This is a genomic window from Streptococcus sp. 517s, assembly GCF_054445985.1.
In genome coordinates, this window is the sequence record NZ_CM136847.1 from 1,184,935 (window position 1) to 1,242,605 (window position 57,671).

A 57,671-nucleotide genomic window follows, 5' to 3' on the forward strand; every position below is an offset into this window, starting at 1 on the left:
GTATTGGTCAACTCTTCTTGCAATTTGATAAAGTTAGCACTAGCTTTCAAGTCTGGGTAATTCTCTGCTACTGCAAAGATACCAGAAATCTGGCGGGTAAGGGCATCACTGGCCTTCATAGCTTCTGCCGGTGAAGTTGCTGTGGCTACTTGTCTACGAAGTTCTGTTACTTTTTCCAAGGTAGAACCTTCATATTTCGCATAGCCTTTGACTGTTTCAATCAAGTTTGGGAGGAGATCATTACGACGCTTCAACTGAACATCGATCTGGCTCCAAGCCTCCTTGGTCTGCATACGATTTTTAACCAAACCGTTATAGCTAACAATCACAAAAATAACAATCAGAGCCAAAACTCCAAGAATAATCCAAGCCATAATCTTATTCCTTTCTGCTTTTAGATTAATACCAGTATATCAAAATTTTAATGAATATGGTAAAATAAGATGATACTAGAGAAGGAAACTATATGAAACCAGAAACATTTTACAGCCTACTAGCTGAGCAAAATCTTCCACTTTCGGACCAGCAAAAGAACCAATTTGAACGCTATTTTGAACTCTTGGTAGAATGGAATGAAAAGATTAACCTGACCGCTATTACAGACAAAGAAGAAGTCTACCTTAAACACTTTTATGATTCGATTGCACCTATTCTGCAACGTTTAATTCCAAATAAAAAGATCAAACTTCTTGATATCGGGGCTGGGGCAGGATTTCCTAGTCTACCCATGAAAATCCTCTATCCTCAGTTAGATGTGACCATCATTGATTCGCTCAATAAGCGCATCAACTTCCTTCAGCTTTTGGCTCAGGAGTTGGATTTGGATGGTGTTCACTTTTACCATGGACGGGCAGAAGACTTTGCCCAAGACAAGAACTTCCGTGCCCAGTTTGATGTGGTGACGGCTCGTGCGGTTGCCCGTATGCAGGTTTTGTCTGAGCTGACCATTCCCTATCTTAAAGTCGGCGGAAAACTATTGGCACTCAAGGCCAGCAATGCTCCTGAGGAATTGCTAGAAGCTAAGAATGCCCTCAACCTCCTCTTTAGTAAGGTAGAGGAAAACCTCAGCTATGCCCTGCCAAATGGAGATCCGCGCTACATCACTGTGGTCGAAAAGAAAAAAGAAACCCCAAATAAATATCCACGTAAGGCTGGCATGCCCAACAAACGCCCACTTTAAACAATGGTGCACCATTGTTTAAAATTCAGAAAACCATTTACAAAATCAACCTCGCTTTATTATTTCTAGGCTCGGAAAAAAATGATTTACAAAATCATACCTCGCTCTCGCATTTCCGGGCTCGGGAAAAAATGATTTACAAAATCATTTTTTTCTGCTATACTATCACAAGCAAAGGTTTTTAATGTCATCCTGTGAGGTGACGAAGGCGCAGATTTATATAAATTTTTAAAAGATAGCTATTTTTTAAAAAGTCTTACTCTGAGGGCCTATTGCTGTAAAATAATGGGCTCTTTTTTGGTGCCCAAAAGTGAGGTTTTTATGAAACAGGAATCAACTGTTGACTTGTTACTAGACGTTGATCAACGTCCTTCTGCTGGTAAAGGTATTCTTCTAAGCTTCCAGCACGTATTTGCCATGTTTGGTGCAACCATTCTCGTTCCCTTAATTTTGGGAATGCCCGTATCGGTTGCTCTCTTCGCTTCCGGTATTGGAACACTTATCTACATGATTTCTACTGGCTTTAAGGTTCCAGTTTACCTAGGTTCTTCATTCGCCTTTATCACAGCTATGTCTCTAGCCATGAAAGAAATGGGAGGAGATGTCTCTGCTGCTCAAACTGGGGTTATCTTGACTGGTTTAGTCTATGTCCTTGTAGCGACAAGTGTTCGTTTTGCAGGTACGAAATGGATTGACAAACTCTTGCCACCAATCATTATCGGACCTATGATCATCGTTATCGGTCTTGGTCTTGCTGGTTCTGCTGTAACGAATGCTGGACTTGTGGCAGATGGAAACTGGAAAAATGCTCTTGTAGCCGTCGTGACGTTCTTGATTGCAGCCTTTATCAATACAAAAGGAAAAGGGTTCCTCCGTATCATTCCTTTCCTCTTCGCCATCATCGGTGGATACCTATTTGCCCTAGTGCTTGGATTAGTTGACTTCACTCCTGTTCTAGAAGCCAACTGGTTTGAAATTCCCGGTTTCTACTTGCCATTTAATACTGGTGGTGCCTTTAAAGAATACAACTTGTACTTCGGTCCTGAAACAATCGCAATCTTGCCTATCGCTATTGTAACAATTTCAGAACACATCGGAGACCACACAGTTTTGAGCCAAATCTGTGGCCGTCAATTCTTGAAAAATCCAGGACTTCACCGTACGCTTCTCGGTGACGGTATCGCGACATCTGTATCGGCTTTTCTCGGTGGACCAGCTAATACGACTTACGGAGAAAATACAGGGGTTATCGGGATGACTCGTATCGCTTCTGTCTCTGTTATCCGTAACGCAGCCTTTATCGCCATTGCTCTTAGCTTCCTTGGTAAATTCACTGCCTTGATTTCAACCATTCCAAATGCTGTGCTCGGTGGCATGTCCATCCTTCTCTACGGAGTTATCGCCAGCAATGGTTTGAAAGTTTTGATTAAGGAACGCGTTGACTTCAGTCAAATGCGTAATCTCATCATCGCAAGTGCCATGTTAGTACTTGGACTTGGTGGGGCTATCCTCAAACTTGGCCCAGTTACACTTTCAGGTACTGCTCTATCAGCCATGACAGGAATTATCTTGAACTTGATTTTGCCACACGAAAATAAAGACTAATCATCTATACACACAAAATCCACTCGATTGAGTGGATTTTTCTGATTTCTTACCTTCCCCAGGCAATCAAGAGATACATGAGGCTAGAACCAAACATGTCTGCCAAAGCATGCATGAGGAAAAATGGCAAAAGATTTTTAACCTTATACTTGTATAGAAAATAATAGAATAAACCATAAACTACACCAATAACCAGTGCCCACACCAACCCTTGATAAGTGTGAAAAGAAATCCGAATAATGGTAGAATAAAACAAAACCTGCCACTTGTGCTTTTCTTTCACTGAGGTCAACAACCCTAGAAAGAAAAACTCTTCATAGAAGCCATTTAGCAAGGCATAGGCAATTGCCATCGGACTAAGTGCTAGGAATTTCCGTATAACTTCCATGGGATCTATGTAAGAAAAAAGGGCTGGATTAAAGTAATTGTATTCACCAGTTAGTGTCGTCACCAAGTCTCCAAACAAACCTACAATGGCAAATATAAAAGGAACCCAAAAGAGAAGAGACCAGGTCCAACGAATAGGAAGTTGTTTGAAATCATAATTCCGAATCAAAAGGTAAAGCAAGGCCAAGGTCAGAAGTATCACTTGCAAGGTGAAGTTGCTCGAATAGGCCGCTCCTTCGCCGACAGTATCACTTGCCGTATCCATTGTAGTTGACAAACCTGTCGGAAACATACTTGCTAAAAAGAGCTCCGTTGACCGAATGATAAACAGGCCAAACATTAGAACTGTAATAATCAGAATGTCAAACCATCTCAAGTAGCGCAGGAGCTTAGTTGGGTGAATGCTTTGTAAAATTTTCATATCTCCTCCTTCTAGCAGTTAAAGATTGGTTTATTGTAAAAAAAGAAACTTAAAATTTTATAAAATCCCACTCCCATTCCTTAGCCGTAATCAATATTTCGATAGGATATTCAAACCAACCACTTTTTACGAGTGACTAGTTTCTCATTCAACCTTCCGTTTGTTTTCTATCAACAAATCTTTCAATGAAATAATGGTCACGGCTAGTAAAATCATGGCCATACCGACAAAATCAATCGCATAAAACTGTTCCTTCATAATCAGAAAGGCAAAGAAAACAGCAGAAATTGGCTCTATGGAAGCTAATAAACTAGACTTAACAGGGCCTATCAGACTAGCCCCTTTTAGAAAAGCTGTATAGGCAAAAACCGTTCCGATGATGATAATCCCAGCAAATGCAAAGAGAAAATCTAAGCTAGTCGGTATGCTGGCCTGTAAGACTCCTGTAAAGGGAAGAGCCACCACACCAGAAATAACCATCCCAACACCAATCACCAAAATACTGCCCCACTTCTTAATCAAAGCGATGGGAAGGATAATATAGAGAGCATAGGTCAAGGCAGAAAAGAGACCCCAGAAAAGGCCTAGGGGTGTGACAGACAACTGGTCAACTTTCCCGTGCGTCGCAATCAGAAAAGTTCCTCCAATTGCTAAACCAATCGAAATAATCTCAGCCAGTGTCGGTGCTACCTTGTCCTTGATACAGGTATAAATCAAGATCCCAACGGGGCATACATACTGGAGAACTGTCGCCGTTCCAGCATTGGTTTCCTGAATGGCAGAAAGATAAGCAAACTGGTTTAAGAAAAGTCCAAACAAGGCAAATAACAGCAGAGATAAAAGGCTTTTTCTGTCTTTAAAAAAAGCATAGAGTTTATCCCTTGCAGTCATATAGGATAAGGCTACCAGTGCCAAGCCTGCAATGATAAGTCGCAAATTGGTCAAGACCAGAGCAGAAACCCCGTGTGCCATCAGGTATTGACCACTAGTTCCAGACAAGCCCCAAGCAATCCCTGCCACTACTGTATACAGAGTTCCTTTTAATGTTTTTGACATGCTTCACCCCTACTTATCTTGACGAATCATTTCCATCACTTGATTTCGATCGACTATCCACTGGGCACGCTCATCCTTCTCATACGTTCGATTGGATAAAAAGATGGCAGCCTCCTGCTTCTCTCGATTCCACATGATAAAGGTACCAGTATAGCCCGTATGGTCGAGCCAAGCTCCTTCCAGATTCCAGGCTAGGGAACGCTCCTTATCATCTAAGGGAGAAAAATTTTGGCTCAAATCTGCTGCAAAATCATCTTTTAAGTAATGTTCCAGAAAGATTTGCAGATCCTTAACAGTCGAAAACAAGCCAGCACTTCCAGCGGGCTTCCCTAATAGACGGGCTTTAGGATCGTGAATGTTTCCGGCCTCCGCTCCTCTCACTGTTGGTACAGCAACCTCAACGGGACCAAACATCGTTTCCTTCATCCCCCATGGTTTCAAAACTTGTTCTTCTATAATCTGATCCAAGTCTTGGTTAAAGATTTTTTCCAAAAGAAAGCCCAAGAGTAAAAAGTGAACGTCCGAGTATAGGAAGGCTGGCTGATTTCGTCTATTGAGGTGAAACATGGCTTCTCTCAATTCCTCAGCGCTTAACTGGTCTCTGTTAGGAATAAAGGGGTCCAGGTCTGTAGCATGGGTCAGAAGCTGCCGTATAGTAATATCAGGATAATCACACTCCGGTAAAAAATCCGTTACCGGTCGATCAATATCGAATGCGCCCTGCTGCCACAAGAAGATGAGAACCGTCCCCACTCCCACGACTTTACTCACACTAGCCAGATCATAAAGCAAACCGCTCTCTGTTTTCAAGCCCCGTTCTGGATCACTCAATCCTAGATAAGACTCTTTCCATTCACCATCCTTATAATACGCAAAAGAGGCCCCGGGATAGACCCCTGCCTCGATTTGATTTTCTATTTTTCTTAGAATTTTTTCCAACTTCATGCTTCTTCAAACCACAATTCAATGTTATTGGTATCTTTACCAAGGAAGAATTTTTCAGACTTAGGGACAAAGTAGCCTGTCTTTTCAAATTTCTGACGAAGACTGGTTAGATCAAAATTTCTTACTAAAAATTTCAACATCGTCAAGTCCCAAGTGACATTGTTTTCAACAGCCAAATCTGGCCCTTGCCCTTTCGTAAAGGTGATTGCTTGCGATACTCCTTCAGGATCAAGTAAACTCTCTGTCCCCTCAGGCAAACGCAACTCCATAGAAACCTCAAATTGGCTCACGTATTTTATACTTGTATTTGAATAAAATTCAGGAACAGTTTCCAGTGGAACCAAATTTCTTATATCATTTTCTGCATGAACAAGGATCACATCCTCTTCAGGAGAAACAATCTCAAAAGCATATCCACGGCTTCCTTTAAACAGGCGAGGAAGAGACTTCATCTGAGAAAGAAGGGCCTCGATTTCAGAAGGATCCTCAACCTTTATCAAAAGTCTAGCTAGCTTCTTAAGTCCTTCAACTCTGCGTGTTCGCATGCTTGGAGACTCTTCTAAAATCAATCTCTCCGTACCCGTCTGGTCGCCTAATGAAAGAAAGGCAGACTCTTCTAGTAAGGGTTTCATTCCTAGAGTTTCAATGTAAAATGTCTCATTTAATTTTCGATTATTAACTTTCAAAGTCGGAATGATCCGAACAATCTCATTCACATCCATAAATTCCTCCAACTATTTTATTTTAAAGGATTTTAGAATATTTTACAAGCCATATTTGTTTAAATTAGAAAATTTTCCAAGAAAAAAACTGGGTTTCCCCAGTTTCGTTTCTTATAGGTAAAGTAGTTTGAATAGTGCTACTGCTGCAATACCCGCTGCAATTGGAGCTGCAACTGGAACCCATGCATACCACCATTTTGAATCACCCTTGTGTTGACCAAGAACTGATTTCGGAAGGAGTTCGTGAAGAAGACGTGGTCCAAAGTCACGAGCTGGGTTCAAACCAGGTCCAGTAGGTCCACCGAGTGAAGTTACCAAGGCCATTACTAGGAAACCAAGCCCTAAATGAGCTACTGAAAGGCCTGCTGCTGTGTGTGGTGCTATTTGAGCCTTAATAGCTAATTCAGAAAAGTCAACTGTTTGATTAGCCTGCGTTGCCATTTGCTTCATGTATTGCATTACTTCTGCACCAAAAAAGTTTTTAGTCATTCCTAGGGCTGCAAAGAACAAAATAAACGAACCGACAAACTCATTGATAAAACCATTTACACTTGCTGCGAAACGTGATTCTTTTGTACCGTGATCAACACTTGAAATCGTTGAGAAAGTACCCAAAATGTTATTAGAATTCTCTGTTTTCAAGTAGTAAGGACGGTGAGTTGCCACAACCATAGCTTGACCAAAAATCGCTCCTAAAACTTGCGCAAGGATGTAATATGGTACTTGTTCCCAAGGGAAAAGTCCGCTCACAGCAAGTCCAAGTGTGAAGGCTGGGTTGATGTGGTTACCAGATACATTACCGAACATCAAGGCTGGGATCATAACCCCCATACCGTAACCAACCGCGATAACGAGCCAGCCACTTTGGTGACCTTTCGTACCTTTAAGTTCAACGTTAGCAACTGCACCATTACCAAGAATGATCAAAATGGCAGTTCCCAAAAATTCAGTGGCATATTTAATAGCCCATGTAAAATCCATTTGATAGATTCTCCTTAATTTTTTTAGACAATCCTTATTCTATCAATTTTTAGGCCTTTTAGCAATATCTTTTCTAAAAGAATCTATGGAAAACGCTTTATTTAACTTATCTTTAAGAAAAGGACAAAAGAAGTCAAACTCCTTTCATCCTTTTCGTTACTCTTGACGTTGACCAAAGTCTGCTAACATCTGATCCAGCTCCTCACGACTTGGAGTTGTCAGCATATAGAGAATATCTCCTTGTAACTCTGCAAAGGCTGCTGGCATGATTTTTTTGACCTTGAATTGCTGGCTGTACTTAGCAAGCAAGTCTTCTTCTGAATAGACATAATTTGCATTGGCACGACGTGAAGTAGCTAGACAGTATTGAGGTTCAAATTCTGATGCTGGGAACTCTTCTCCTGCGACAATCGCTGCATAGCCACGATAGAGGTCAAAAGAGTGGGCATAATTGTAAACATCAATCGTAAAGCCACCCGCAGGACGATTGTTGTACTCAATGGCAATGTAGTCGTCCCCGTCACGGAAAAACTCGATATGGAAAAAGCGTTCTCTCATTCCAAATTCCTTGACAATGGACTCGCCATACTTACGCAATTTTGGATCCATATCCTTGAGAACATAATAGGCATTATCCATCTTGTAAAGCATGAGATCTAGTGGTGTATGGGCGTAGTCAAAAGTCGTTGAAAAGACGATGTTGCCATCCTTGTCTACAAGCCCGTCAAAGGTACAGATTTCACTAGAAGTGACAAATTTTTCAAAGAAATAAACGGTTGAATGGTCCCATTCTTCTTTGAAGTGATGGATATCGTCTTCTGTCTCAAGCTTAAAGGTTGCTGCCGCTCCCACTCCATTATCAGGTTTGGCAATCATTGGTAGACCGATTTCTTTCACTGCTTTATCCACATCTGCTTCCGTCTGGATAACAGCTCCAGGTACCACAGGGACACCTGCTTTTTTGAAAAGTTTCTTCATTTCAGACTTATATTTGGTCTTTTTGAGATCCTCTGGTTTGGCACCAAAGACATTGAATTGCTCACGAAGGGCTGCGTCTAACTCAAGCCAGTATTCATTGTGGGACTCGATGCGGTCGATTGGGCCATGCTTGTAAATAAGAAAGGCAACTGCACGTTTGACTTCGTCCAAATTTTCAAGATCATCTACACGGAAGTACTCACTCAGGCTATTGCGCAAGGGTTCATCCAATTGTTCATAGGGTTCTTGACCGATACCCAGCATCGTAATTCCCTTATTTGCTAACTCAATTGTAAACTGTTGAAAGTTTTGCGGATAGTAGGGAGAAATAACAAGATAATTCATAGGCAACTCCTTTTATAGATACAGGTGTCCAAGAAAATAAGGCATTTGTTTACGCCACCATTCCCAGTCGTGGGCGACATCGTGTCCCCATTCAGCAAACCAGGCTGGAATTTGTTTCTGGTCAAAGGCTTCTTTGAGCTTGTAGAAAGATGGTAGACCGTCTTGTTCCCAGGCACCAAGGCCCGTACAGACGACGATTTCTGCCTGACGGTAACGGTCGATAAACCATCCGTCATTTTGATTCCAGATATAATCTACTGGCGAATTTTGGTAAATAGCATCATCATTGTAGTAATCGCCAACAAAGAAACGCGCGTCGTAAACACCGCTGAGAGCAATCACCTTGGTGAAGACATCTGGATGCTGGAGGAAGAAATTAAGTGCATGGTAGGCCCCCATCGAACAACCTGTCGTCATCATACCATCAAACCAACCTGCCTTATGCTTGATAAAAGGAATGGCTTCCTCAATTACATAGCGTTCGTAGGCGCGGTGCATCTCCGCCTGATCATGACCATTTTTCCAAGTAGCCAACCAGCTCTCACTGTCCACACTGGAGAGAGTAAAGAACTGGACGCGCCCCTCTTCGATAAAGGAAGCACAGGCATTAATCATGCCAAAATCATAGTATTCATTGTGACTGCCACCAGATGAAGCAAAAACAACAACTGGAATTCCAGCATGGCCATAACGGTTGAGGTACATTTCACGATTAAGATTGCCACTCCAGTGGCTGAGGTTTTCAATATGCATTGGCTTTTTCCTTTCTTAACTTACCATTTCTCTGCAAAAAATCGGAGACAGTCTGGTAAATTTTCCGACCATGGAATCTCACTATGGATGGCGCCAGACTGAACTTTCAAGACAAGATTATCCAAATGTACTCCACCTGCAATCAAATCACGGTAATAGCGAAGCGACGAGTCGATATAGGCTTGCTTGATATTGCCAGCCATCAAAGTCTTGTCCGTATCGTCTGCTTCTTCTGTTCCCACATAGATGAAAATGCGCTGTTCAGGCGATAATTTCTTGCGCTCGATGTAGCGGTTAAAGGCTTCTTGGTGGAGCCAGTTAGCAGATGAAAAGACACCTAGGCAACCAATTTGGTCTTGGTACTCTAGTCCGATAAACTGGGTAATATTGCCTCCTAGTGACGAACCAATCATAGCCGTATGCTGGCGATCAGCTTTGGTACGATAGGTTTCATCGATAAAAGGCTTGACCACCTCCATGACAAACTCGGCATACTCCACACCCTTACCGCCAAACTGCTGGCCTGGGATAGGAGATTCTTGAAACTTCCAAGCCGCATACTCATTCATCCGTCCCATACCATCATTATCTATGGCAACGACAATCATGCGACTGATATCAGGATTCCGCTTAATGGCTGGAATAATCTTCCAAGAGTGTCCGATATAAGACTCCTTGCTGTAAAAGACATTTTGTCCATCATGAAAGTAAACAACAGGATAAAAACGGTCTGTGTCTTTCTCGTAGTCCTTAGGCAGAAGAACACGCACACGACGCTCTTTTCCAGTATAAGGAACCTTGAGTTTGTGTTCTTTCATTTTTAAGTAAAAGTAGGAATGATTCATTGTCAGAAAACTCTCTATATTCAAAATTTTATCTTATTATACCATAAAAATAGAAAAAAAGTCAGTAAATGTCCATTTTAAGGATAAATAACTAACTTTTTCATTTATTTTTTTGAATTCTTCTGGATTTTATGATTAGAGGAGATTGTCAATTAACTCATCGACAGCATCTTTTTCAACCTGGGGAGTGATTTCAGTAATCATAATCCCTGCCACTGCTCGCTCAACCAAGCCTTCAACATCCATGCGTGCTTCATACTGCTCCGCATTCTTAATTTTAGGATTGGTCTTAGGACGATCAGGTGCAAAAATAGTACAGCAGTCTTCAAACGGTTGGATAGAAATATCAAAGGTATCGATTTCCTGGGCGATGTCAATGATTTCCAACTTGTCCATAGTAACCACAGGGCGGATGATGGGAGTGTTAGTCACAGCGTTGATAGCCTGCATACTTTCCAAGGTCTGGCTAGCTACTTGACCAAGACTTTCCCCATTGATGATAACCAAACCATTTCGTACCTCACGGATACGATCGGTAATGCGCATCATAAAACGACGAGTCAGAGTCATGAGGTAGGCTTCTGGAGCCTTGGCTTTGATCTCTTCTTGAATCTCTGTGAAAGGAACTTCAATAAACTGGATATTGCCACCAAACTTGGTCAATTTACGGGTCAAATCTTGGGCCTTCTTGAGAGCGCCTGGACTCGTGTAAGGTGGGCTGGCAAAGTGAATGGCCTCGATATCCACTCCACGTTTAAGAGCTAGATAACCTGCTACAGGTGAGTCAATCCCTCCTGACAACATGAGCATCCCCTTACCAGAAGTACCCACAGGCAAACCACCTGCTCCTCGAATAGTCTCATAGGAAAGATAAGCTGCTTCCTCACGAATCTCCACCTGAAGATTGATGTCCGGATTTTTCATTTGAGCTTGGACATTTGGAATAGCTTCGAATACAGCTCCACCAAGTGTTTGGTTGAGTTCACGACTGTCGAGTTCAAAGTTGTGGTCGCTGCGCTTACTAGAAATCTTAAAGGTCATGCTTTCCTTGTAGATTTCCTTCATAATCTCTTGAACAGAAGACTTCAGAACTTCTACAGACTTTTCGACCTTATATACTGGAGAAAAATTCTGAATCCCGAAGACTTGTTTGAGAGATTCTGCAACTGCTGTGTAGTCGGCTCCATTCAGGTAAGCGTGGGCACGGTCGCGATCCGCAGTTACCTTAACTTGGGGATAGATGGACAAAACGTCCGAAATATTATTGCGAAGTTTATTGATGAAACGCATACGGTTTTTGCCCTTGGTTGATAACTCTCCGTAGCGAATCATAATTTCTGAATACTGCATGAATGCTCCTATCTTACTTTTCTAGTTTGATTGTAAATTAATTTTAGCTTGGTCAAAAACTGCTCAACCTGACTCATATCGTTTTCCAGGTCCAGACTTAGACGCACAGCTGACTGGGCCTTATCTTTGTCCACTCCCATGGCAATCAAGGTCCCCGCAGGTTTTCCAGCCTTGGATGAACAAGCAGAGGTTGTGGAGATGAAAATATCATAGTCTTCAAATGCGTGAACAATGACTTCACCACGAACACCCTTGATTCCAAAAGTCAGGATATGAGGGGCAAAGTTTTCCTCATCTGAAAAGACAAAAATATCTGGATAGTCCAAAAGCGCTTGGCGAATGACTGATTTCATCTGCCCTGCCTTATTAGTAAAGATATCTAACTTTTCCATAGACAAACGGAGGGCCTTGGCTGTCGCTGCAATCCCTGCTACATTTTCAGTTGTCGAACGATAATCACGCTCTTGACCACCACCTGTCAAAAGAGGCGTAATTTTCTTACCAGACTTGATATAGACAAAGCCAACACCTCGAACACCATGAAATTTATGACTTGAGAAGGTCGCAAAATCCACCCGTTCTGTTATATATTTTTCAGTCGGAATCTTAGCGAGTGCCTGAACTGCATCAACATGGAAGGAAATAGTTGGCTTGTCTGCTAAGAGTTCTGAGATGGCCTCAATAGGTTGAATAGACCCAATTTCATTGTTAACTGCCATAATGGAGACGAGGGTCGTATCAGGTCGTATCAATGCTCCTAGAGCCTCAACATCCACAAATCCTTTCTCATCAACTGGAGCAAAATCCACCTCAAAACCCTGACTTTTCAGCCAAAGGGCTGATTCCTTGACTGCTGGATGTTCAATGGCTGACACGATGATATGCTTGCCAAACTGGGCTTTTTCAAAGGCCACACCCTTGATGATCCAGTTATCCCCTTCTGTTCCTCCAGAAGTAAAGAAGATTTCATCACTCTTCTTGCCAATCAAATCTGCAATTTGCTGCCGGGAAGCATCTAAAATTCGGGTCGCCTGGTCTCCCAAACGATGGAGGCTAGAAGGATTTCCTACAATTTTTGAAGCGACCTGCATGTAAGTTTCAAGTGCTTCAGGATAAGGCTTGGTCGTTGCCGAATTATCAAAGTAGATCATGTTTTCTCACGCTTTCTAAAATCACTTCTTCTATTGTATCATGAAACGAAGCTTGCGACAAGAAAGGGCAAGTCCTCTTTTTTTAAGATTTTTTTAAAGAAATGAGGTATAATAAATCATAATAAAAGGAGAGTATCATGTCTAACTATCATAGAACTTCAAAACCAAAAACTGAGCATATCAAAAAGGGGGTTACTGTCTTTCAAAAAACGATTGCTACCATCGGTAGTATCCTTGGTCTAATCACCGCTACTATCACCATCATGAACGCCATGGATAATAGCAAAAACAATAAAAAAGAACCGACGACAACCCAAACAACTGTTGTCAAGGAAATTCAAAAGGAATCCCCTCAGGAAAATACTACACCTAACAAGGACAACACTTCTACTAAAGAAAATATCCCGCAAGAAGAAACTTCTCAATCCAACACGAAAGAGGAGAAAAAAGAAGAACAGAAAACAACAACTCAGGATTCTTCTACACCTTCCTCAACAAAAGAAACAACTGATAGTGGAAACTCGTCCAAAACGACTAGTTCCGAAAACAAAAGCAATCAATAACCACTAAAATAGCTTCCTTCCAGCTTTGGAAAGAAGCTATTTTTTATTGTTGCAATACTTTTCGTGGTTTGGTTCCTTCAGCTGGACCGATGACACCTGCCATTTCGAGTTCTTCCATAAGGCGGGTCGCACGGTTAAATCCAACAGACAAACGACGCTGAATCATAGAGGCACTGGCTTTCTGCGTTTCGATAACCAGAGCCTTAGCTTCTTCAAAAAGCGGATCGCCACCAGCTTCACCATCAGAAAAATCTCCTTCATTTTCAGAAACCTCACCTGGATCAAAACTCTCATCGTAGTCCGCATCCGCCTGAGCCTTGATGAAGTTTACAATGCGTTCGACATCATCATCTGAGATGAAGGATCCTTGTAGACGGACTGGGTGATTTTCATCGATTGGTTTAAAGAGCATGTCTCCTCTACCAAGCAATTTTTCTGCTCCATTTTCATCCAAGATGGTTCGCGAGTCTGTACCTGATGAAACTGCAAAAGCCACACGAGAGGGGACATTGGCCTTGATAAGACCAGAGATAACATCGACTGATGGACGTTGCGTTGCGAGAATCATGTGAATCCCTGCGGCACGCGCCTTCTGTCCAAGACGAATGATGGCATCTTCCACTTCCTTGCTAGCCACCATCATGAGGTCTGCCAACTCATCTACAATGACAACAATTAAAGGCAGCGGTACTTGTTTGTACTCAGACTGGCTATTAAATTCCTCGACCTTAGCATTGTAGCCAGCGATATTTCGCACACCAACCTTAGCAAAGAGTTCATAACGGTTTTCCATCTCATCAACAACCTTTTGCAGAGCCTTGCTGGCCTTGCGTGGATTGGTTACAACTGGAATCAAAAGGTGAGGAATGTCATTGTAAACCGATAACTCAACCATCTTAGGATCGACCATCATAAACTTGACCTGGTCGGGGCTTGCTTTCATGAGAATGCTCGCGATAATACCGTTAACTGCAACCGACTTCCCTGATCCTGTCGAACCTGCAACGAGTAGGTGGGGCATCTTGGAAAGGTCAAAGGTGCGAGCAGTTCCATTGACCGCCTTCCCTAGAGGAATTTCGAGGAGATTTTCTGGTTTAGTCTGAGACTGTTCCCAGAGTTCACGGAAGGAGACGGTCGCGATCTCAGAGTTGGGTACTTCAATTCCGACTAAGGATTTGCCAGGAATCGGAGCCTCAATCCGAACATCCTTGGCTGCTAGAGCCAGCGCTAAGTCGTCTGCCAGATTGGAAATGCGGTTGACCCGTACACCGACTGCTGGCTTGACTTCATACTTGGTAACTGATGGTCCAATTTCAGCTCGTTCAACCGTTACCTTGATACCAAAGCTAGCAAAGGTTTCTTCTAGGATTTTGATATTTTCCCGAACGATTTTCTTCTCTTTAGACTGGTCCTTTGGTTTATCTGGGGCAAAGAGTTGTAAACTTGGAAGTTTATATTCAAGGGCTTCTTTGGCTGAAAAGTCGACCTGCACCTCTTCATCCTCAAAGTCTTCTTCCACATCTGGAACTTCAACGTCAGCTTGAGGGAGGATAATCTCGGGTTCACTCCATTCTTTTTCAGGAATTGGTGGAAGATCATAGCCTGGAACTTCTGGTAAGATTTCTCCCGTTTCAGGATCTACAGGAGGAAGCGGTAGCGCATCCTGTTCTTCTTGTTCTCTCTTGATTCTAGCTGCTTCTTCAGCTTCTTGACGAGCCTTCTCTTCTTCTCTCTTGATGAAGCGTTCCTGTTTTCTCTGTTCCTGTTTTTCCATGAAGGATCTGAACTGGGCTCCAATAAAGGCTGCAACATCATAAATAGACCAAGGACTGACCAAGAGAGCCCCAACTAGAATCAAAAGAACTCCAATAAAGTACGATCCGATATTGGAGAAAAGAAAGGCTATGGGGATATAAAGTCCAACACCTAGCAGACCTCCACCAGCGAAGCTAGTCACCCGCATACCAGTCAGATCCGTCATAACTTGAGCCAAGGTCCCTTTTAGAACTGACTGCTCCAAGCCAAACTTCCAGACAAGATAGGCCTCAAAAATCAAGAGCAAGCCAGCGAAGATACAGAGAAAGCCTGACAGAAGCCCCTCTTGCTTGCGTATCCATTTAAAAAGAAAAAGATAGATGAGGAGACCACCTATAGCCACATAAGCTAAACTTCCGACTAACAGTCGAATGAAATTATAAAGGGTGACACCCGCAGCACCAAGCTTGAGGGCTGCAATAATCAACAATAAGGCAATTCCTAAGGAAATCAACATCCTCTGGATAGCCTGTTTTCTTTCGAGTTCTGCTTTAGACGGTCTCCGTCTTGTTTTACTTGTATTTTTGTTTGCCATGCTTCTATTATACCATATTTCAGAAACATCTAGAGAAATCAAAAAAATGACTGCATCTACTAGATACAATCATCTTTCGTTGATATTTCTGAATTTTCTATTCTATATGATTTTTCAACAACCTTGTCTCACTACTTCTTCAAAAATCTAATTGCTGATTTTCTTGCCTTCTCAATCTTTTCGATTTCCAACTTCTCTACAGCAGATGTAGGAATCCATTTTTTCCCAAATAAAACTTGAGCTGCTTCTATCATCAGAGCACAAGCCCGAAAGTCCTTTTCTTCTGGAATCGCCTCTCGAAACAAATCCTTCGTTTTCTCCATCAAGACTTCTTTTTCAACTTGATGAAAAGATAATTGCATCAAACTACTGGCAGACCAGGCACGACAAAGTGCATCTTGGTCAGTCAAGAGATGTTGCCCTAAGATTTCTATCTCACTTATTGAACCAATCCAACCTAGGGCAATGATTAGCTTTCTACGATTCGAAGCTTCTGAACTAGATAAAAGAGAGATTAGAACGGGAAGTACTTGCTTGCAAGAAGATGCATAAAAATCTCTATGTCTTACTTTGGAAAGGATTTTCGCTAGGAAATAAACAATCAAAATGCGTTGACTCTCATCTTCCTCTTGATTGAGAGTTTCCAAAAGATAGTCTATTCCCTCCTGCCCATGCTGGTCAAAACTTGCTTCAAAATTTAGGTCAGTTCCTTCCTCCCAATCGTTGCAAATGAGTTCAAAATGAAAGGCAATTTCTGGGCTCCTACCTAAATCAGCTATAAAATGAATTCGTTTAGAATCAGGAAAATCTTCCTCCACCAAGCTGGCATAGGTTCCTTGTAACGCTTCTTTTGTAAGACTTTTGCGACCGAACTGTTCCTTTTCTAGTTTGTCGATTCCTTCTTTTCTAGAATCACTCATGACACTTATCTCCTCTAAGATATTTGTAGAACTTCAGCATTCTATCATTTAAATTCTCTAAGATTTACCTCTATTATATCACTTTAAAGACCGTTCTCCCTAACTCCATCATCAAAAAATGACTGCCCACTTTCGTGTTCAGTCATTTGAGTATTTATGATTATTTTTCTAATGGTTTACGAAGGTAACCATAAACCACACCACTTACAATTGCGCCAATCAAGACAAAGGCAAGGTAGAGAAGGGCATTTGAAGTAAGGGCGATGACGAAGATTCCTCCGTGTGGCGCCATGAGTTTGATACCAGCAAGACCAACGAGTCCGCCTGCCACCGCAGAACCAAGGATGAAGCTTGGGATAGCACGAGCTGGGTCAGCGGCACCAAATGGAATCGCTCCCTCAGTGATAAATGACAAGCCCATGATGATGTTTGTCAAACCAGAGTTGCGTTCTTCCTTAGTGAATTTATCTTTGAAAAGAAGGGTTGCGACAAAGATAGCAAGTGGTGGCACCATTCCTCCAGCCATAACTGCTGCCATGGCTACAGAACCACCTGAAGAAACAGTTGCTGCAAGCGTACCTGTACCAAAGACATAGGCCGCTTTATTAACTGGACCACCCATGTCAACAGCCATCATGCCTCCAAGAACGATACCAAGAAGGACAGCTGAACCTCCTCCAAGACCGCCTAGGAAGTCATTCATAGCAGTGTTGATTGCTGCCATCGGGATGTTAACAGCTAGCATGACAAATCCAGTCAAGATTGTTCCAAGAAGTGGCAAGAGAAGGATTGATTTAGCACCTTCAAGTGAACGAGGAACTTTTACGTATTTCTTGATAGCAAGAACCAAGGCACCTGCGATAAATCCACCAACAAGGGCACCTAGGAAACCAGATGAGACACCTGCAAGAGTTGAAGTTGCTTCACCACCTGCTGCATAAGGGATTTTACCAAAGGCAAAACCTTCTTTAGCAATAGCACCAGCCACAAAACCAGCTACCAAACCTGGTTTTTCAGCGATAGAGTAGGCAACATAACCTGCAAAAACTGGAAGCATCAAGCCAAAGGCAGCACCACCGATTTTCATGAACATAGAAGCTAGCTCATGGTAGGATCCGAGATTGCCAAGACTATCTTGTGGCACACCCAAAGCACCATCAATCAAGAAAGCAAGGGCAATCATGATACCACCACCGATAACGAATGGCAACATTTGGGATACACCACTCATCAAATGTTTGTAGAAGGCAGCACCAAGGCCTTGTTTTTCATTAGATGCTGTTGCAGCTTTTGCTCCATTAGCAGCACGATAAACTTCAGCATCTCCTGAAAGAGCCAAGTTGATCAATTCTTCTGTCTTACGAATACCGTCTGCAACTGGACGATTAACCAATGGTTTGCCATCGAAACGATCCATCTCAACAGCCTTGTCAGCAGCGATGATAACAGCTTTAGCCTTACGGATATCTTCTGCAGTTAGTTGATTTCCAACACCGCTGGCACCGTTGGTTTCAACCTTAATCCCAACACCCATTTCAGCAGCCACTTTTTGAAGGGCTTCTTGAGCCATGTATGTGTGGGCAATACCTGTCGTACAAGCTGTAACAGCTACGATAAAGTCGCCAGATTCATTAGCAGGTGCTTGAACAGGCTCCTCAGCTTTTTCTGAAGCTTGGTCAAAAAGTTCGATAACTTGATCTGCAGATGTTACTTGACGAAGTTTGTCAGCGAAACCATCTTTCATCAAGTATTGAGACAATTCTGCCAAGGCTGCTAAGTGAGTATCATTGGCACCTTCCGGAGCTGCAATCATGAAGAAGAGGTCTGTTGGTTGCCCATCCAAGCTCTCATAGTCAACACCCTTGTTTGACTTTGCAAAGAGAACTGTTGCTTCTTTGACAGCAGAGTTTTTGCTGTGTGGCATAGCGATTCCGTCACCCAAACCAGTGGAAGTTAGAGCTTCACGCGCTAAGATCCCTTCTTTAAAGGTTTCAAAATCCGTCACATAACCGTGATCTACTAGGCTTTTAATCATCTCTTCGATAGCTGCTGTTTTTTCAGTTGCCTGCAAATCCAGCAACATGACATCTTTTCTCAATAGGTCTTGAATTTTCATCGTTTTTCTACCTCAACTTTTTCATAAGTTTCTTTTATAAATGCTGCAGTTGCCAAGTCATCAGAGAAAGTAGTTGCTGTCCCACAAGCTACTCCCCATTTGAAGGCCTCTACTGCGTCTTTTGATTTGACAAATTCACCTGTAAACCCAGCAACCATAGAGTCGCCAGCTCCGACTGAATTTTTCACTGTTCCCCTGATTGGTTTAGCGAAGTAAGCTCCCTCAGATGTGACAAGAAGTGCACCGTCTCCAGCCATAGAGATGATAACGTTTTGAGCACCTTTAGCCAGTAATTCTCGAGCATATTTCTCGATTTCATCTAAACTTTCGAGTTTCACTCCAAAGATAGCTCCAAGTTCGTGATTATTTGGTTTAACCAAAAGGGGCTGGTAGGCCAAACTATCAATCAAGGTCTGTCCTTCAAAATCACAAACGACTTGCGCACCAGTCTGGCGTGTCAATGCAATCAAATCCTTATAGATAACATTGCCTAGGTTCTTAGCACTCGAACCCGCAAACACAACCGTATCATCTGCTGTCAAACTAGACAAAATAGCTTTCAATTCTTCTAGCTGAGCTGGTTCCACATTTGGACCCGTTCCGTTGATTTCTGTTTCTTGGTCTGCTTTGATTTTAACATTGATGCGAGTATCTTCTGCTACTTGGACAAAACGAGTTTCGATTTCCTCTTCTGCCAAAGTATCTGTGATAAATTTACCAGTAAAACCTCCAATGAATCCAGTCGCTGTATTAGGAATGTCCAAGCGTTTCAAAACACGACTGACATTGATTCCTTTCCCACCAGCAAACTTATCATCACTGTCCATACGATTAACACTACCGACTTGAACTTGGTCCAAGCGCACGATATAGTCAATGGATGGATTGAGTGTGACTGTATAAATCATACTTCTATTACCTCCGTTTTCTTCTTAATGGCCTGCAAGAGCTCATGCCCTTGACTTGTGATGACAATAGCGCGTTTAAGCGGTGCTACCTTGGCAAAGCAAGTTTGACCAATCTTAGACGAATCGGCCAAGACATAGGTTTGTTTGGCATTCTCTAAAATAGCACGCTTCACAGCTCCCTCTTCCATATCAGGAGTCGTATAATAACCATCGTCTACACCATTCATCCCAATAAAGGCACGGTCAAAGTGCAATTGATTGATTTGGTTAAGAGCAACACCACCGATACATGCATCTGTTGCCATCTTGACACTTCCTCCAACCATGACCGTCGGAATCTGCTTTTCAACCAACTGAGCCGCATGGTGAATGGAATTGGTCACAACTGTGATATTCTTATCAACCAATTCCTTGATTAAAAAAGCAGTTGTTGTGCCAGCATCGATAAAGATAACATCTTTCTCCTTGATGAGAGAGGCCGCCTTCTGAGCTAGCAACTTCTTCTCTTGAAGGTTTTTGACAGATTTTTCTTGGATGGTTTCTTCTTCCCGCAAGGAGTGGGGCAATTCTGCACCACCATGTACACGGCGAAGCTTGTTTTCCGCCTCCAACTCATCCAAATCTCTTCGTACCGTTGATTCTGATGTTTCTAATAGACTGACCAATTTTTCTAGGGAAACTACATGATGTTGATTTAACTCTTCTAAAATCAGTTGCTTCCGCTCAGTTTTTAACACCAAACCACCTCCTGTTATCGTTTACACTATTCATTCTAGCACATTTTCTACCAAAGTCAAGCATTTTTTACCATTTTCTTTCAAATTCTATCATTTTTCTTATTTCCAAAATTTTTATTGCAAGATAAAGTCCTTTATGGTAGACTATTTGAGTAAGTATTGGAAGATTACTCAAGAGGCTTAAGAGGCCGTGTTGGAAACGCGGTAGGCGTGTAACAGCGTGCGTGGGTTCGAATCCCATGTCTTCCGTAGGAAAACAAAAACTGCATTTCGGTGCAGTTTTTTTATCGCAAATATTTAAAAATCAAATAATACAAACACTATATGATTTCATAAAACAAAAAGATATAGATTTCTAGAATACGACAGACCTTCTTCAAAAAGAGGGTCTGTTTTAGGGTCTGCCTTTTTTGAAAAAGAATACCAAGGAATACCAAAGACAAAAATAAAAAACGTTGATTTAACAACGTTTTACCAAGGAATGCAAAGGAATAATGGAGCCGGTGGGAGTCGAACCCACGTCCAAACACCTGCCAACATATTTGTCTACAACCATAGGTTATGTATTGTTTTAACAGTCCCTCGACACATAACTCAAGCCTAGGAACTGCGAGTCTATTAATCTCTTATCAAACCACTAGACAAGGCTTGATCGTATCTCGCTAATCATAAGACCTGTCATTGAACACGAGCAATCCAAATCGGGTCACGCCTGCTGGTTTTTAGGCAGCTAGAGCGTAAGAAGTGTTATTTTTTGCAGTTATATTTAACTGAGCGTTTACGTCGCCACACGGGTTGCAAAATATGCCTCATAATGCCTGTCGAATCCGTAACGACCCCAAAAGACGATAGAACCATTATAACCTATCTTCATGAAAAATGCAAAATCAAGCCACCTCTTTAGAAAAGAACCCCTTTTAAGGCTTCCGATAAGACTTGATAACCGGCTACACTTAGATGGAGGCCATCTGTTGTATAGTCTTTTTTGAGTTGTCCTTCTGTATCTGTCAAACTATCATAAACAGGCACAAAATCTACCTGCATATAGGCGGATGCTAGAGCCTCATAGGCTTGATTCCATTCTCTGATCTTTTCATTGGTTCGGATATAAACAGTCTGCTTGTATCTCTCTCCCTCATTGACTGGCAAAATGGAAAGGAGCTTTATTTGTGATAGCGGATAATCTCGGGCAATCGATTGGATTACACGCTCGAGATTATCCAAGGCTTCATTCATGGGAATATCTTTTCCAATATCATTTGTCCCAATTAGGAGAACAATTTGATCGACAGCATCACCATACAGATGGGCATCTAGATTCTCTAATAAAAGTCTCGTCTGGTATCCTCGGATGCCACGATTGACAATAGTCTTGGCCGTCCCAAACAACTCTTGCAGAGGGTAATATTCCACAATCGAATCACCGATAAAAATCATATCTGGTTCTAAAAGAGAAATCTCATTGAGTTCGCGATACTTGGTTTGAATCTTTGCCTGCTCTTTTAGGAGCCAATTTTCTAATAACTGTACTGCCATCTTATCCCTCTTTCTCTAACCACTTTTCTAGAATCTGATAAACGCCCCCTTGGCTGTTAGCTGGAGCTAGGGCAGTTGCAACTGCCTTGGCCTCATCATCAGCATTTTCCATAGCATAGGCAATTCCAGCCATCTCCAACATCTCAACATCATTTTCGCTATCACCAAAGGCCATGATCTGTTCCGATGTCAAATCCCAGCGCTTGAGTAATTCTTCCAATCCCCAAGCCTTGTGAACCCCAGCCTGCAGGATATCAATACAGCCATAACCGCTAGAAACAGCCCTTACATGACCATCAAAGAGGTCATTGATTTCCTGCAAAACTGAACTAGAACGTTCTTCACCAACGACCATGCTCATCTTTAGAACTCCTCCAAAGATGTCTGAGTTTAGCTCATCCACAAAATTGGTCCTTTGGTAAAGTTTTTCAATCATCTCTGGAGTCATAAATTTTTCCAGGTCTGTAAAAACAGTTCCTTCCTTGACAAAACTCCCATTCATACTGGTAACGACGAACTGATCTCGACACTCCCTCCCTTTAAAATGAAGGAGAGCCTTGTCAACCATAGCATCATCCCAGGTCTGAGCTTGAATCAGTTTATTGTTTTCAAAAATACGCGCCCCATTGGCAACGACTAGGACAACTCTACTCGCCAAATGTTTAAGCAATTGTCTCATACGATGAACTTCATTCCCCGTCGCAATGACAAAACGGATATCCCTTTGATCCAGCTGATCTAAAATCTTTTCCAAGCGGGGCAGATCCAGCTGACCTCTCGGGTCTAGCAAGGTCCCATCCATGTCTGTTGCAATCAATTTAATCGTCATCATATCTCCTTTAGAATGAGTGTCTACCACTTCAACCCTACATGTTCATTCATTTCTTTATAGGCCGTGTCAATTCGTTCCTTGGTCGCCTCATCCAACTTGTCACGGTGACTGCCTCCCTCAATGAAGTCCTCTAGGATATAGGTCTGATAGAGGAAGAGCGGATAGCCTTCTGGGGAGTAAGTTCCTTTGGGCGTTCGATTGACCCAAGTAGGATGCGCTTTGGCAGTTTCAATCCTAGTCTTGCCATCTTTCTTCTTAATGGTCACATCCATGAGAACACCGCGCTCCGTCCACTTGGCATTTTCCTCATCTTGCATGGTTTCAATGCGTTGGTTTGAAAGGAAATTTCCCATGGAATAGATGATCAATTTTTTGTCACCATCCTTTTCAACGGTTTCAGCAGGTTCAACGACGTGAGGATGCCCTCCAAAAATAATATCAGCTCCCCAGTCAATCATCTTGTGATAAAGTGTTTTTTGTTCTTCCGTCGGTTCTAGCTGGTACTCAATTCCCATCTGAGGCATGATGACAGTAATATCCGCTTCTTGCTCAGCTCGTTCAATTTCTGCCTTCATCTTATCTTCATTCAGGTCAGAAAGATAGCGATTATAATCCTCTTGAGAGATATACTGCTCAATGCCATTAAAACCGTAAGAATAGGCTAGGAGAGCTACCTTGATACCATTGACTTCCTTGATAACTAGTGGAGCTTGATCTCGGGATTCATGTGTGTAGACTCCTATGGGTGTCATTCCTGCCTTTTCAATAGCTTCTGCTGTCGAAACCACTCCCTCTATCTGAGAATCCAAGATGTGATTGTGAGCCAAGTCTAGAACTTGGTAGCCTGCATCCTTGATCGCATCCATGACTTCCCCTGGTGCATTAAAGAGAGGATAGCCTGCCAAGTAGTGGTCTTTGTTCACTGTTCCTTCAAAATCACCAAGCACTAAATCTGCTTGCTTGAGCCATGGTTTTACATATTCAAAATTTTCGTGGAAATCGTAGCTACCATCTTCTTTCAGAGCTGTTCGGTAGATAGGAATATGGTAGAGAAGGTCACCATTTGCCATGATACGAGCTGTCGTTTCGGCAGACTGATTTTCCTTAGACTGACTAGACGTCTGAGCAGAATCAACTGTTTGACCACTCGGACTTGTTCCCTTGTTCCCTTGTACTGCTTGGGTCAACAAGTTCAGCCCCATAGATAAGGTAACTGCAAGTAGCAACACCGTAATAAACTGAGCATTTGTCCAAGATTTATAATTCCTAAAGAAACCAATACCACTCTTCAACAATCCAAAAATAGGTCCTTGAGACCGTCTATCTTGTCGCTTTTCCATCTTTATTCCCCCCTTGCTTTTACTGCAAGTCTTTTCTTTTATTATACCACAGACAAAAGAGGAATACCGTTTATTATATTATTTTTTAGGAACTTCTGTGACTTTCTTTCTCGCCTATTTTGTGTTATCATGTAGAGGTAATGAAAGGAGAGAAAATGTCTGCTATAGAACGTATTACAAAAGCTGCTCATTTAATTAATATGAACGATATTATCCGTGAGGGGAACCCAACTTTACGCGCGGTTGCTGAGGAGGTCACTTTCCCACTGTCTGACCAGGAAATCATCCTTGGAGAAAAGATGATGCAATTCCTCAAACATTCCCAAGATCCTGTTATGGCTGAGAAAATGGGGCTCCGTGGTGGTGTTGGATTGGCTGCTCCCCAACTCGATATCTCAAAACGCATAATCGCTGTTTTAGTGCCCAATATTGTGGAAGAAGGTGAAACTCCTCAGGAAGCCTACGACCTGCAAGCTGTTATGTACAATCCAAAAATCGTCTCTCACTCTGTTCAGGACGCCGCCCTCGGTGAAGGAGAAGGGTGCCTATCTGTCGACCGTGTAGTTCCAGGCTATGTTGTTCGTCATGCCCGCGTCACTGTTGATTACTTTGACAAGGACGGAGAAAAACACCGCATCAAGCTTAAAGGATACAACTCTATCGTTGTCCAACATGAAATTGACCACATCAACGGAATCATGTTCTACGATCGTATCAATGAGAAAGACCCATTTGCTATCAAAGATGGACTCCTCATCCTCGAATAAAGAAAATCCCGTTGCAAGACGGGGTTTTGTGTTATAATAGAGGCATGAAAACAAATGATATTGTCTATGGCGTCCACGCCGTTACCGAAGCCCTCCTTGCAAATACAGGAAACAAACTCTACCTCCAAGATGATCTCCGAGGTAAGAATGTTGAGAAAGTCAAGGAATTGGCTGCTGAGAAAAAGGTCTCCATCTCTTGGACTTCAAAAAAATCCCTCTCTGAAATGACCGAAGGCGCTGTCCACCAAGGCTTTGTCCTAAGAGTCTCTGAATTTGCCTATAGCGAGCTGGATCACATTCTTGCAAAAATACGCCAAGAAGAAAATCCTTTGCTATTGATTCTGGACGGGTTAACTGACCCTCACAACTTAGGTTCTATCTTAAGGACTGCTGATGCGACCAATGTTTCAGGTGTCATCATTCCCAAGCACCGTGCTGTCGGAGTGACTCCTGTCGTTGCCAAAACGGCCACAGGTGCTATCGAGCATGTACCGATTGCCCGAGTGACTAACCTCAGTCAAACCCTTGATAAACTCAAGGATGAAGGCTTCTGGACCTTTGGAACGGATGTGAACGGTACCCCTTGCCACAAGTGGAATACAAAAGGGAAAATCGCCCTCATCATCGGAAATGAAGGAAAAGGTATCTCTAGCAACATCAAAAAACAGGTCGATGAGATGATTACCATTCCAATGAACGGACATGTTCAAAGTCTCAATGCCAGTGTTGCTGCAGCCATTCTCATGTACGAAGTTTTCCGAAACAGACTATAAAAAAGTTTCCAATCACTTGATTGGAAACTTTTTTGCTTAACTATGTTCAGTAATATATTTATAGGCTTCTTGACCAGCGATAGCCCCGTCTCCAACTGCTGTTGTCACTTGGCGAAGGTCTTTCTGGCGAACATCTCCAATCGCAAAGATACCGTCAACGGGAGTCTTCATGTGGTTATCTGTCACAATCCAGCCAGCCTGATCTTGAATATTCAAATCTTTGACAAAATCGCTAACGGGATCCAAACCAACATAGATAAAGACGCCACCGAAGGCTTGTTCTGTCACTTGACCTGTTTTTACATTTTCAAATACGACAGATTCTACTCGGTTTTCACCTTTAATTTCCTTGACGACAGAGTCCCAGATAAAGTTGATTTTCTCATTAGCAAAGGCACGGTCTTGCAAAACCTTTTGGGCACGAAGTTGGTCACGACGGTGAACAATAGTGACAGTCTTGGCAAAGCGAGTTAAGAAGAGGGCTTCTTCTACCGCTGAATCTCCACCACCGACTACGAGCAAGTCTTGGTCACGGAAGAATGCTCCATCACAGACTGCACAGTAAGAAACACCACGACTGTTCAGTTCTTCTTCCCCGGGAACCCCTAAGAGACGGTGTTTTGACCCAGTTGCCACGATGACAGTACGGGTTTCGTAAACTTGATCATCAGTGATTACCTTCTTATAGTCACCCTTGTCTTCAATATTTTCAACGTAGCCATAAAGATGCTCCACTCCAAGGTTTTCAAGTGGTTCAAACATCTTTTCAGCCAATTCAGGTCCACTAATATTGGCATAACCTGGATAGTTTTCAATGTCAGATGTGTTATTCATTTGCCCACCTGGCAGACCACCTTCAATCAAAGCCACTTTCAGATTGCTTCGGGCAGCATATAAGGCAGCCGTCATTCCCGCAGGTCCAGCACCGATAATAATCGTATCGTACATTTTGATTCCTTCTTTCTTGTTGTAACTATCTTTATTCTAACTCATTCTTGCTAATCACGCAAGGATTATGCCTTGAAAACCAAGAGCAAACTCATGACGGCAAAGGATAACACCGGAACGACCAAAACTCCAATCATAATCATATCATAGAGATGAGCTTGACGAGCCTTGGCTGTCTTGTCCACACCAGACATGGCTCTCAATCCAATCCAAATCCCCAAAAAAATCACAACCAGGATGGTCGTTAAGATCAAACTCTCGAAATATAAAGAAAACAGTTGCAGCAGCATGATCTCTCTCGTTTCTATCTTTTTTAAAGAGTAAACTCAGCTAGTCCAACTAACTGAGTTTTCCTTTTTCTATTATATCAAATATAAGTCCGTTTGTAACTAGCAAAGAATTCTTTTGTTCGTTCTTCTTTCGGATGATTGATGATTTCATCCGGTGTGCCGGACTCGATGATTTTCCCTTTATCTAGGAACAAAATCTTATCTGCCACTTGGGCTACAAAAGACATATCGTGACTAACCAAGATCATGGTCTGACCAGACTTAGCGGCATCTGCAATAGACTTTTCCACTTCACCGACCAATTCTGGATCAAGAGCTGATGTTGGTTCGTCCAAGAGCAAGACATCTGGTTTCATAGCAAGCGCACGCGCGAGGGCAACCCGTTGCTTTTGTCCACCTGATAAGTGGCGAGGATAATGGTTTTCACGGTCAGAAAGACCAACCTTGGCCAACTCTTCCTTAGCGATTTTTGTTGCTTCATCGTTCGATAATTTCTTAACGACAACCAAACCTTCCTTGACATTGTCAAGAGCAGTTCGGCGTTCAAACAAATTAAACTGTTGGAAAACCATAGATAACTTGCGACGAAGGGTTAGGATCTCTTCTTGGCTAATCTTAGAAAAATCAACTTTAAAATTGTCAATCTGAATCGTTCCACTATCTGGAGTTTCAAGGTAATTCAAACTACGAAGAAAGGTTGATTTCCCAGCTCCAGATGAACCAATCAAAGCCACCACCTCCCCTTTTTGGATATCCAAGTTCAGATGATTCAAGACTGTCTGTCCTGAAAAGGATTTGCTTAAATTCGAAATCTTAATCATTAACGAAGGTCTCCTTTCACATCTGTAGACACTGTATCCGGCGCTGAGATAGCCATTTTTCTCTCGATGAAACGGCCGAGGCTTTCAATTCCGATATTGACTACCCAATAAACAAGGGCAACAGAGATAAAGCGCTCAAAATAGCGATAATCAGCTCCACCTAAAATCTGAGCTTGGGCAAAGACCTCCACAACACCTGCGCTAAAGGCTAGAGAAGTTCCCTTGGTCAAGCCGATAAGGGAATTAATCAAGGTTGGAGTCGCCACAACGGCCGCATTTGGAATAATCACGCGACGGTAAACTTGCGCACGAGTCATACCCAAACTACGCGCTGCCTCAATTTCACCTGGATTAACAGAAAGGATGGCTGCACGAATCGTTTCACTTGCATAAGCCGCCTCATTAAAAGCAAAGGCCACAATCGCAAAAAGTGCCGCTGGAATCGCATTGATATTGAAACCAGTGCCCCATTGCTGGTTAATAGCTTTCAGTGCCAAAGGTATTCCGTAGTAGGTCAACATAAGTTGAACTAGGATTGGGGTACCTTTTAAGAAGCTGACGAAAAAGGCCTGCAAGGGATATAGAATTTTAACACGATTGATTTTAACAATGGCGAAAACCAAGGCCAGCACCAAGCCAAAAATCGCACCTCCAAGCGTCAACATCAAGGTTGTAGGCAGTTGTTGGACAATCCTTGGAATTCCATCAAAAACCGAACGCAAGCTAAAGAGCTTACCATCCGGAATGAGCTGCATCAAACTTTGGTACCAATCTGATGCTAAAAATGTTGTAACAGTCATAAAAACATCCTCTCCTGATAATGATTCATTCTATCATACTTCTGCTCGCAAGCAAATTATTTGCTACGGGCTGATCAGACTTTGTCTATCTTCTAGTTTATCACACTTTAAAACAGGGAGGCTATATATTTTACCTATCAAGGAGATAAATAAAAACTATCTCAAACCTAAGTCCTCATAGGTTTTTCTATAGCCGATTTGTTTAACAGAACCGTTTTCCACCAAAATTGGACGTTTCAATAACATACCATCACTCGCTAGAAGCTTGGCTGCTTCTTGTTTTGACAAACTTCCCACCTTATCTTTTAGGCCCAGTTCGCGGTATTTGATCCCGCTAGTATTGAAAAATTGTTTCACTTCAAAACCGGAAGTTTCCAACCACTTCAAAATCACGTCTTCACTTGGTGTTTCTTCTACGATGTGGACATCTTGGTATTCCAGTCCAAGTTGATTCAATTCATTTTTTGCTTTCTTACAAGTTGAACATTTTGGGTATTCGATAAATTCTAACATCTTCTTTTCTTTCTATTTTTTATTTTCTTGAAATGCTGCACCTTCATGTTGCAAGAGCCAGGCTTTCTTTTCGACTCCAGATGCATAGCCTGTCAAGCGATTGCCTGACCCCAGCACCCGATGACAGGGAACAAGTATGGACCAAGGATTGCGCCCCACTGCTCCTCCAATCGCTTGAGCAGAAGCCATTTGCAGGTCTTGAGCTATTTGTCCGTAAGTTACTGTTTGTCCATAAGGAATGTCCTGTAAGTAAGCCCAGACTCGCTTTTCAAAATCTGTTCCAATAGGAGCCAAAGGTAAGTCAGATAGATCCTCAACACTGCCTTCGAAATAGGTATCTAAATAAGAAATAACTTGCTCTAATACAGGATGACTGGCAACTTCTTCTATCGTTTCGTCTCCTAATCCCCTCTCAAAATGAGTTTGGTCCTGTACCCAAATTCCATACAGATATTGCTCGTCAGCAACTAAGGATAAGGTTCCAATTGGCGACGGGTAGAGCATTTTTGCGTACTTATTCTGCTTCATTTTTTAAATTTCTGATAGGCCAAACGTTCCCCATCAACTGGAACCTTACCAACCTGTTGGAAGCCTAGCTTTTCAAAGATATGCTGCATGGCCTTGTTTTCTGCATGCGTATCTGAACGAAAATCTAGATAATCAAAACCTTCAATCAAGCCTTCTAGAAAAGTCTGAGCAACACCTTGTCCTTGGACATCTGCTGCAACAGCGATACGGTGAAAGACCAGATATTCTGATTCTCCCCCCTGCCAACTTCCTTCATAAATGGCTTCATAGGCTTCCTCTGGGCTCTTGGTCACAGCAGCATAGGCTAGTAGTTCTCCTTCTTCCAAGGCCACATAGGCTTGGCCTGAGATGATATCATCAATAATGATATCTGCATTTGGATAGCCATTTTGCCACTGGTCGCTACCAGACTTGGCTAAGCACTTTTTGGCATCCTCCATCACCTGCATAATCGCATCTACTTCGTTTGGAAAAGCTAAACGAATCTCCATCTTTTCCCCTCATTTCTAACTAGTTTCTCTCATCATAGCATAATTTAAAGCTTTCTACAAGCAGTTGAAACTTGACTTTTGTTTTTTATTATTTTATAATCTAGTTATCGAAACTAGATAAAAAGGAGTTGGAAATGAATTCTAACTTTTCCTACCCAAAATGGAAAGACATTCCAAATATTGACCTCTATCTGGATCAGGTTTTACTTTATGTCAATCAAGTCTGCGCCCCTATCTCTCCAGATAAAGACAAGGGACTAACAGCATCCATGGTCAATAACTATGTCAAACATGGTTACCTGACAAAGCCTGACAAGAAAAAATACCAACGCAAACAGATTGCCCGTTTGATTGCCATCACCACTCTCAAGTCTGTCTTTTCGATCCAAGAAATCGCTCAGACACTGAATACTCTACAAACTCAAGCGAGCTCAGACAAGCTCTACGATGCTTTTGTGGACTATATGAACCATGGGATTGATCCAGAAAATCCTATTATCCAAACTAGCTGTCAAACGGTTAAACTCTATCATCAAACTCTAGACTTAATCCTTATCAAAGAAAAGGAGGAAATCCAATGAATACCAGTCTAAAACTCAGTAAAAAACTCAGTTTTGGAGAGGAAATTGCTAATAGTGTGACCCATGCTGTGGGTGCCGTTATCATGCTCATCCTACTCCCCATTTCATCCACCTATAGTTATGAAGCACACGGATTTTTATCATCTTTTGGCGTTTCTATCTTTGTTATCAGTCTATTTCTCATGTTCCTCTCGTCAACTATTTACCACTCTATGGCCTATGGTTCGACCCACAAATACGTCTTGCGAATCATCGACCATTCTATGATTTATGTGGCTATCGCAGGCTCTTATACGCCAGTCGTTCTAACCTTAATGAATAACTGGTTTGGCTATCTCATTATTGCCATTCAGTGGGGAACGACCATCTTTGGTATCCTCTATAAAATCTTTGCTAAAAAGGTCAATGAGAAATTCAGCCTTGCCCTTTATCTCATTATGGGCTGGTTGGTTCTGGCTATCATTCCTGCCATTATCAGTCAAACAACGCCAATTTTCTGGAGTCTCATGGTAACTGGCGGACTCTCTTATACAGTTGGAGCTGGATTTTACGCCAAGAAAAAACCTTATTTCCACATGATTTGGCATCTCTTTATCCTAGCTGCGTCTGCACTCCAATATATCGCGATTGTTTATTACATGTAAAAAAGTTGAGAATCTTTTCTCAACTTTTTTCTTTACACATATTGATAAAATACTGGTGCAAGCGAGCATCATCTGTCAATTCTGGATGAAAAGAGGTTACCAGCATATTTTTTTCTTGAGCTGCAACGATTTGATCATCAACTGTTGCTAGAATTTCTACACCCTCTCCAAGACTGCTGATAATCGGACCACGGATAAAGGTCATCGAAATCTTGCCAACTCCCTTACATTCTGCCTCTGTATAAAAACTTCCTAGTTGGCGCCCATAGGCATTGCGCTCAACTACTATGTCCATAGTTCCAAGATGACTTTCTTCCTGAGAAGTGATTTCCTTAGCTAGCAAAATCAACCCTGCACAGGTCCCAAAAACGGGTAATCCAGATAGAATGGCTTCTCGGATGGGAATCAACATCTGTTGGTCACGCAAGAGCTTGCCCATGGTTGTAGACTCACCACCAGGTAAAATCAAACCCGCCAAATCCCTCTGATGTTGTTGAAAATCATCTAAATTCCTGATTTGGACACTAGCGACCCCTAGTTTATCTAGCACTTTTGCATGTTCTGCAAAGGCTCCTTGCAAGGCCAATATTCCGATTTTCATCTATTTTCCTCGCTCTGCCATGAGAATTTGGATTTCATTCTCATTGATACCAACCATGGCTTCCCCTAGATCTTCAGAGATTTGAGCCAAAATTTGAGGATTTTGGTAGTTGGTCACCGCTTTGACAATGGCACTTGCTCGTTTAACAGGATCTCCTGATTTGAAAATGCCTGAACCGACAAAGACGCCCTCTGCCCCCAATTGCATCATCAGCGCAGCATCTGCTGGTGTTGCCACACCTCCAGCCGCAAAGTTTACAACTGGCAACTTCCCATGTTCATGGACGTATTGGACCAATTCAACAGGGACTTGCAAGTCCTTGGCAGCTACATATAGCTCATCTTCGCGTAGATTTTGAATACGGCGAATTTCCTGATTCATCATGCGCATATGACGAACAGCTTGAACAATGTCTCCTGTACCGGGTTCTCCTTTGGTACGAATCATGGAAGCTCCTTCAGCGATACGACGCAAGGCTTCACCCAAGTCCTTAGCTCCACAGACAAAAGGAACTTGGAATTCCTTCTTATCCACATGGAAACGGTCGTCAGCTGGAGAGAGTACTTCACTCTCATCGATATAGTCAATCTCAATAGCCTCTAAAATCTGAGCTTCAACAAAATGTCCGATTCTGACCTTTGCCATCACTGGTATGCTAACCGCTTCTTGGATTTCCTTAATCATCTTTGGATCGCTCATACGGGAAACCCCACCAGCTGCACGAATATCAGCTGGAATTCGCTCCAAAGCCATAACAGCTGCCGCACCAGCAGCCTCTGCGATACGAGCCTGTTCAGGGTTCTGAACGTCCATGATAACCCCACCTTTGAGCATCTGTGCCAAGTTTTTATTTAGTTCATAACGATTTTCAGTCATTTCTTAATCCTCATCATTATCCTCATCATTTGTATTGGTAGCTACCATTTTATTTTAAGTCAGAAAAGGATGAACCACAAGATAAAAAAACAAAAATTGTATGGGTACAAATGGATTAAAAAACTATCTGACCTTAACTTAAGGTCAGATAGTTCATCAATTTTTATTTTTCAGCTGTAAGTGCAGCCATTGTGATGTAGTTGTATGGTTTGTTGAAGTGTGGCAAGAAGAATAGGTCTGTCAATGCCAATTTATCAATTGTCACATGTTCTTGGATAGCAAGTGAGAACATGTGGATTCCCATACTGATAGCAGAATCACGTGATACCATTTGAGCGCCAAGAATTTCGCGACTGTCTTTATCAAAGACAATCTTGATGGCAACTTCGTGGTTGTCATGCTTCATAAATTCTGGTTTTTGAAGATCGTTAAAGCCTGTTTCAGTAGCGTTGTAGCCAGCTGCTTTTGCTTTTTCAAGAGTCAAACCAGTTGAAACCATATGAAGACCGTAGATTGAGATACCGTTTGATCCTTGTACACCGATTCCTTCCAATTCATGACCACAAGCGTTATAAGCACCAACGATACCCGTACGTACAGCGTTAGATGCAAGAGCGATGTAGCTTGTGTCTTTACGAGCATTGTCATAAACAGTCGCACAGTCACCAACAGCATATACACCTGGAATAGAAGTTTCTTGTTTCTTATCTACAAGGAAGGCACCGTTGCGGAAGAGTTCAAGCTTACCGTCAGCAAGAGCTGTGTTTGGACGGAAACCAACTGCAAGAACAACCATATCCACATCAAATGTTTCTTTGTCTGTCACCAAGCGTTCAACTTTACCATCACCTTGGATGGCTTTAACTGTTTGACCAAGAGCCAAGCGGATGTTGTGGTCTTCCAAGTTCTTCGCCATCATTTGAGTGAAGTCCTTGTCATAGTAGCCGTTCAAAACAGTGTCTACGATATCTACAAGCACCACTTCTTTTCCAAGACGCTCGAAAGCTTCGGCAAGTTCTACACCAATGTAACCACCACCGACAACAGCGATACGTTCAAGGTGTTTGCTTTTGTCCTCAAGTTTTTCAATAACTTCTTCAGCATTTTGGTACAACTTAACAAATTGAACATTTTCAAGTGTTGCTTTGAATTCGCGGTTACCTTTAACGATTTCTACACCTTCGATTGGAGGCAAAATAGGAGTTGAACCTGTCGCAAAGATCAATTTGTCATAAGACTCTTTGTGCTCTTTTCCTTCAACTTCTGCAGTCACAACTTTGTTATCGTAGTCAATTGAAAGAACTGGTGAGTTCATGTAAACTTTAGCACCTTTTGCTTCCAATTTTTCTTTATCAGAGTAGAAGAGACCTTCTGGACCATCAATTTGTTCCCCGATCCAAAGAGCCATTCCACAACCAAGGAATGAAATATTTGAGTTTTGGTCAAATACAACGATTTCATTTTCATGTCCAAAGTTGTCCAACATAGTGTTGATACATGCTGTACCAGCGTGGTTAGCACCAACTACAACGATTTTACTCATAGAATAATTCCACCTTTAAAATTTAATTTACCCTCCTAGTATATCATTTACTGTTAGCGTTTACAAGGTATTTGCTTGGAATTCTCTTTTTTTCAGAAAAAATACACTTAATATTAACAAACCTTATTTTTCTATCGTTTTCATACTAATTTTGAGCATATTTCTTGACTTTTTGTCAAAATCCATTTGTGAAAACGCTGACTTTATGGTATGCTAGTTACATGGAAAGAAAATGTAAGGGGTTTAATTTTTCTTTAACCAACTTATATTGAATGATTTCCTATGAAAAGAAAGGAGCTGGTAGCTTGTCTCTTCATTCACGTTCTGAACGGCTAATGGGAACAACTATCACGATTTCATTAGTAGATGAGCGGGCAGAAATCCTGCTTCAGGGCGCTTTTGACTTGCTCAAGGAGCTCGAATACCGCTTCAACGCCAATAGTCAAGAATCCGAACTGATGGAAATCAACTACAAGGCTGGAATCGCACCTGTTAAGGTTCATCCTGACCTATTTGAACTGATTGCTCTTGGACTAGAGCACAGCCTAGCTCCCTCTAGCCATCTAAATATCAGTATCGGTCCCTTGATTCAAACCTGGCGAATCGGATTTGCAGATGCACGACTTCCAGAGTTAAACGAAATCGAAGCTGTCTTGCCCCTAGTTGACCCGCATTTTATCAAGTTGGATCCGACTAGCTCTACTGTTTTTTTAGAGAAGAAAGGAATGAGGCTTGATCTAGGTTGCTTAGCCAAGGGCTATAGTGCAGATAAGGTTGCCCAGTATTTAAAAGCACACGGTGTCACCTCTGCCTTGATCAATCTCGGAGGAAATATCCTCACCATCGGGAATAACCAAGCTAAAGAAGGGAAAGCCTGGCAGATTGGGATTCAAGATCCGCGAAATCCTCGTGGCAATCATCTCCTAACCATTCCTGTGTCTAACAAATCCGTTGTCACTTCAGGTATCTATGAACGCCACCTGACAGTAGATGGAAAAGACTATCACCATATCTTTGATAGTGAGACAGGATTTCCTGTCGAAACAGACCTCGCTAGCCTAACGATTATCTCAGATAAATCCGTTGATGGTGAGATTTGGACAACCCGCCTATTTGGAGAACGTAGCGCTTCTATCCTCTGGCAAGTCGAAAGTTTAGATGGTATCGAAGCCATTCTCATCGACAAAGAGGGACGCCTTGCATGTTCTTCAGGCCTTCAAAATTGTATTATGTAAAAAGAGAAAGGAAATCTCATGCTAAAACTTATTGCCATTGTTGGAACGAACTCTAAACGTTCTACAAACCGCCAATTGCTCCAATACATGCAAAAACACTTTGCTGATAAAGCTGAAATTGAACTCGTTGAAATCAAGGATATCCCTGTTTTCAACAAACCAGCAGATAAGCAACTTCCAGCTGAAATTCTTGAGATTGCAGCTAAAATTGAAGCATCTGACGGTGTGATTATCGGTACTCCTGAGTACGACCACTCTATCCCTGCAGTTTTGATGAGCGCTCTTGCTTGGCTATCTTACGGTATCTACCCACTTTTGAACAAACCAATCATGATTACTGGTGCTTCATACGGCACACTTGGTTCGTCTCGTGCCCAATTGCAACTTCGTCAAATCTTGAATGCTCCCGAAATCAAGGCAAATGTTCTTCCAGATGAATTCTTGCTCTCACACTCTCTTCAAGCATTTAACCCAAGTGGTGACTTGGTTGACCTTGATGTCATCAAGAAATTGGATGCCATTTTTGATGACTTCCGTATCTTCGTGAAAATTACTGAAAAATTGCGCAACGCACAAGAATTGCTTCGCAAAGATGCAGAAGAATTTGACTGGGAAAATTTGTAAGATAGGAGACCGAAAGAATGAAATTTGTTGGACTTGTTGGATCAAACTACGATCAATCATATAACCGCAAACTCTTGGAATTTATTCGTCGCAATTTCAAATTCAAATTTGAATTAGAAGTTCTTGAAATTGACGAAGTTCCAATGTTTAACCAAGACGAAAAATGGGACGAAAGCTTCCAATTGCGTTTCTTGTATAACAAGATTACACGTGCTGATGGTGTCATTATCGCTACTCCTGAGCACAACCACACTATCTCAGCTTCACTCAAATCTGTACTCGAATGGCTTTCATACGAAGTTCATCCATTTGAAAACAAGCCTGTTATGATTGTGGGTGCATCATACTATGACCAAGGAACATCACGTGCCCAAGTTCACCTTCGTAAAATCCTTGACGCTCCAGGTGTTAATGCCTACACGCTTCCAGGTAATGAATTCCTTCTTGGTAAAGCTAAGGAAGCTTTTGATAACGACGGAAATATCACCAACGAAGGGACTGTTAAATTCCTTGAAACTTGCTTAGATAACTTTGTAAAATACGTAGGAGTCGTTTCGAAATTGAAAAAACCAAAACCAATCGAACCAGAAGACTTGGATTGTGGAAAACCAATCGCTACAACCATCACGGAAGTTGATCCTGACGATCCAGAATGGGTAGAAAAAGTTGCTGCAATCACTGGAGCTGTTTCTGGTGATACCTATGTCAAACTGGACCACGGTATCCTGACCGTTAACCAAATTGATATGTTCTTGAAAGCTATGCCATTTGAATTGACATACGCTGACGATAATAACCAATTCCTCTACTACAACAACGCTCACCAAGATCCAGACACCATGTTTGCCAAACGTGTACCACCTCAATCAGGTAACCGTATGTCGACTGTTCATAATTCTCTTCCACCAGCACGTATGAAGAATGTAGAGTGGGTTATCGGAACACTTCGCAACGGAAACCAAGAATACGTCCGTACGATCGTTCCAGGTTCTCCTGCAGGTGTCATCAACACCCACAACTACCAAGCAATGTACTATCCTGATGGATCATACGCTGGTATCAACGAAATTGTCTTTAACTTCCAACCATGGCTTGACTGGTACCTAAAAGAAACGGGTCAACGTTTGGTAGGTGGTAGCGGACCATTTGCTCCTGCCGCTGGAGGTCATGGAGACGCTGATGCTACTTCTGGCGCTTCTGATTCAGGTGATGCTGGAGGCCACGGTGGTGGCGCAGACGCTACTTCTGGTGCAAGCAACTAAGAAACCAAAAAGGAGCCATTTGGCTCCTTTTGTTATTACAACAGAAAAAGGGCTTGTAAATCATCTACAGCCCCCTTTCATTTTATGAGTTAGGATCATCTAAACTGCGGCCGTGCAAACCTTTTTCACGTTGTACTTGGCGTAGTTTTTCTGGTGTGACGTCATTGCCTTCCTCGTCCACAATTTTGATTCCCTCGATGTGGTGACGAACAGCACGACGATAGCCTTCGATATATTCCTCACGAAGTTTAGCTTGTTCCACTTTTTCAGCAGAAGTTAAGCCTTCTGTTTTTTTCTTTTTAGCGAGCTCGTTGATACGAGCGATTTTTTTTGAATCCATGTTTATCTCCTTTGTAAAAAGATACAGTTCGTTTAATAGGGAGTCTACTTGGTATTGATTTGGTTAAAGCGTGCAAGCTTAGCTGCTTTCTTGGTTAATTGCGACAAGATGGCCAATCGATTTTGACGAATATCTTGATCATCGGTCATTACCATAGTATCCTCAAAGAAAGCATCAATAACTGGACTAAGCGCAAAGAGTTGTTCTAATTGCTGACTTGCAGTCCCTGATAAAACGAGTGATTCTACTGTTTCCGCCAAGGCTTTCTCTTCTTCATTTTCAAAGAGAGCAGGGTCAACTGTTTCAGATCCTTCCGCTTTCTCAGCCAAATTAAAAGCACGAGAGAGAGATTCGACAGACGGTTTGAAGTTTTCTTCCTTGCTTGCTTCTACAAGAGCACTTGCTACTTCCAACATATCCGCCACGACAAAGTTCGAACTTGCAAGGACTGCTTCCTTGATGTCTTTTGGAGTTGAACCCATCATCTTATCGACACGAGCCTTGATAAAGTCCATGACCTCTGCTTTATTTTCATAAGTTAAGCTGTCGAATTTCAACGTATAAAGGCTATCAATCAGCTCATCCATAGCAATGTGCCAACCAAAAGCATCCAAGATACGAACTACACCTTGAGTTGCACGACGAAGGGCATAAGGGTCATTAGAACCTGATGGAATCAAGCCTACTGAGAAGAAACTCAAAATCGTATCCAATTTGTCTGCAATGGCTAGAATGGCTCCAATCTTGCTCTCTGGGAGAGCTCCATCCGCTGATGTAGGCATGTAGTGTTCACGAATGGCAGCCGCAACTGCTGAAGTTTCCCCAGCAAGAAGGGCATATTTCTCACCCATAATTCCTTGGAGTTCATCAAACTCACCAACCATCCCTGTCAACAAGTCAAACTTGTAAATGGATGCTGCGCGGGCAAGATCAATCGTTTCATCCACTGATAAACCAGCTTTTTCCGCCAAAAGGACGGCAATCTGACCCGTACGAATCATGTGTTCACGAAGGGAACCAATCTTTTCGTGGAAGGTCACATTGTTTAACTTTTCGACAAGGTCTGAAATAAGCAATTTTTGGTCTTCACGCCAGAAGAATTCACCGTCTTCCAAACGAGCAACTAAGACTTTTTCATTACCCTTGATAACATTTTCCAAATGCTCTGCGTTTCCGTTACGGACTGAAATGAAGTTTGGCAAGAGTTTTCCATCTTGATCTCGGACAACGAAGTAGCGTTGGTGCTCTTTCATCGAAGTTACCAAAACTTCTTCTGGAACTTCAAGGTATTTGGCATCAAAACTTCCCATAAAGGCAGTTGGGTATTCAACCAAGTTCAAGACTTCGTTCAGTAAGTCAGCATCAATTTCGATGCGTACGCCTTGTTCAGCTTCGATTGCCTTGATTTGGTCAACAATCATTTGCTCACGTTCACGAGGGTCCGCGATTACAAACTGCTTACGAAGATCTTCTTCGTAGCTCAATGCTGACTGAATCTTAGTTTCTTGTCCCAGGAAACGATGGCCACGGCTTACACGACCGCCCTTGATATCAAGAAAATCCAAATCAAACTCTTCTTCATCTAAAAGAACTGTCAAAGTGTGTACAGGGCGGATATATTCAAAGGTGTTGTTAGCCCAGTGCATGCTGACAGGGAATGTCAGTGACTTCAAGACGTCTACTACCCCTGGAACAATGGCTTCAACTGGTTGCCCCACTTCTTCCTTGGTAACATAGACATATTCTTCACCCTTGATTTCACGGAATTCAATATCTTCAACCGTCAAGCCTTTCCCACGGACAAATCCTTGAGCTGCTTTGGTGAAGTTTCCATCACTATCCAAGGCGATTTTCTTTGCTGGTCCCTTGAAATCTTCTGTCAAATCAGACTGTTTGTCTGCAAGACCAGTCACACGAACAGCCAAACGGCGTGGTGTTGAGAAGGTTTGAATGGCTTCAAAGGAAAGACGATTTTCTTTGAGGAAGGTTGCCATTTTTTCACCTAGTTGTTTTTCACTAGGAGTTACTACGTAGGCTGGTAACTCTTCAAGACCGAGTTCTACTAATAAGTTTTTTGTCATGTTTTTTCCTTTACATTTTCTTCAATCTTTTTTTGATATGCACCTTAGGTACTGGGGACGTCGCTAACTAACTTTTGTGAGTCTGTAAGGAAATCTTATACCAAATAAACTAGATTTCCAACAGTCTCATCAAAGTGGATTTAGCTGACTGATTTTTGAACCCAAGGTTTCAAAAATCCCCACATAACAGTACGGCGGTGCATATCCCTCTAGCAAGTCTTCGACTTGCCTTTAACGATTTTAGAGCACAGTATTACTTACTATTCTGCGTCTTCTGCTAAGAGTTTAGCTCGTGTTGCTTCATCCAAAAGTGGGTATCCTAGGCGTTTGCGTTCTGCGACAAAGGTTTTGGCTACGACACGGGCTAGGTTACGGATACGAGCGATATAGCCTGCGCGCTCGGTTACGGAAACGGCACCACGCGCATCAAGCAGGTTAAAGGTGTGTGAACATTTGAGAACATAGTCATAGGCAGGGTGAACCAAGCCTTCTTCCAATGCACGCCCAGCCTCTTTTTCAAACTTATCAAAGTTTTCCAACAACATCTCTTGATCCGAAATTTCAAATGAATATTTTGAATGCTCGTACTCAGGCTGGATGAAGATTTCTCCGTATTTTACACCATCGGCCCACTCGATATCATAGACAGAGTCCACTTCTTGAATGTAAGAAGCCAAACGTTCCAAACCATAGGTAACTTCCGAAGTCACAGGGCCAGTTGCCAATCCACCAACTTGTTGGAAATAAGTGAACTGAGTGATTTCCATCCCATCAAGCCAAACTTCCCATCCAAGACCAGCTGAACCAGTAGAAGGGTTTTCCCAGTTATCTTCAACGAAGCGGATATCGTGTTCCAAAGGATTGATACCCAATTTTTCCAAAGACTCAAGGTAAAGTTCCTGGATATTTGATGGAGATGGCTTCATGACCACTTGAAATTGGTGGTGTTGGTAAAGACGGTTAGGATTTTCCCCGTAGCGACCGTCAGCAGGACGACGTGATGGCTCTACATACGCTGCATTCCATGGCTCAGGACCGATAGCACGAAGGAAAGTGTAAGGACTCATTGTTCCCGCACCTTTTTCATTATCATAAGCCTGCATGAGCATACAACCTTGGTCATTCCAAAATTGTTGCAAAGTAAGGATGATTTCCTGGAAAGTCAATTTTTTAGACATTGTTTACTCCTTTTTTATAAATTCTTATGACTTTGGATACAAAAAGAACCGTGTCTTTGCTCCTAAGTCTGTGACCTAGGGGCGTCAGAAACGCGGTTCCACCCTAATTTATTACTTCATTGTTTTTAAAAATACGACAGAAAGCGCCAGTTTCTTACCTTGTTCTACTTGGCTCCCACTATCCCAAGCTCGCTTGAAGAACGCCATAAGACTTTCTTTCTTGTTGATTATTATATCAGAAAGAGAGAAAATTTACAATTCTTTTTCTTACTTTCTAAAAATCCATCTCATCCACACGTGGTGCGCCTGAAGTCACTGAAATTGTCTTTAAGACTTCTCGCTCGTCTTTACTGAGTTCAATTCCAAAACAGTCAAGATTGCTCTGGATACGAGAGGCTGTCACTGACTTAGGTAGAGGTAAAAAGCCTTCTGCCAAACTCCAAGCCAAGGCAATTTGAGCCACTGATTTCCCATGCTTAGCAGCAATTTCTTGGACTTCTTTCTGTTCAAACAACTCTCCTTGGCCAAATGGCCCCCAAGCCTCTAAGAGAATTCCTTTCTCTCTACAGTAGTCAACCACTTCCTCTTGATAAACTCCTGGTGCCAAGCGTACCTGATTGACCGCCGGGATGATTCTTGCTGTCTCAAGTAAGGCATCCAAATGATGGGGAAGGAAATTACTAACGCCGATAGCACGGATTTTTCCTTCTTGGTAAAGGTCCTCCATCGCTCTCCAGACTTCAGCATTGCGAGTTTTCCATTCGTCATTTTCTCTTAAAGGTTTTGGATTTGGCCAATGGATGAGGTACAAATCTAGATAATCCAAGCCCAGTTTTTCCATTGATTCTTCAAATACTTGGCGAGCGTCATCATAGCTGTGATTGGTATTCCAGAGTTTGGTCGTTACAAAGATTTCTTGTCGTGGAATACCACTATCTCGAATAGCGCGACCAACACTCTCCTCATTTTTATAGATAGCCGCAGTATCGATATGTCGATAACCGGCCTTTAAGGCTTCTAAAACGGCTTGGTAGGCTACCTCTCCATTTTCAGCCTTCCATGTTCCAAATCCTAGAACAGGAATTGAAACTCCATTATTTAGCGTATAAGATTTCATATTTTTTCCTTTCTATGTGAAGAAAATCTAAAGAAACAAAGTCCTGATTATCAGAATACTTGCTCCTTTAGATTTTAACAATTATTGATCACGGTCATAATACATTTCGTGAGCTTTCAAGCGAGAATTGAGCATTTCCGGAACAGTCACAAATGTATAACCTTGCTCTTTCAGATATTCTATAATCTTTGGAAGAGCATTAACTGTAGCGCCGTGAATATCATGCATAAGAACAATCGATCCATTACGAACTTGATGCTGAATCTCTGTTAAAATAGCAGTTTCATTCTTGCTCTTCCAGTCCAAACTATCTACATTCCACATGATAAAACTCAAATCCAGACTATTACGAATATCATCTGTAATCGCTCCGTAAGGAGGTCGCATAAGTTTAGAACTCGAACCTAAAACCTTGGTCAAGGCATCTTCCGTATCCGTGATTTGTTTTTTAGCATCTTCGAGGGATAATTTAGAAAGGACAGGATGATCCCAGCTATGATTTCCCACAACATGGCCTTCCGATTTCATTCGTTTCAGAAGATCCTCATTTCCTGCTATGTTTTTTCCAAGTACAAAGAAAGTTGCCTTTACACCGTACTTAGCCAAGGTATCCAAAGCTTGTGGAGTTGTAGTCGGATTTGGACCATCATCAAAGGTCAAGGCTACAACCTTTTTATTTTTCTTGGCAAAGTAAGTTTGATAAAGTTCAGTATCTTTTTCTAGTAAATAAGAGGACTCAATGACATCAAAGAAACTGGATATTGGCAAAGCAATTTCTTCAACAGTCTCTTCAGAATTAGCAGGATAAAGGATGATTTGACTATCTTTATAATCAAAACTCCAAGATGATAAGTCCTGATCTGTGAAGTTTTTTACAACCTGATCAATTTTTGCCTGGTCAAGTTTCTTATCTTCTAAAGTTGATTTGACCTGACTCAGTAAGAGTTCCTTAGCCTTGCTTGCATCTTTGAAGAGTTTGCTGAGGTCAAAATCTTTCCCATCTTCAGTCAAGAAAATTTTTCCTAAAGAAGTCTTTTCTTTTTCTTCAACCTTTGATGCAGATAAATCGTAGACTTGCTTGCTGATATTACGAACAACAACTCCCTTTAGGACAGGATCCAGCTGCTCAGTATAATAAAAGACCAGATCCTCTTTATCTTCTAGATTTTCTTTGATGTCTTGGTTGATTTTTTCTCTAATAGACGCAATGACTTCCTCTCCTTGTAGAGGGTAGTAGGCAATCACCTCAGCTTGCCCTTTTCGGAAATGTTCCCTCTGACTACCTGAGTTGAATTGCTGGTCCTTTTCGCTTTTTAGAGCTTCAATTTTTTGTTCATAAGATTGCTTTTGTAGAACCTTGTAGCCAATGGCACTTCCCAAAAGAATCATAGCGATTCCTAAGATCCCAACAAAGGAAAGCAATAACCTTCTCTTTTTATCGTGAGAAACACGGTTCGTATTTTTCTTCATATTTCCATCATATCAAATCAAAGCTATTATTTCAATGATAAACAGGTAATCTAGCTCCATTTCAAAAAATAAAGAAAAAGCTTAGAATTCTCTAAGCTTCTATTTTAAAAGCGAATCGCTTCACGTGTTTTTTCATATGAAGTCACAAAACGATTTGTAACTCCTGGTTCTGCAACTTCCAAGGCTTGAGAGATCTTCTCAAATGATGCCCGATAGTCAAACTCTTTCTCAAAAATTTCAAGTGCTTCGTTGAAAGCCTCTTGGATGCGTTCATCAAATGAACGGTAGCGATTTGAGTATTGGAGAAGTTGCTCAGTCAAAGTTGCATACTGAACAATATCGTATGTTTCTGTCTCAAGTACTGCCATATCATTCGTTGCAATTTCAAGAATTCGCTTAACAGATTCAATATTAACCTGCGATTGTTCTAGCTCCGCCATCAAATCTTCAGTGTTATGACTTGCCGTAAAGAAGAGTTTCAAGAAACTTTGAGGGATTCCTGGTAAGTTTCGCTTCTCCATGTAACGTTTGATGGTGTGCAAACGATTCACATAGACATTTGCTTTTTGGCGAGCATTGAGGTCATCTTTTTCAATTTGCGCAAGTCGTTCGCTCACAGAAATTTGCTCATCTTCAATATCTTTGAGATTGCTTTGAAGCATTTCCAACTGTTCTTCAAGAACAGAATAGGCTTGAGCAGATTCTCTTTGATCCTCTGTTACTTCTAAAATAGCGGTATCAAGTGCAGCTAATTCTTCTTGAAGTCGGCGAACATGATTTCCATTACTTTCTGGAAGAAGATAAGTTTTATTCAGGCGTTCAAGATCCTGAACAAGCATCTGGTTATTTTCTTTCAAGTGGTTGAGATAGGTTGGAAGTGTTGAGAGGAGATTCTCAACGACTTTTTGAGCCTCAATTTCACGAGTGAAAATATCATAAAGTGCGTTGATTTCTTCTTGAATGCGATTATTTTCATACTCTGCATTGTCCAACTCCAACTGACGAATGTTTTCTTGATTATTCTTCAAAGATTCATGCAAAAGTTGGAAACGTGACTCAATATCTGTTTCAGTAAAGTGGTAGTTGGCATCCAAAAGCTTACGATAGCCTTCTTCCAAATCTGCTAATTGGTCTGGTAATTCCTTTGTCAAGGTTTCAACAAGAGCTGGAATCCGATCAACAATATGCGTTAGAGCAAGAATATGATTTTCAGTATCATCTAAGATTGCTGCAGCTTCAACTGGGTCACCTGATGAGTTAAGGGTAACGAATTGAGAGAATTCCGATTGGATATTTTCCAATTGTTTCTCAATCTCAGGAAGAGATTTTCCATATTTCTCTGAGTCCTCTGCAACAGTATGTTGAAGGGTTTCAAACAAGTCCAAAGCATGTAGGACACGACCACTATTCTTAGATTCTTGCTTTTCAAGTTCAGAAAGGGCATTGCGAATAGCTGCAATATCCTCTTCAATCAAACTAATCTGGCTTTCAATTTGATCAATCTTGTGAGCTGCTTTAAAGAAACGGAAAGAATTATTGTAGTTTTCAGCTTCAAAGAGGTGATTTTCGATGTCTGCAAATGAGTTCAGAGATAAATCAACCCATTTTTGATTCCATTCACGAAAGGTTACCTGACTTTGACCAATCAAGTGCATATTTTTAACGGCTTCAACCTCATCATTTACAGGAAGGTTGTAGAGTTCTTCTTTTCTTTCTTCAAGCGCCGTTAATCTGCTTACATTACGCTTACGTAGAAAAATGGCTGTTACATAAGCTAAAATCAAAATGACCGCAATCGCAACCATTAGATAAATTAGTTGTCCATTAGACATATCAAACTCCTTTTATACTAGAAACAATCGTAATGATTATATCATATTTTTTAAACCAAGGGAACTATTTCCCACATTTTTTAGACGTCAAGTGTACTGTAAACAGCGTTTTCTTCGATAAATTCGCGACGAGGTTCTACCCGATCTCCCATCAACATATCAAAGATTCTATCTGCTTCAGCAGCATCATCTACTGAAACACGCGCCATCAAGCGATGTTCTGGATCCATGGTTGTTTCCCACAATTGGTGGTCATCCATTTCTCCCAACCCCTTATAACGTTGGATGGTTGGCTTTGAGCGCCCTTCACTATGACGTGCTAAGGCTTCTTGGAGTTTAATTTCTTGATCTGTACCTGGCTGGATGTATTCTTTGATCTCACTTCCAACTTTAACCCCATAAATCGGTGGTTGGGCAATATAAACATAACCAGCTTCTAGGATTGGTTTCATGTAGCGGTAAATCAAGGTTAGCAAGAGAGTTCGAATGTGGGCTCCATCAACATCGGCATCAGTCATCAAAACGAGTTTTTGGTAACGAGCCTTAGTGACATCAAATTCTGCACCAAATCCTGTCCCCATGGCTGTGAAGAGACTCCGAATTTCTTCGTTAGCAAGAATTTTATCCATGCTAGCCTTTTCAACGTTCAAGATCTTACCACGAATTGGTAAGATAGCTTGGAACTCACGGTTACGACCAGATTTAGCTGATCCACCGGCCGAGTCTCCTTCGACGATGAAGAGTTCGGTTTCAGCAGGATTATTTGAAGAACAGTCTGCTAGTTTTCCTGGAAGATTGGAAATTTCCAAACCAGATTTCTTGCGAGTGACTTCACGCGCACGCTTGGCAGCTACACGAGCCTTGGCAGCCAAAATTCCTTTTTCCACGATGCGTTTAGCAATCTGTGGATTTTCCATAAGAAAATCAGAGAAGGCATCGCTGAAGAGGCGATTGGTGATCTTAACTACTTCACTATTGCCCAGCTTGGTCTTGGTTTGTCCTTCAAACTGTGGGTTTGGATGCTTCACTGAAATAACTGCAGTCAAGCCTTCACGGACATCTTCCCCTGTTAGGTTGTCTTCATTGTCTTTTAGCAGCTTATTTTTGCGGGCATAATCATTGATAACACGCGTCAGTGCTGTACGGAAACCTTGCTCATGCGTTCCACCTTCATGGGTGTGAATATTATTGGCGAAACTCATGACATTTTCGTGGTAACCGGTTGTGTACTGCATGGCTACTTCAACAGTAATATCATCCATCTCACCATCTGTGTAGATTGGTGTGTCAAAGATAACATCCTTGTTCTCGTTGATATATTCAACGTAACTAGCAATCCCACCTTCATAGTGGTAATGTTTGCTTTGTTCGAGACCTTCACGCTTATCTGTGATGGAGATTCGAAGACCCCGGTTCAAAAAGGCTAGTTCTTGAATACGTTTATTTAATTTGTCAAAGTCAAAGGTCGTTGTTTCTGTAAAAATCTCTGGGTCCGGTGTGAAGTGAACTGTTGTTCCGGTTTTATCCGTATCTCCAACCACCTCAAGATCAGCAACGACATTCCCACGGTGGTATTCTTGATAATAAATTTTTCCGTTTTTATGAACCCGAACATCTAGTTGAGTTGAGAGGGCATTTACTACTGATGAACCCACACCGTGCAATCCACCTGATACCTTGTATCCGCCACCGCCGAACTTTCCTCCAGCGTGAAGAACAGTAAAGACGGTCTCAACAGCAGGACGTCCTGTCTTTTCCTGAATGTCAACAGGAATTCCACGTCCATCATCTACAACGGTGATGGAATTATCTGGCTCAATAAGGACTTGGATATGACTGGCAAATCCTGCTAGGGCTTCATCAATTGAATTATCAACGATTTCCCAGACTAGATGGTGAAGGCCTTCTTTTGAAGTCGACCCAATATACATACCTGGACGCATACGAACGGCCTCCAACCCCTCCAAAACTTGAATTTGGCTGGCATCATAATCCTGTGCCTGTTGATTTTTGATTTCTTCTGTCATTTTTTCCCTTTTCTTACATGTCTATTGCTTGTCTCAGTGTCACAACGTTTTTAAAAAGATAGGCATCTAAGCCGGCAGCTTTCCCTGCTTCTACATCAATATTCCTGTCTCCAATGACCAAACCGGATGAGATATGATATTTATCACGTAAATAAATCATGGACTCAGGATCTGGTTTTCGTTTGAAACCGGAACTGGCAGTCACGACTTCTGTGAAATAGTCAGCTATCTGAGTCTTTGCAAGAAGTTCTAGAACTTGGTCATTTCGATGAGAAACTAAGAAATGACGGCCACCCTTGTCAGAAATGTCTTTGAGTAATTCTGGAATCCCTTCAAACAAAACTGGATACTCTAGCTCACGCGCTTCATTATCTTTGTAGTTTTCTAAAAAATTCTCGATGTCTGGGGCAAACTTCTCAATGGCAAAAGCTGTCGAAACCTTTAAGGCTTCGTAAACACGGTCGTGTTCTTGCTCTATTCCGTATTGGGCTAAGGTCTCTACAAAGGCTGCTGTAGAAGTCTCATAATTATCCAATAGGGTACCACCTAAATCCCATATGTAGTCGTGATATTTCATACCCTTCATTATACCATTTTTTTATGAAAAAAGCGATGATTTCCTAGATTTTTCCAAGCAAAAACGAGAGCCGAACTCTCGTCTTACTGTTGATTTCCAAAGACATCTCGATAGATCATGCCGTCTCGTAAACTTTCAGCATCTCCTCCCAATTGCTCTACCAACTCATAGGCAAAGGCAAGTGCGGTTGACGGTCCTCGGCTGGTTGTTAGATTACCATCCACAACCACTGTTTGCTTTTGATAAATTCCGTCAGTAATTTGCTCCTGAACTCCGTCATAACAAGTAAAGTGTTTGTCTTTCAGGACACCTGCTTGATGAAGAGCGATTGGGGCTGCACAGATGGCAGCAATTTTCTTTCCTGCTTGATTAAAGGCTTGAATCTCAGAAATGAGGGCTGGATTATCCCGTAGGTGAGCTGAGCCTGGCATGCCACCTGGAAGAACTACCAAGTCATAGTCGGACAAATCACCATCAAAGATACTGTCGGCTTTTACCTGAATGCCATGTGATCCTGCCACCTGCTCTTCAAATCCTACCATATCACATGAAATGTTTGCTCGACGCAAGACATCAACTACTGTCAAGGCTTCAATTTCTTCAAAACCCTGGGCTAAAATAACTGCTACTTTTGACATAGTGGCCTCCTTATTTGATTTGTTTTAGGACGACTTTCTTTCGTTTAAATGGAACTTTTCCACTTTTCTCCTCCGCTAGGTTTGTCTGGTAACTCATAGACAAGAGGAGACCGACACCGATGAGGTTGCTAATAATTGCGGAGCCCCCTTGAGAGATGAAAGGTAGAGGAATCCCTGTCAAAGGAAGTAAGCCTGTCACGGCACCGATATTTTCAAAGATATGGAAGAGCAACATCATGATAAAACCAGTCGAAATGTAGGTGTAGAACTGGTTATTTGACCTGAGCGTAATCTTCAACATCCGGTAAATAAGAAGTAAGTACAGGGCAACGACAAAGACCGAACCAATAAAGCCAAAGTCTTCAGCAATCACTGTGAAAATCATATCACTCTCACGTACCGGAATGAGGAGATTGGACACATTGAAACCTTGCCCAAACAAGCCACCACTTCCAATCGCAATTTGTCCCTGCGCCTGTTGGTAAGTCGTTGTTTGCGCGAAGTCAAAGGGATTGAGCCAAGCCAAGATGCGGTTGATCTGGTAGGTTGGCATTCCAATCTGATGCAAGAAGGCACGTCCATCCTTGCTTATAAAGATGGCCATGAAGCCTGCAACTGCAGTCACTCCTGTCGCAAAAACAGGAATGATAATCTTCCACGAAACACCTGAAAGGAGAACCATACCTGCAAAAATAGCTACAAAGACCAAGGCAGTCCCTAAGTCACTTTGTAGGGCTAAGAGGATCAAGACTGGGATGGTAAAGGCAATCATCCAACCAATTAATAGGAAATCCAAGGGAATAGTTCGTCGCCATTCCTTGTGTTTTTGAGTGAATTGTACGATGGCTCGAGCTAGCATCAAGATATAGGAAATCTTCATGAACTCCGATGGCTGAAAGAGTGTCGTTCCACCAATCGATACCCAGTTCTTGGCACCTGTAGAAGCTACCAAACTCGGATTGTAAAAAACAAGAGGTAGAATCATCAAGACTAGACCTAAGCCATAAAGGTAGGGAGTCACCTTCCATAAAAACTCGGTATTAAAGAACATGACGACAAACCCAATGATAAGACCCAAGGCAATCCAAGCGATTTGCTGACCTAGAATTGGAAGTACATTATTGGGATAGTCATGACTAACTGCTATATAAATGGCCACTACTCCAATCACCAGTAAACAAAACACTGGTAGGAGGAGGCTATAATCGACTCGAGAGTCGAAGGAACGTTTCATATTTTTTACCTTTTCTCTTTCTTGGATTTTTCTTTCATTTTATCGCGACGGGATTGGAGAAAATCAGCTACAGCAGGCTCTAGCTTTTCTCTAGAAAGGACTTGAACATCTCTTTCTTTTGACAAGGCCTGGGCGATTTGTTTGCCATAGCGCTTGCTGACGACACGACTGTCTAAGATTAGAGCAACCGAACCTTGGTCAGATCGTCTAACAGTACGACCAAGGGCTTGTTTTAGCCGAATGATCGCCATCGGTAACTGATAATCATAGAAAGGATTCTTCCCTTCTTGACGCAGTTCTTGGTTTAATTTTTTGGTTAACGGTTCTTGGGGATTTTGGAAAGGCAATCTCGGAATCACTTGAATCACGCAAGGATGGGTTGAAAAATCGACTCCTTCCCAGAAACTACCTGTTCCAAGCAAGATCTGGCGTTCACCTTTTTCAAAACGTTTTTTCAGTTGGCTTGGTTCCCCATTTTTATACTGAGCTAGATGCGGTTGGTCGAGCAGGTCCGAAACTGCCAGCAACATCTCTTTTGAAGTAAACAAGACCAATATAGGTTCTTGAAAGGCTTGTAACCTTCGGATAACTGAAGCCACTTCACTAGCATAGTCAAAAGGCGAAACTTCTGTCACAAGAGGAAAGTCATTGACTAGAAAGACTTCTTGTTGTTTCTGCTTTGCTACATCAAGCCTAACAAGCGGAGCATCTGGAAATCCCAACAAATCTGCTAAGGAAACCCGATTGCTGATTTCAAGAGTGGCAGATACTCCTAGTAGCCTGCAATCTTCTGGCAATAAGTCTGCTAGGATAAAGCGACCTTTTTTGCTTGAACAAATCAAGACATCCTTGCTAGATTGCTCTGATATAGCAAGCCAAAATTCACGATCCGACGTGAAAAAGTTTGCAAGCTCTCTATACTCTGGGAGAGTTAACTCCGAAAAATGCTGGCGCAACTCTTCAAGAGAATCCAACCACTTTTCATTCTTCAGACCTGACTGATAGTGCTCTATCAAGTAACGACATTCAAAGCCAATACTTTCAAGCAAGCGTTTCTGAACCAAATCTTCCTCTGTCTCCAAGGACTTATCAAGCTGGGTTACAAGATCCTCAAGGCGATAAGCCTGCTGGGCTAGATTTTCAAGAGCTAGCAGCATTTTTTGAGCTTCATCCAAAATTACCAAACGGTTGTCGACAAACTCTGGATTGTCTTCCAAACGAGTGACCAGATAGGCATGATTGGTCAGAAGAACACGACTGGTCTTGGCCTTTTCCTGCCCTCGTTTCCAAAAATCCTCTGTAGCAAATAAACTTTTCTTTGAAAGCTTGCCATCGTGGACTAGTTCCGGCAGAAAATGCTGGTAGCGATAAAGCTGCCCGATTTCGTCCAAGTCACCTGTCTCTGTCTCTGTTAGCCAGATAAGCAACTGCATTTTAAAGCGTGTGAAAAGGCGATTGGACTCAGATCGATAGAGAATTTGATGAAAGGCATCCAGTTTCAAGTAATTTTGAGGACCCTTGAGACTATGAATCTCCAGATGGAAGACCTCTTTTAAACGCTGACCTTCTTCTTGCATGATTTGATTTTGAAGAATTTTGGTTGGAACACTCACTAGGATACCTGCTTGACTCTCCAAGTTCAAAGCTGGGAGGAGATAACCATAAGTCTTGCCCAATCCCGTTTGAGCTTGGATAAAGGAAGTCTGGTATTCTTCCAATAATTGCTCAACCTTCTCCGCAAATTCCAACTGTTGCGGACGCTCCTCCAGCCTCAATAAAGAAATATTTTTAGCAAAATCTTTGGATAACTTTCGTGGGACTAAGACTTTGCTTTCCTTTCTGAGGAAAAGCCCATGAAGTTCCATCAAGTCTGGCGAAGATAAGAGAGATTGTTGCTGATAGACTTCCTCAATCACCAGATAACTTTCATAGAGAAGGTTGTCTGCAAGGTTTAATAAGCTTTCTAAGAGCCCTTTAGGTAGCTCAAAAAGTTTTTGACGCATGTAAAGCAAGAGTTCAGCTGTTGCCTGAGCATCTGACAGAGCAGTATGGGCATGTTCCAGCTCAATGCCCAACTCTTGACAAAGGATACCTAAGTTATACTTTTCAAACTGAGGATACAGAACTTGGGCAAGCTCAACTGTATCCACCCGCGGTGTGCGCAATTCATATCCTTCCAAAAAGAGAAATTCTGCAAGAAGGTTGGCATCAAACTGTACATTGTGCGCAACAAAAATACCGTCCTTAACCAATTCAAAAATTTTTCCAGCCACCTGAGAAAACTCTGGTGCCGCAGCCAAACGCTGATCGGTCAGACCCGTTAATTCTTTGATATGAGAATCCAAGGGTTCGTGGGGATTGACATCAGTCGCATACTGATCGATGATTTCACCATTCTCAATCACCACAATGCCTACTTGAATAATTTTTGCCTTGCTTCCGGTGCTGGTCGCCTCTAAATCAACGACCACATACCGATCATTTCTCGCATTCATCATTAAAAATTATATCAAAAAAAGCATGATTTGACACCCCTCAACTTTGATAAAAATCTCGCTTTAATTGCGAGTTTGACTAAAAATCAAGACCTTAAAAGTTAGAATTTCACGCAAGTTCAGCAGTTGATTCCTGGTTCTGAGGTATTTGAAAACTTTATCAACAAAGCTACATCAACATAAAAAGACAACCAAGGTATTAGTTGTCTTTTTGAGATATTTTTTTCATTGCTTTCGGAAGTAGCTTGCTAATTTCTGTTGGCAAGACAAGATAGTTTTCTTGAGCTAGTTCTTGCGCGATAGCTGAATGAAGGTGAGTCGCTACCACCACTCTCTCATAGAGGCTGACTTGGTGAAACTGACCTGCAAAACCTGCAATCATCCCGGCCAGAGTATCTCCCATCCCACCAGTTGCTTGATAGGGGCCTCCGACTTCTAATTGATAATATTCAGGCTGCCCAGCTTGCCAGATACGAGTCTCTGGACCTTTCTCAACTAGAATCGTTCCTTGAGGAAAAGCTGAAAGAGCTCTAGCAGTCGCCTCTGTATTCTGATGGTCAAGAACTATACCAGACAGTCTTTCCCATTCCTTTTGGTGGGGAGTTAGGATGAGCTGACTGGAAGGAAATGGTAACTGGCCGTTTGCTAAGATGCCCAAAGCACCGCCATCTGCAATCAAAATCTGGTCTTTTCTAAGGCTGTCAAAGACCCGTTTTACGAGTTCTTCTCCAAATGCATCCTCTCGCAAACCCGGACCTAACAAGACAACTTCTGCCTTTACTAACTGTTCTTTTAACAATTGCTGGTCTTGAAGAGAAAATGCCATGGCCTCAGGTAAATGACTGTGCAGAGCCGGAATATTCTCCTTATCCGTTCCAACAGTCACCAAACCTGCCCCACTTTTAACAGCTGCAATAGCTGACATGATGATAGCTCCCCCATAAGGATAGGTCCCTCCCAGCAAGAGCAGACGCCCGTAATCTCCCTTATGGCTGTGACGAGAACGTTCAATAATAACTTTTTCTAATAAAGTTTGATCAATCACTTTCATCGTTATTTTCCTCAACTATCCTTTATCTGATTGTTTTAAAACAACTTGATAGACTTTCTTAGTCCACTCTTCTAAGTCTTCTCCAGCATAGTCAAGATAATACACCCTATCTTGTATTTTGGTTGGAATAATATTTTCAAATTGGCTCTTATTATGAGTTGGAATAATGCAAATATACAACTCACTTAATAAATTCAGCATGTTCTTAATTTTTGCAACATGGTAACCATCAAAAATATAACCAGGAACTTTAATCAAATCTGTATAGATAAAATGAAAACTTACTCCAGGAATAAACTTGTCTTGTAATTCTTCCTCTGAAGGAGCTCGACCTAATAAACGCTCCATCGCCAATCGATAACCAGAACTTGTATTTGACCATCCTAACATGACATAGTCAAAATAATCTTTCGGGTCAGATGCAGCATTTCGACTATCCAAAACCAACTCCTCAGCACCTTTCCCAAAAGCTTTTACAGCAGATAAGAGCTGGCCTGTTTTAAAAATAGAAATCGCTGCATCTATAGTCGTAGTTTGACTACAGTAGTCTGAAGTCACTAACCTCTTATGTAGATCATAAGTCGAAGCTACTCTTTTATCTGTAGGGGTAAATGGTGGAAGAAAGGGATGCTGACAGATGTAATCTAAAATCTCTTTTTTTAAACAAGAATCAGCACACTCGATACTTGTTTGACGTTTATGAAATTTTTCGTAAGCTATAAATTTAGCAATTTTTTCTAATTCCCACTCTTGAATATTTGGATAATCAAACAGTGCTAAGTGGTATATTCCATCCCATTGTAAACTATATTCTCCATTATAAATTTTTAAAATCATCTAATCACCTCACTCCATTATACTACAAAAGGAGGTTCAGACCTCCTTCTACACTATTTCCCCTTAAATTCCGCAAAGGTCTGTAAGATTTTAGCCGCTACTGCTGGAGAAGGAGCTCCTTTTAGCTCTAACGTGTCATCTGCATATGGAGTAAGGCCAGCAAAGTCTCCTATCTGAACTGAATAGAGCGACGTTTTAAACAGTTCAATATCGTTTTGGTCATTTCCAAAAGCGATGAAGTTCTCCCCACATAACTTTTCAACAGTTGTCGCCTTATGAGTATCCAAGGGATTAACATAAAGGCACTTTTCATGCGCATGATAGGAGAGATGAGCCTGTCCTAGTCTTTCTAGCTGACCAAGCAGATCATCAAGCAAATTCTCATGGTCACCCATATAAACGACTACCTTAATCGGAGTCCCTAAGTCCTCAAGTTTCTGATGACGAGCCACCTTTAGGGGATCCACACTGGAAATAAATGGAATCTTCTCTACAATCTGACCGCTATAGTCAAAGCAATCATCTGCAAAAAAAGGGAGATTGTAGGTCTGGCAATAATCCACTAGCGCATGATAAACTCTAGCATCGAGATTCCTTTCGAAGATAGCCTGCCCCAGATGATAGGCTACGCCACCATTCAATCCTATGACCAAGCGCTGACTGAGTTCAGGGCCTAATAAACCCAAGCAATCCCTATAAGAACGGGCTGAGGCAAACACAAGCTCATGCCCATAATCTTCAGCCTTTAAAAGAACCTGCTGAATCTCCTCATCAATGGTCATGTAGTCAAAAGATAGCGTTCCATCCAGGTCAAATACGAATTTCATCTTCCTAGTCCTCGTTCAGTGTTCGAAGCGCTGCCTGATAGGTTTGCTCCATTAGCATGGTAATAGTCATAGGTCCAACTCCACCAGGTACAGGTGTGATGTGACTAGCAAGTGGTGCAACCGCATCATAATCAACATCTCCACAAAGCTTGCCATTTTCATCTCGGTTCATCCCAACGTCAATGACAACCGCTCCCGGTTTGACAAAGTCAGCAGTCACAAACTTAGCGCGACCGATTGCAACCACAAGAATATCTGCCTTAGCAGTCACCTTGGCAAGATGATGGGTGCGTGAGTGAGTCAAAGTCACAGTCGCATTCTTGGCTAAAAGAAGCTGAGCCATTGGTTTCCCAACGATATTTGAGCGACCGATAACAACCGCATTTTTACCTTCTAGATCAATCCCATATTCATGAAACATCTCCATAATTCCTGCAGGTGTTGAAGGAATCATAACTGGATGACCAGACCAGAGGCGACCCATGTTTAGGGGATGGAAACCATCCACGTCTTTTTCGGGGTCAATGGCTAATAAAACTGCCTCTTCATCGATATGTTTTGGCAAAGGTAACTGGACCAAAATCCCATGCCAAGCTGGATCTTGATTGTATTTGGCAATCAAGTCTAATAATTCCGCTTGGGTAATGGTCTCTGGAACTCGCACTACTTCACTACGGAAGCCAGCAGCGAGAGCTGACCGTTCCTTATTGCGAACGTAGACTTGGCTGGCAGGATTGTCTCCCACCAAAATCACTACCAATCCTGGAACTAGACCTGTTTCTTCTTTTAGTTTGGCCGTCTTTTCAGCCAACTGTCCTTGTAACTTAGCTGCAAGAGCCTTCCCATCGATAATCTGAGCCATATCTCTTCTCTTTTCTATCAAATATCTTCTATTATAACAAAAAACACCTTGTCATTCTAACATTTCTTGACTAATAGACCTTATAGTCTGAAACTATAAGAAAAAGCTCGTATCGAGCTTTTATGCCTATTTATACTAGGTAAATTTGTCATGCTTTCTTTTTGACTTTTGGAGACGGTAAGACTTCATACATATCCTTAATTAATCTCGTTAGAAATGACTTATCTTCAATATCTTCTATCAAAATCATCTCCTTAGCTCCTTCATAAGGACGTTCAAGCCTAGTCTGTCCCAGTTGATCCATGACTACCTTCACAGGCTTCAGTAACAGACGATTATCATAGATTCCCCCAATAATCTTCCCACGATAATAAAGGATATACTCTCCCATCATAGGACGATAACTTATCTCCTCTAACTCCGATAGCTGTTCGAGAATAAAATCTAAATATTCTTTACTGGAAGACATAATGCCTACTCCATTTCTTCTAAAAATGAGGTCTTACAAAACCTTACTCAAAAATTCCTTGGTCCGTTGTTCTTTTGTTTGATCGAAAATCTCCTCTGGTGTTCCATCTTCGACAACAACTCCATCCGCCATAAAGATAACACGGTCTGCTACCTCACGCGCAAAGCCCATTTCATGAGTCACAATCACCATAGTCATCCCTGATTTAGCGAGGTCTTGCATAACAGCTAGGACTTCTCCAACCATCTCAGGGTCTAGGGCTGAAGTCGGCTCATCAAAAAGCAAAACATCTGGTTCCATAGCAAGTCCACGTGCAATGGCAATCCGTTGTTGCTGACCACCTGACAAACTCTGTGGATAGGCCGTTGCCTTATCTGGCAAGCCAACTTTTTCTAACAGTTCCTGTGCTCTTTTCTCCGCAACTTCCTTGCTTTCACCTTTGGTTTTAATTGGTGACAAAGTGATATTTTCCATCACTGTCATATTGGGAAAGAGGTTGAATTGTTGGAATACCATACCCATCTTTTCACGCATAGCAAAAAGGTCATTTTTCTTATCTGTGATATCAACTCCTTCAAAGATAACCTTACCTTTACTTGCTTCTTCAAGGAGATTCATCGAACGAAGGAGAGTTGATTTCCCGCTCCCTGACGGACCGATAATGACCACAACTTCTCCACGTTTAATCTCAAGATTGATGCCTTTTAAAACTTCATTTTTCCCAAAAGACTTATGTAGTTCTTCAATTTTAATCAAGGTTTCTGTCATTATTTCTTGTCTCCTTGTCCAATATGTTTTTCAAATGCTTTCAACGCCACTGTCAAAACAGAGGTCATAATCAAATAGTAAAAGGCTGCAAATAAAAGGGGAGTCAATGGTAAATAAGTTGTTGTTGCTACTGTCGTTGCACCATTCCACAACTCCATCACCCCAATCGCAGACAAGAGGGAACTATCCTTGATAATGGTGATAAATTCATTTCCCAGAGCTGGAAGAATATTTTTGATAGCTTGTGGCAAAATGACATAACGCATGGCATTTTTCGGACGAATACCTAGAGAATATGCGGCCTCTAATTGCCCTTTAGGAACGGCATTGATCCCCGCACGAACAGTTTCTGAAACGTAAGCACCACTGTTCATAGAAATAATCAGAATACCAGGAATCAAACGAGAAAGATCAACTCCTAAAATTCCCACTTGAATAGTTGGAGCATTGATATGCATAAGAGCAAAGGCAATCATAATCTGAACCATCATCGGAGTTCCACGGAAGATCCAAACATACACATTTGCAAACCAAACGAGCGGTTTAAAGC

At 41.9% G+C, this 57,671-nt stretch carries 57 protein-coding genes, 1 tRNA gene and 1 other RNA gene (2 of these 59 only partly in view); 11 read left to right on the top strand and 48 right to left on the bottom strand.

Translation table 11 applies throughout. The features are described from left to right. Positions 1-374, bottom strand: the 5' portion of a protein-coding gene (locus ACVX3R_RS06080; RefSeq protein ID WP_458794557.1) for a LemA family protein. The gene continues 187 nt to the left of window position 1, outside the view; the window shows 374 of its 561 coding nt (coding positions 1-374); it begins with the start codon at positions 372-374; the stop codon falls past the left edge of the window. Between the two features lie 92 nt (positions 375-466). Between ACVX3R_RS06080 and rsmG the strand changes: the two genes are divergently transcribed. Beyond that, positions 467-1,180: a 16S rRNA (guanine(527)-N(7))-methyltransferase RsmG gene (gene rsmG / locus ACVX3R_RS06085; RefSeq protein WP_458794558.1), complete on the top strand. Its 714-nt coding sequence runs from the start codon at positions 467-469 to the stop codon at positions 1,178-1,180. A 321-nt stretch (positions 1,181-1,501) separates the two neighbouring features. Next, the gene (locus ACVX3R_RS06090; protein WP_458794559.1) at positions 1,502-2,785 is read left to right on the top strand and encodes a uracil-xanthine permease family protein; all 1,284 of its coding nucleotides are present in this window, start codon (positions 1,502-1,504) and stop codon (positions 2,783-2,785) included. 49 nt (positions 2,786-2,834) lie between these two features. Here the strand turns inward: ACVX3R_RS06090 and ACVX3R_RS06095 are convergent, their stop codons facing one another. The 10 genes from ACVX3R_RS06095 to ACVX3R_RS06140 all read right to left on the bottom strand — a co-directional run bounded on the left by ACVX3R_RS06095 (position 2,835) and on the right by ACVX3R_RS06140 (position 12,719). Beyond that, entirely contained in the window at positions 2,835-3,593 is a 759-nt protein-coding gene (locus ACVX3R_RS06095) for a CPBP family intramembrane glutamic endopeptidase (protein ID WP_458794560.1), read from the bottom strand. A gap of 144 nt (positions 3,594-3,737) precedes the next feature. Beyond that, the gene (locus tag ACVX3R_RS06100) at positions 3,738-4,649 is read right to left on the bottom strand and encodes a DMT family transporter (protein ID WP_458794561.1); all 912 of its coding nucleotides are present in this window, start codon (positions 4,647-4,649) and stop codon (positions 3,738-3,740) included. Between the two features lie 9 nt (positions 4,650-4,658). Then, positions 4,659-5,594 carry a serine hydrolase domain-containing protein gene (locus tag ACVX3R_RS06105; protein WP_458794562.1) on the bottom strand — a complete coding sequence of 312 codons (936 nt, stop codon included), beginning with the start codon at positions 5,592-5,594 and terminating at the stop codon, positions 4,659-4,661. Next, positions 5,591-6,316, bottom strand: coding sequence for a CppA N-terminal domain-containing protein (locus ACVX3R_RS06110; RefSeq protein ID WP_458794563.1), 726 nt, complete (start codon positions 6,314-6,316; stop codon positions 5,591-5,593). The genes ACVX3R_RS06105 and ACVX3R_RS06110 overlap by 4 nt, the downstream gene beginning before the upstream one ends. A gap of 111 nt (positions 6,317-6,427) precedes the next feature. Further along, the gene (gene gla, locus ACVX3R_RS06115) at positions 6,428-7,297 is read right to left on the bottom strand and encodes an aquaglyceroporin Gla (RefSeq protein ID WP_458794564.1); all 870 of its coding nucleotides are present in this window, start codon (positions 7,295-7,297) and stop codon (positions 6,428-6,430) included. Positions 7,298-7,453: 156 nt separating this feature from the next. Beyond that, complete coding sequence (locus ACVX3R_RS06120; protein ID WP_458794565.1) at positions 7,454-8,620, bottom strand: ATP-grasp domain-containing protein; 1,167 nt, start codon at positions 8,618-8,620, stop codon at positions 7,454-7,456. Between the two features lie 12 nt (positions 8,621-8,632). Further along, on the bottom strand, positions 8,633-9,373 hold the full coding sequence (locus ACVX3R_RS06125; RefSeq protein WP_458794566.1) for an esterase family protein: 741 nt from the start codon (positions 9,371-9,373) through the stop codon (positions 8,633-8,635). 20 nt (positions 9,374-9,393) lie between these two features. After that, entirely contained in the window at positions 9,394-10,218 is an 825-nt protein-coding gene (locus ACVX3R_RS06130; protein ID WP_458794567.1) for an alpha/beta hydrolase, read from the bottom strand. 135 nt (positions 10,219-10,353) lie between these two features. Further along, positions 10,354-11,568: a tRNA uracil 4-sulfurtransferase ThiI gene (gene thiI, locus ACVX3R_RS06135; protein ID WP_458794568.1), complete on the bottom strand. Its 1,215-nt coding sequence runs from the start codon at positions 11,566-11,568 to the stop codon at positions 10,354-10,356. Between the two features lie 8 nt (positions 11,569-11,576). Beyond that, positions 11,577-12,719 carry a cysteine desulfurase family protein gene (locus ACVX3R_RS06140; protein ID WP_458794569.1) on the bottom strand — a complete coding sequence of 381 codons (1,143 nt, stop codon included), beginning with the start codon at positions 12,717-12,719 and terminating at the stop codon, positions 11,577-11,579. A gap of 137 nt (positions 12,720-12,856) precedes the next feature. Between ACVX3R_RS06140 and ACVX3R_RS06145 the strand changes: the two genes are divergently transcribed. After that, entirely contained in the window at positions 12,857-13,282 is a 426-nt protein-coding gene (locus ACVX3R_RS06145) for a DUF6556 family protein (RefSeq protein ID WP_458794570.1), read from the top strand. A 43-nt stretch (positions 13,283-13,325) separates the two neighbouring features. On the opposite strand, the gene ACVX3R_RS06150 is transcribed toward ACVX3R_RS06145, so the two are convergent. The 5 genes from ACVX3R_RS06150 to ACVX3R_RS06170 all read right to left on the bottom strand — a co-directional run bounded on the left by ACVX3R_RS06150 (position 13,326) and on the right by ACVX3R_RS06170 (position 20,313). Then, positions 13,326-15,632 carry a DNA translocase FtsK gene (locus ACVX3R_RS06150; RefSeq protein WP_458794571.1) on the bottom strand — a complete coding sequence of 769 codons (2,307 nt, stop codon included), beginning with the start codon at positions 15,630-15,632 and terminating at the stop codon, positions 13,326-13,328. Between the two features lie 131 nt (positions 15,633-15,763). Beyond that, positions 15,764-16,552, bottom strand: coding sequence for a HEAT repeat domain-containing protein (locus tag ACVX3R_RS06155; protein WP_458794572.1), 789 nt, complete (start codon positions 16,550-16,552; stop codon positions 15,764-15,766). Positions 16,553-16,712: 160 nt separating this feature from the next. Next, positions 16,713-18,668, bottom strand: coding sequence for a PTS fructose transporter subunit IIABC (locus ACVX3R_RS06160; RefSeq protein ID WP_458794573.1), 1,956 nt, complete (start codon positions 18,666-18,668; stop codon positions 16,713-16,715). After that, positions 18,665-19,576: a 1-phosphofructokinase gene (gene pfkB, locus ACVX3R_RS06165; protein ID WP_458794574.1), complete on the bottom strand. Its 912-nt coding sequence runs from the start codon at positions 19,574-19,576 to the stop codon at positions 18,665-18,667. The genes ACVX3R_RS06160 and pfkB overlap by 4 nt, the downstream gene beginning before the upstream one ends. Further along, on the bottom strand, positions 19,573-20,313 hold the full coding sequence (locus ACVX3R_RS06170) for a DeoR/GlpR family DNA-binding transcription regulator (protein WP_458794575.1): 741 nt from the start codon (positions 20,311-20,313) through the stop codon (positions 19,573-19,575). The genes pfkB and ACVX3R_RS06170 overlap by 4 nt, the downstream gene beginning before the upstream one ends. Before the next feature lie 161 nt (positions 20,314-20,474). Between ACVX3R_RS06170 and ACVX3R_RS06175 the strand changes: the two genes are divergently transcribed. Next, positions 20,475-20,562, top strand: a tRNA-Ser gene (locus ACVX3R_RS06175). A 243-nt stretch (positions 20,563-20,805) separates the two neighbouring features. Here ACVX3R_RS06175 and ssrA read toward each other — a convergent pair. The 4 genes from ssrA to ACVX3R_RS06195 form a co-directional block, all read right to left on the bottom strand. Next, positions 20,806-21,153: a transfer-messenger RNA gene (gene ssrA, locus ACVX3R_RS06180) on the bottom strand. 60 nt (positions 21,154-21,213) lie between these two features. Continuing rightward, a complete protein-coding gene (locus ACVX3R_RS06185) occupies positions 21,214-21,849 on the bottom strand; it encodes an SGNH/GDSL hydrolase family protein (RefSeq protein WP_458794576.1) in 636 nt (211 codons plus the stop codon). A 1-nt stretch (position 21,850) separates the two neighbouring features. Continuing rightward, entirely contained in the window at positions 21,851-22,678 is an 828-nt protein-coding gene (locus ACVX3R_RS06190) for an HAD family hydrolase (RefSeq protein WP_458795679.1), read from the bottom strand. A 23-nt stretch (positions 22,679-22,701) separates the two neighbouring features. After that, entirely contained in the window at positions 22,702-24,021 is a 1,320-nt protein-coding gene (locus ACVX3R_RS06195; protein WP_458794577.1) for a CapA family protein, read from the bottom strand. 155 nt (positions 24,022-24,176) lie between these two features. Between ACVX3R_RS06195 and def the strand changes: the two genes are divergently transcribed. After that, complete coding sequence (def, locus tag ACVX3R_RS06200; protein WP_268719675.1) at positions 24,177-24,788, top strand: peptide deformylase; 612 nt, start codon at positions 24,177-24,179, stop codon at positions 24,786-24,788. Between the two features lie 44 nt (positions 24,789-24,832). After that, positions 24,833-25,561 (top strand): 23S rRNA (guanosine(2251)-2'-O)-methyltransferase RlmB, encoded by a 729-nt coding sequence (gene rlmB / locus ACVX3R_RS06205; RefSeq protein WP_458794578.1) that lies wholly within the window; start codon positions 24,833-24,835, stop codon positions 25,559-25,561. Positions 25,562-25,597: 36 nt separating this feature from the next. On the opposite strand, the gene trxB is transcribed toward rlmB, so the two are convergent. The 7 genes from trxB to ACVX3R_RS06240 all read right to left on the bottom strand — a co-directional run bounded on the left by trxB (position 25,598) and on the right by ACVX3R_RS06240 (position 29,952). Then, on the bottom strand, positions 25,598-26,509 hold the full coding sequence (gene trxB, locus ACVX3R_RS06210; protein ID WP_458794579.1) for a thioredoxin-disulfide reductase: 912 nt from the start codon (positions 26,507-26,509) through the stop codon (positions 25,598-25,600). A 65-nt stretch (positions 26,510-26,574) separates the two neighbouring features. Continuing rightward, positions 26,575-26,799 (bottom strand): DUF4059 family protein, encoded by a 225-nt coding sequence (locus tag ACVX3R_RS06215; protein WP_000926603.1) that lies wholly within the window; start codon positions 26,797-26,799, stop codon positions 26,575-26,577. 77 nt (positions 26,800-26,876) lie between these two features. Next, positions 26,877-27,620: an amino acid ABC transporter ATP-binding protein gene (locus ACVX3R_RS06220; RefSeq protein ID WP_458794580.1), complete on the bottom strand. Its 744-nt coding sequence runs from the start codon at positions 27,618-27,620 to the stop codon at positions 26,877-26,879. Beyond that, a complete protein-coding gene (locus ACVX3R_RS06225; protein WP_458794581.1) occupies positions 27,620-28,420 on the bottom strand; it encodes an amino acid ABC transporter permease in 801 nt (266 codons plus the stop codon). The genes ACVX3R_RS06220 and ACVX3R_RS06225 overlap by 1 nt, the downstream gene beginning before the upstream one ends. A 156-nt stretch (positions 28,421-28,576) precedes the next feature. Then, positions 28,577-28,933 (bottom strand): arsenate reductase family protein, encoded by a 357-nt coding sequence (locus ACVX3R_RS06230; RefSeq protein WP_458794582.1) that lies wholly within the window; start codon positions 28,931-28,933, stop codon positions 28,577-28,579. Positions 28,934-28,945: 12 nt separating this feature from the next. Beyond that, positions 28,946-29,461, bottom strand: a complete 516-nt coding sequence (locus tag ACVX3R_RS06235) for a methylated-DNA--[protein]-cysteine S-methyltransferase (protein WP_458794583.1) — start codon at positions 29,459-29,461, stop codon at positions 28,946-28,948. Then, complete coding sequence (locus tag ACVX3R_RS06240; RefSeq protein WP_458794584.1) at positions 29,458-29,952, bottom strand: N-acetyltransferase family protein; 495 nt, start codon at positions 29,950-29,952, stop codon at positions 29,458-29,460. The genes ACVX3R_RS06235 and ACVX3R_RS06240 overlap by 4 nt, the downstream gene beginning before the upstream one ends. Before the next feature lie 134 nt (positions 29,953-30,086). On the opposite strand from ACVX3R_RS06240, the gene ACVX3R_RS06245 reads away from it, so the two are divergent. Further along, complete coding sequence (locus ACVX3R_RS06245; protein WP_458794585.1) at positions 30,087-30,533, top strand: DUF1836 domain-containing protein; 447 nt, start codon at positions 30,087-30,089, stop codon at positions 30,531-30,533. Further along, entirely contained in the window at positions 30,530-31,177 is a 648-nt protein-coding gene (trhA, locus tag ACVX3R_RS06250) for a PAQR family membrane homeostasis protein TrhA (RefSeq protein ID WP_084976365.1), read from the top strand. Before ACVX3R_RS06245 ends, trhA begins: the two co-directional genes overlap by 4 nt. A gap of 19 nt (positions 31,178-31,196) precedes the next feature. On the opposite strand, the gene pdxT is transcribed toward trhA, so the two are convergent. From pdxT to nox, 3 genes are all read right to left on the bottom strand, one after another. Beyond that, complete coding sequence (gene pdxT, locus ACVX3R_RS06255) at positions 31,197-31,778, bottom strand: pyridoxal 5'-phosphate synthase glutaminase subunit PdxT (RefSeq protein WP_458794586.1); 582 nt, start codon at positions 31,776-31,778, stop codon at positions 31,197-31,199. Beyond that, positions 31,779-32,654, bottom strand: a complete 876-nt coding sequence (gene pdxS / locus ACVX3R_RS06260; RefSeq protein ID WP_000138520.1) for a pyridoxal 5'-phosphate synthase lyase subunit PdxS — start codon at positions 32,652-32,654, stop codon at positions 31,779-31,781. A 163-nt stretch (positions 32,655-32,817) separates the two neighbouring features. Beyond that, positions 32,818-34,197: a H2O-forming NADH oxidase gene (nox, locus tag ACVX3R_RS06265; RefSeq protein WP_458794587.1), complete on the bottom strand. Its 1,380-nt coding sequence runs from the start codon at positions 34,195-34,197 to the stop codon at positions 32,818-32,820. Positions 34,198-34,502: 305 nt separating this feature from the next. Here nox and ACVX3R_RS06270 point away from each other — a divergent pair, with 305 nt between their 5' ends. The 3 genes from ACVX3R_RS06270 to ACVX3R_RS06280 are packed head-to-tail and all read left to right on the top strand — an operon-like array spanning position 34,503 to position 37,318. Further along, positions 34,503-35,432, top strand: a complete 930-nt coding sequence (locus tag ACVX3R_RS06270) for an FAD:protein FMN transferase (protein WP_458795680.1) — start codon at positions 34,503-34,505, stop codon at positions 35,430-35,432. An 18-nt stretch (positions 35,433-35,450) separates the two neighbouring features. Then, positions 35,451-36,056: an NADPH-dependent FMN reductase gene (locus ACVX3R_RS06275; protein WP_000915933.1), complete on the top strand. Its 606-nt coding sequence runs from the start codon at positions 35,451-35,453 to the stop codon at positions 36,054-36,056. Between the two features lie 17 nt (positions 36,057-36,073). Continuing rightward, positions 36,074-37,318 (top strand): NAD(P)H-dependent oxidoreductase, encoded by a 1,245-nt coding sequence (locus ACVX3R_RS06280; protein WP_000673667.1) that lies wholly within the window; start codon positions 36,074-36,076, stop codon positions 37,316-37,318. 82 nt (positions 37,319-37,400) lie between these two features. Here the strand turns inward: ACVX3R_RS06280 and ACVX3R_RS06285 are convergent, their stop codons facing one another. The 18 genes from ACVX3R_RS06285 to ACVX3R_RS06370 form a co-directional block, all read right to left on the bottom strand. Beyond that, the gene (locus tag ACVX3R_RS06285) at positions 37,401-37,658 is read right to left on the bottom strand and encodes a DUF896 family protein (RefSeq protein ID WP_000377481.1); all 258 of its coding nucleotides are present in this window, start codon (positions 37,656-37,658) and stop codon (positions 37,401-37,403) included. Positions 37,659-37,702: 44 nt separating this feature from the next. Further along, on the bottom strand, positions 37,703-39,739 hold the full coding sequence (gene glyS, locus ACVX3R_RS06290) for a glycine--tRNA ligase subunit beta (RefSeq protein WP_458794588.1): 2,037 nt from the start codon (positions 39,737-39,739) through the stop codon (positions 37,703-37,705). Between the two features lie 260 nt (positions 39,740-39,999). Further along, positions 40,000-40,917, bottom strand: a complete 918-nt coding sequence (gene glyQ / locus ACVX3R_RS06295; RefSeq protein ID WP_000038746.1) for a glycine--tRNA ligase subunit alpha — start codon at positions 40,915-40,917, stop codon at positions 40,000-40,002. A gap of 274 nt (positions 40,918-41,191) precedes the next feature. Then, positions 41,192-42,034: an aldo/keto reductase gene (locus tag ACVX3R_RS06300; RefSeq protein WP_458794589.1), complete on the bottom strand. Its 843-nt coding sequence runs from the start codon at positions 42,032-42,034 to the stop codon at positions 41,192-41,194. An 81-nt stretch (positions 42,035-42,115) separates the two neighbouring features. Then, positions 42,116-43,504 carry a peptidoglycan-N-acetylglucosamine deacetylase PgdA gene (pgdA, locus tag ACVX3R_RS06305; protein WP_458794590.1) on the bottom strand — a complete coding sequence of 463 codons (1,389 nt, stop codon included), beginning with the start codon at positions 43,502-43,504 and terminating at the stop codon, positions 42,116-42,118. A gap of 104 nt (positions 43,505-43,608) precedes the next feature. Beyond that, complete coding sequence (ezrA, locus tag ACVX3R_RS06310; protein ID WP_458794591.1) at positions 43,609-45,336, bottom strand: septation ring formation regulator EzrA; 1,728 nt, start codon at positions 45,334-45,336, stop codon at positions 43,609-43,611. Between the two features lie 80 nt (positions 45,337-45,416). After that, positions 45,417-47,363, bottom strand: coding sequence for a DNA topoisomerase (ATP-hydrolyzing) subunit B (gene gyrB, locus ACVX3R_RS06315; protein WP_000134079.1), 1,947 nt, complete (start codon positions 47,361-47,363; stop codon positions 45,417-45,419). 13 nt (positions 47,364-47,376) lie between these two features. After that, a complete protein-coding gene (locus ACVX3R_RS06320; RefSeq protein ID WP_279586244.1) occupies positions 47,377-47,940 on the bottom strand; it encodes an HAD-IA family hydrolase in 564 nt (187 codons plus the stop codon). Positions 47,941-48,023: 83 nt separating this feature from the next. Next, a complete protein-coding gene (locus ACVX3R_RS06325; RefSeq protein ID WP_458794592.1) occupies positions 48,024-48,578 on the bottom strand; it encodes a DJ-1 family glyoxalase III in 555 nt (184 codons plus the stop codon). Between the two features lie 10 nt (positions 48,579-48,588). Beyond that, on the bottom strand, positions 48,589-49,812 hold the full coding sequence (locus ACVX3R_RS06330) for an FtsW/RodA/SpoVE family cell cycle protein (RefSeq protein ID WP_458794593.1): 1,224 nt from the start codon (positions 49,810-49,812) through the stop codon (positions 48,589-48,591). Positions 49,813-49,817: 5 nt separating this feature from the next. Then, positions 49,818-52,307 (bottom strand): bifunctional DnaQ family exonuclease/ATP-dependent helicase, encoded by a 2,490-nt coding sequence (locus tag ACVX3R_RS06335; protein ID WP_458795681.1) that lies wholly within the window; start codon positions 52,305-52,307, stop codon positions 49,818-49,820. Between the two features lie 199 nt (positions 52,308-52,506). After that, complete coding sequence (locus tag ACVX3R_RS06340) at positions 52,507-53,358, bottom strand: NAD(P)H-hydrate dehydratase (protein ID WP_458794594.1); 852 nt, start codon at positions 53,356-53,358, stop codon at positions 52,507-52,509. Positions 53,359-53,373: 15 nt separating this feature from the next. Further along, positions 53,374-54,195 carry a phosphate ABC transporter ATPase gene (locus tag ACVX3R_RS06345; protein ID WP_458794595.1) on the bottom strand — a complete coding sequence of 274 codons (822 nt, stop codon included), beginning with the start codon at positions 54,193-54,195 and terminating at the stop codon, positions 53,374-53,376. Positions 54,196-54,248: 53 nt separating this feature from the next. Continuing rightward, positions 54,249-55,022 (bottom strand): HAD hydrolase family protein, encoded by a 774-nt coding sequence (locus ACVX3R_RS06350; RefSeq protein ID WP_458794596.1) that lies wholly within the window; start codon positions 55,020-55,022, stop codon positions 54,249-54,251. A gap of 4 nt (positions 55,023-55,026) precedes the next feature. Beyond that, positions 55,027-55,884, bottom strand: a complete 858-nt coding sequence (locus ACVX3R_RS06355; RefSeq protein WP_458794597.1) for a bifunctional methylenetetrahydrofolate dehydrogenase/methenyltetrahydrofolate cyclohydrolase — start codon at positions 55,882-55,884, stop codon at positions 55,027-55,029. A gap of 148 nt (positions 55,885-56,032) precedes the next feature. After that, on the bottom strand, positions 56,033-56,353 hold the full coding sequence (locus ACVX3R_RS06360) for a TfoX/Sxy family protein (RefSeq protein WP_458794598.1): 321 nt from the start codon (positions 56,351-56,353) through the stop codon (positions 56,033-56,035). 33 nt (positions 56,354-56,386) lie between these two features. Next, complete coding sequence (locus tag ACVX3R_RS06365; protein ID WP_000140925.1) at positions 56,387-57,121, bottom strand: amino acid ABC transporter ATP-binding protein; 735 nt, start codon at positions 57,119-57,121, stop codon at positions 56,387-56,389. Continuing rightward, positions 57,121-57,671: the 3' portion of an amino acid ABC transporter permease gene (locus ACVX3R_RS06370; protein WP_002875953.1), read on the bottom strand. Its footprint extends 133 nt past the window's final position; 551 of the gene's 684 nt are visible here — the last part of the coding sequence; its start codon lies beyond the right edge, outside the window; it ends in the stop codon at positions 57,121-57,123. The genes ACVX3R_RS06365 and ACVX3R_RS06370 overlap by 1 nt, the downstream gene beginning before the upstream one ends.

Excerpts from the sequence above, each read along its gene's own strand:
- ACVX3R_RS06190 (WP_458795679.1), bottom strand. The coding sequence starts at position 22,678 with ATGACGATTAAATTGATTGCAACAGACATGGATGGGACCTTGCTAGAC.
- def (WP_268719675.1), top strand. The coding sequence starts at position 24,177 with ATGTCTGCTATAGAACGTATTACAAAAGCTGCTCATTTAATTAATATG.
- ACVX3R_RS06365 (WP_000140925.1), bottom strand. The coding sequence starts at position 57,121 with ATGACAGAAACCTTGATTAAAATTGAAGAACTACATAAGTCTTTTGGG.
- ACVX3R_RS06105 (WP_458794562.1), bottom strand. The coding sequence starts at position 5,594 with ATGAAGTTGGAAAAAATTCTAAGAAAAATAGAAAATCAAATCGAGGCA.
- ACVX3R_RS06320 (WP_279586244.1), bottom strand. The coding sequence starts at position 47,940 with ATGAAATATCACGACTACATATGGGATTTAGGTGGTACCCTATTGGAT.
- pgdA (WP_458794590.1), bottom strand. The coding sequence starts at position 43,504 with ATGAAGAAAAATACGAACCGTGTTTCTCACGATAAAAAGAGAAGGTTA.
- ACVX3R_RS06150 (WP_458794571.1), bottom strand. The coding sequence starts at position 15,632 with ATGGCAAACAAAAATACAAGTAAAACAAGACGGAGACCGTCTAAAGCA.
- ACVX3R_RS06230 (WP_458794582.1), bottom strand. The coding sequence starts at position 28,933 with ATGTTAGAATTTATCGAATACCCAAAATGTTCAACTTGTAAGAAAGCA.
- ezrA (WP_458794591.1), bottom strand. The coding sequence starts at position 45,336 with ATGTCTAATGGACAACTAATTTATCTAATGGTTGCGATTGCGGTCATT.
- ACVX3R_RS06140 (WP_458794569.1), bottom strand. The coding sequence starts at position 12,719 with ATGATCTACTTTGATAATTCGGCAACGACCAAGCCTTATCCTGAAGCA.
- ACVX3R_RS06280 (WP_000673667.1), top strand. The coding sequence starts at position 36,074 with ATGAAATTTGTTGGACTTGTTGGATCAAACTACGATCAATCATATAAC.
- pdxS (WP_000138520.1), bottom strand. The coding sequence starts at position 32,654 with ATGACTGAAAATCGTTATGAACTAAATAAAAACTTGGCACAGATGCTC.
- glyS (WP_458794588.1), bottom strand. The coding sequence starts at position 39,739 with ATGACAAAAAACTTATTAGTAGAACTCGGTCTTGAAGAGTTACCAGCC.
- ACVX3R_RS06285 (WP_000377481.1), bottom strand. The coding sequence starts at position 37,658 with ATGGATTCAAAAAAAATCGCTCGTATCAACGAGCTCGCTAAAAAGAAA.
- ACVX3R_RS06125 (WP_458794566.1), bottom strand. The coding sequence starts at position 9,373 with ATGCATATTGAAAACCTCAGCCACTGGAGTGGCAATCTTAATCGTGAA.
- ACVX3R_RS06330 (WP_458794593.1), bottom strand. The coding sequence starts at position 49,812 with ATGAAACGTTCCTTCGACTCTCGAGTCGATTATAGCCTCCTCCTACCA.
- ACVX3R_RS06350 (WP_458794596.1), bottom strand. The coding sequence starts at position 55,022 with ATGAAATTCGTATTTGACCTGGATGGAACGCTATCTTTTGACTACATG.
- ACVX3R_RS06215 (WP_000926603.1), bottom strand. The coding sequence starts at position 26,799 with ATGCTGCTGCAACTGTTTTCTTTATATTTCGAGAGTTTGATCTTAACG.
- ACVX3R_RS06130 (WP_458794567.1), bottom strand. The coding sequence starts at position 10,218 with ATGAATCATTCCTACTTTTACTTAAAAATGAAAGAACACAAACTCAAG.
- trhA (WP_084976365.1), top strand. The coding sequence starts at position 30,530 with ATGAATACCAGTCTAAAACTCAGTAAAAAACTCAGTTTTGGAGAGGAA.
- ACVX3R_RS06100 (WP_458794561.1), bottom strand. The coding sequence starts at position 4,649 with ATGTCAAAAACATTAAAAGGAACTCTGTATACAGTAGTGGCAGGGATT.
- ACVX3R_RS06240 (WP_458794584.1), bottom strand. The coding sequence starts at position 29,952 with ATGGAGATTCGTTTAGCTTTTCCAAACGAAGTAGATGCGATTATGCAG.
- ACVX3R_RS06345 (WP_458794595.1), bottom strand. The coding sequence starts at position 54,195 with ATGATTTTAAAAATTTATAATGGAGAATATAGTTTACAATGGGATGGA.
- ACVX3R_RS06275 (WP_000915933.1), top strand. The coding sequence starts at position 35,451 with ATGCTAAAACTTATTGCCATTGTTGGAACGAACTCTAAACGTTCTACA.
- ACVX3R_RS06145 (WP_458794570.1), top strand. The coding sequence starts at position 12,857 with ATGTCTAACTATCATAGAACTTCAAAACCAAAAACTGAGCATATCAAA.
- ACVX3R_RS06220 (WP_458794580.1), bottom strand. The coding sequence starts at position 27,620 with ATGATTAAGATTTCGAATTTAAGCAAATCCTTTTCAGGACAGACAGTC.
- ACVX3R_RS06245 (WP_458794585.1), top strand. The coding sequence starts at position 30,087 with ATGAATTCTAACTTTTCCTACCCAAAATGGAAAGACATTCCAAATATT.
- trxB (WP_458794579.1), bottom strand. The coding sequence starts at position 26,509 with ATGTACGATACGATTATTATCGGTGCTGGACCTGCGGGAATGACGGCT.
- glyQ (WP_000038746.1), bottom strand. The coding sequence starts at position 40,917 with ATGTCTAAAAAATTGACTTTCCAGGAAATCATCCTTACTTTGCAACAA.
- nox (WP_458794587.1), bottom strand. The coding sequence starts at position 34,197 with ATGAGTAAAATCGTTGTAGTTGGTGCTAACCACGCTGGTACAGCATGT.
- ACVX3R_RS06235 (WP_458794583.1), bottom strand. The coding sequence starts at position 29,461 with ATGAAGCAGAATAAGTACGCAAAAATGCTCTACCCGTCGCCAATTGGA.
- ACVX3R_RS06335 (WP_458795681.1), bottom strand. The coding sequence starts at position 52,307 with ATGAATGCGAGAAATGATCGGTATGTGGTCGTTGATTTAGAGGCGACC.
- gyrB (WP_000134079.1), bottom strand. The coding sequence starts at position 47,363 with ATGACAGAAGAAATCAAAAATCAACAGGCACAGGATTATGATGCCAGC.
- ACVX3R_RS06155 (WP_458794572.1), bottom strand. The coding sequence starts at position 16,552 with ATGAGTGATTCTAGAAAAGAAGGAATCGACAAACTAGAAAAGGAACAG.
- pdxT (WP_458794586.1), bottom strand. The coding sequence starts at position 31,778 with ATGAAAATCGGAATATTGGCCTTGCAAGGAGCCTTTGCAGAACATGCA.
- ACVX3R_RS06110 (WP_458794563.1), bottom strand. The coding sequence starts at position 6,316 with ATGGATGTGAATGAGATTGTTCGGATCATTCCGACTTTGAAAGTTAAT.
- pfkB (WP_458794574.1), bottom strand. The coding sequence starts at position 19,576 with ATGATTTATACAGTCACACTCAATCCATCCATTGACTATATCGTGCGC.
- ACVX3R_RS06340 (WP_458794594.1), bottom strand. The coding sequence starts at position 53,358 with ATGAAAGTGATTGATCAAACTTTATTAGAAAAAGTTATTATTGAACGT.
- rsmG (WP_458794558.1), top strand. The coding sequence starts at position 467 with ATGAAACCAGAAACATTTTACAGCCTACTAGCTGAGCAAAATCTTCCA.
- ACVX3R_RS06095 (WP_458794560.1), bottom strand. The coding sequence starts at position 3,593 with ATGAAAATTTTACAAAGCATTCACCCAACTAAGCTCCTGCGCTACTTG.
- ACVX3R_RS06195 (WP_458794577.1), bottom strand. The coding sequence starts at position 24,021 with ATGGAAAAGCGACAAGATAGACGGTCTCAAGGACCTATTTTTGGATTG.
- ACVX3R_RS06090 (WP_458794559.1), top strand. The coding sequence starts at position 1,502 with ATGAAACAGGAATCAACTGTTGACTTGTTACTAGACGTTGATCAACGT.
- ACVX3R_RS06300 (WP_458794589.1), bottom strand. The coding sequence starts at position 42,034 with ATGAAATCTTATACGCTAAATAATGGAGTTTCAATTCCTGTTCTAGGA.
- ACVX3R_RS06120 (WP_458794565.1), bottom strand. The coding sequence starts at position 8,620 with ATGAATTATCTTGTTATTTCTCCCTACTATCCGCAAAACTTTCAACAG.
- ACVX3R_RS06325 (WP_458794592.1), bottom strand. The coding sequence starts at position 48,578 with ATGTCAAAAGTAGCAGTTATTTTAGCCCAGGGTTTTGAAGAAATTGAA.
- ACVX3R_RS06160 (WP_458794573.1), bottom strand. The coding sequence starts at position 18,668 with ATGAAAATTCAAGACCTATTGAGAAAAGATGTCATGTTGCTGGATTTG.
- ACVX3R_RS06185 (WP_458794576.1), bottom strand. The coding sequence starts at position 21,849 with ATGGCAGTACAGTTATTAGAAAATTGGCTCCTAAAAGAGCAGGCAAAG.
- thiI (WP_458794568.1), bottom strand. The coding sequence starts at position 11,568 with ATGCAGTATTCAGAAATTATGATTCGCTACGGAGAGTTATCAACCAAG.
- ACVX3R_RS06360 (WP_458794598.1), bottom strand. The coding sequence starts at position 56,353 with ATGTCTTCCAGTAAAGAATATTTAGATTTTATTCTCGAACAGCTATCG.
- ACVX3R_RS06225 (WP_458794581.1), bottom strand. The coding sequence starts at position 28,420 with ATGACTGTTACAACATTTTTAGCATCAGATTGGTACCAAAGTTTGATG.
- gla (WP_458794564.1), bottom strand. The coding sequence starts at position 7,297 with ATGGATTTTACATGGGCTATTAAATATGCCACTGAATTTTTGGGAACT.
- ACVX3R_RS06355 (WP_458794597.1), bottom strand. The coding sequence starts at position 55,884 with ATGGCTCAGATTATCGATGGGAAGGCTCTTGCAGCTAAGTTACAAGGA.
- rlmB (WP_458794578.1), top strand. The coding sequence starts at position 24,833 with ATGAAAACAAATGATATTGTCTATGGCGTCCACGCCGTTACCGAAGCC.